Annotated in this window: 54 protein-coding genes and 1 pseudogene; 19 read left to right on the top strand and 36 right to left on the bottom strand. The window is 60.6% G+C overall.

Annotated features, from left to right (window positions below):
• Positions 1–855 precede the first annotated feature (855 nt).
• The 4 genes and pseudogenes from BUA38_RS00245 to BUA38_RS00260 form a co-directional block, all read right to left on the bottom strand.
• On the bottom strand, positions 856–1,092 hold the full coding sequence (locus BUA38_RS00245; RefSeq protein WP_072815744.1) for a hypothetical protein: 237 nt from the start codon (positions 1,090–1,092) through the stop codon (positions 856–858).
• A gap of 555 nt (positions 1,093–1,647) precedes the next feature.
• Positions 1,648–2,022, bottom strand: coding sequence for a hypothetical protein (locus BUA38_RS00250; protein ID WP_072815747.1), 375 nt, complete (start codon positions 2,020–2,022; stop codon positions 1,648–1,650).
• Between the two features lie 278 nt (positions 2,023–2,300).
• Positions 2,301–2,528 (bottom strand): annotated as a pseudogene (locus BUA38_RS36150) (hypothetical protein); the annotation flags it as partial.
• A gap of 771 nt (positions 2,529–3,299) precedes the next feature.
• Positions 3,300–4,226 carry a hypothetical protein gene (locus BUA38_RS00260; RefSeq protein ID WP_072815752.1) on the bottom strand — a complete coding sequence of 309 codons (927 nt, stop codon included), beginning with the start codon at positions 4,224–4,226 and terminating at the stop codon, positions 3,300–3,302.
• A gap of 965 nt (positions 4,227–5,191) precedes the next feature.
• On the opposite strand from BUA38_RS00260, the gene BUA38_RS36395 reads away from it, so the two are divergent.
• Both BUA38_RS36395 and BUA38_RS00265 read left to right on the top strand, forming a co-directional pair.
• Complete coding sequence (locus BUA38_RS36395; RefSeq protein WP_156898341.1) at positions 5,192–5,485, top strand: hypothetical protein; 294 nt, start codon at positions 5,192–5,194, stop codon at positions 5,483–5,485.
• A 606-nt stretch (positions 5,486–6,091) separates the two neighbouring features.
• On the top strand, positions 6,092–6,298 hold the full coding sequence (locus tag BUA38_RS00265; RefSeq protein WP_072815754.1) for a hypothetical protein: 207 nt from the start codon (positions 6,092–6,094) through the stop codon (positions 6,296–6,298).
• Positions 6,299–6,576: 278 nt separating this feature from the next.
• Here BUA38_RS00265 and BUA38_RS00270 read toward each other — a convergent pair whose 3' ends face one another.
• From BUA38_RS00270 to BUA38_RS00305, 8 genes are all read right to left on the bottom strand, one after another.
• Positions 6,577–6,987 carry a hypothetical protein gene (locus BUA38_RS00270; RefSeq protein ID WP_072815756.1) on the bottom strand — a complete coding sequence of 137 codons (411 nt, stop codon included), beginning with the start codon at positions 6,985–6,987 and terminating at the stop codon, positions 6,577–6,579.
• A gap of 246 nt (positions 6,988–7,233) precedes the next feature.
• Positions 7,234–7,854 (bottom strand): 3-keto-disaccharide hydrolase, encoded by a 621-nt coding sequence (locus tag BUA38_RS00275; protein WP_072815758.1) that lies wholly within the window; start codon positions 7,852–7,854, stop codon positions 7,234–7,236.
• Positions 7,855–8,051: 197 nt separating this feature from the next.
• Complete coding sequence (locus BUA38_RS00280; RefSeq protein ID WP_072815760.1) at positions 8,052–9,011, bottom strand: catechol 2,3-dioxygenase; 960 nt, start codon at positions 9,009–9,011, stop codon at positions 8,052–8,054.
• Between the two features lies 1 nt (position 9,012).
• Entirely contained in the window at positions 9,013–9,870 is an 858-nt protein-coding gene (locus BUA38_RS00285) for a hypothetical protein (protein WP_083587379.1), read from the bottom strand.
• 1 nt (position 9,871) lies between these two features.
• Positions 9,872–10,564 (bottom strand): 4-carboxy-4-hydroxy-2-oxoadipate aldolase/oxaloacetate decarboxylase, encoded by a 693-nt coding sequence (locus BUA38_RS00290; RefSeq protein ID WP_072815764.1) that lies wholly within the window; start codon positions 10,562–10,564, stop codon positions 9,872–9,874.
• A 13-nt stretch (positions 10,565–10,577) separates the two neighbouring features.
• Positions 10,578–11,294 (bottom strand): PIG-L deacetylase family protein, encoded by a 717-nt coding sequence (locus BUA38_RS00295; RefSeq protein WP_072815767.1) that lies wholly within the window; start codon positions 11,292–11,294, stop codon positions 10,578–10,580.
• A 100-nt stretch (positions 11,295–11,394) separates the two neighbouring features.
• The gene (locus tag BUA38_RS00300) at positions 11,395–11,898 is read right to left on the bottom strand and encodes a hypothetical protein (RefSeq protein WP_156898342.1); all 504 of its coding nucleotides are present in this window, start codon (positions 11,896–11,898) and stop codon (positions 11,395–11,397) included.
• A 41-nt stretch (positions 11,899–11,939) separates the two neighbouring features.
• Positions 11,940–12,677: a TetR/AcrR family transcriptional regulator gene (locus BUA38_RS00305; protein WP_072815772.1), complete on the bottom strand. Its 738-nt coding sequence runs from the start codon at positions 12,675–12,677 to the stop codon at positions 11,940–11,942.
• Positions 12,678–13,031: 354 nt separating this feature from the next.
• Between BUA38_RS00305 and BUA38_RS00310 the strand changes: the two genes are divergently transcribed.
• Positions 13,032–14,777 carry an ATP-binding protein gene (locus BUA38_RS00310; RefSeq protein ID WP_072815774.1) on the top strand — a complete coding sequence of 582 codons (1,746 nt, stop codon included), beginning with the start codon at positions 13,032–13,034 and terminating at the stop codon, positions 14,775–14,777.
• Positions 14,778–14,876: 99 nt separating this feature from the next.
• Positions 14,877–15,458: a peroxidase-related enzyme gene (locus BUA38_RS00315; protein WP_072815777.1), complete on the top strand. Its 582-nt coding sequence runs from the start codon at positions 14,877–14,879 to the stop codon at positions 15,456–15,458.
• Positions 15,459–15,469: 11 nt separating this feature from the next.
• Here the strand turns inward: BUA38_RS00315 and BUA38_RS00320 are convergent, their stop codons facing one another.
• Positions 15,470–16,093, bottom strand: coding sequence for a ParB-like protein (locus BUA38_RS00320; protein ID WP_072815779.1), 624 nt, complete (start codon positions 16,091–16,093; stop codon positions 15,470–15,472).
• A gap of 236 nt (positions 16,094–16,329) precedes the next feature.
• Between BUA38_RS00320 and BUA38_RS00325 the strand changes: the two genes are divergently transcribed.
• The 7 genes from BUA38_RS00325 (at position 16,330) to BUA38_RS00355 (ending at position 22,148) form a co-directional block, all read left to right on the top strand.
• Positions 16,330–17,199, top strand: a complete 870-nt coding sequence (locus tag BUA38_RS00325) for an ion channel (RefSeq protein WP_083587381.1) — start codon at positions 16,330–16,332, stop codon at positions 17,197–17,199.
• 87 nt (positions 17,200–17,286) lie between these two features.
• A complete protein-coding gene (locus tag BUA38_RS00330) occupies positions 17,287–17,631 on the top strand; it encodes a hypothetical protein (protein ID WP_072815783.1) in 345 nt (114 codons plus the stop codon).
• Positions 17,632–17,857: 226 nt separating this feature from the next.
• A complete protein-coding gene (locus tag BUA38_RS00335; RefSeq protein WP_072815786.1) occupies positions 17,858–18,145 on the top strand; it encodes an acyl carrier protein in 288 nt (95 codons plus the stop codon).
• A 69-nt stretch (positions 18,146–18,214) separates the two neighbouring features.
• The gene (locus BUA38_RS00340) at positions 18,215–18,685 is read left to right on the top strand and encodes a 3-hydroxyacyl-ACP dehydratase FabZ family protein (RefSeq protein ID WP_072815788.1); all 471 of its coding nucleotides are present in this window, start codon (positions 18,215–18,217) and stop codon (positions 18,683–18,685) included.
• Positions 18,682–19,878: a beta-ketoacyl-ACP synthase gene (locus BUA38_RS00345; RefSeq protein ID WP_072815790.1), complete on the top strand. Its 1,197-nt coding sequence runs from the start codon at positions 18,682–18,684 to the stop codon at positions 19,876–19,878. The genes BUA38_RS00340 and BUA38_RS00345 overlap by 4 nt, the downstream gene beginning before the upstream one ends.
• Positions 19,879–19,892: 14 nt before the next feature.
• The gene (locus BUA38_RS00350; protein WP_072815792.1) at positions 19,893–21,173 is read left to right on the top strand and encodes a beta-ketoacyl-ACP synthase; all 1,281 of its coding nucleotides are present in this window, start codon (positions 19,893–19,895) and stop codon (positions 21,171–21,173) included.
• A 42-nt stretch (positions 21,174–21,215) separates the two neighbouring features.
• Positions 21,216–22,148, top strand: a complete 933-nt coding sequence (locus tag BUA38_RS00355; protein ID WP_072815795.1) for a lipid A biosynthesis lauroyl acyltransferase — start codon at positions 21,216–21,218, stop codon at positions 22,146–22,148.
• Positions 22,149–22,313: 165 nt separating this feature from the next.
• On the opposite strand, the gene BUA38_RS00360 is transcribed toward BUA38_RS00355, so the two are convergent.
• The 7 genes from BUA38_RS00360 to BUA38_RS00390 form a co-directional block, all read right to left on the bottom strand.
• A complete protein-coding gene (locus tag BUA38_RS00360) occupies positions 22,314–23,375 on the bottom strand; it encodes a polyamine ABC transporter substrate-binding protein (RefSeq protein WP_244553354.1) in 1,062 nt (353 codons plus the stop codon).
• A 60-nt stretch (positions 23,376–23,435) separates the two neighbouring features.
• Complete coding sequence (locus BUA38_RS00365; protein WP_072815799.1) at positions 23,436–24,599, bottom strand: aminotransferase; 1,164 nt, start codon at positions 24,597–24,599, stop codon at positions 23,436–23,438.
• Between the two features lie 8 nt (positions 24,600–24,607).
• Positions 24,608–24,886, bottom strand: coding sequence for a rhodanese-like domain-containing protein (locus tag BUA38_RS00370; RefSeq protein WP_244553355.1), 279 nt, complete (start codon positions 24,884–24,886; stop codon positions 24,608–24,610).
• Positions 24,887–25,043: 157 nt separating this feature from the next.
• Positions 25,044–26,984, bottom strand: coding sequence for a potassium transporter Kup (locus tag BUA38_RS00375; RefSeq protein ID WP_072815803.1), 1,941 nt, complete (start codon positions 26,982–26,984; stop codon positions 25,044–25,046).
• A gap of 100 nt (positions 26,985–27,084) precedes the next feature.
• On the bottom strand, positions 27,085–28,986 hold the full coding sequence (locus BUA38_RS00380; RefSeq protein ID WP_072815806.1) for a potassium transporter Kup: 1,902 nt from the start codon (positions 28,984–28,986) through the stop codon (positions 27,085–27,087).
• A gap of 142 nt (positions 28,987–29,128) precedes the next feature.
• The gene (locus BUA38_RS00385; protein WP_072815809.1) at positions 29,129–29,959 is read right to left on the bottom strand and encodes an OmpA/MotB family protein; all 831 of its coding nucleotides are present in this window, start codon (positions 29,957–29,959) and stop codon (positions 29,129–29,131) included.
• 15 nt (positions 29,960–29,974) lie between these two features.
• Positions 29,975–30,748, bottom strand: coding sequence for a motility protein A (locus BUA38_RS00390; protein ID WP_072815814.1), 774 nt, complete (start codon positions 30,746–30,748; stop codon positions 29,975–29,977).
• A 241-nt stretch (positions 30,749–30,989) separates the two neighbouring features.
• Here BUA38_RS00390 and BUA38_RS00395 point away from each other — a divergent pair, with 241 nt between their 5' ends.
• On the top strand, positions 30,990–31,415 hold the full coding sequence (locus BUA38_RS00395) for an AprI/Inh family metalloprotease inhibitor (RefSeq protein WP_083587382.1): 426 nt from the start codon (positions 30,990–30,992) through the stop codon (positions 31,413–31,415).
• Positions 31,416–31,759: 344 nt separating this feature from the next.
• Here the strand turns inward: BUA38_RS00395 and BUA38_RS00400 are convergent, their stop codons facing one another.
• From BUA38_RS00400 to BUA38_RS00415, 4 genes are all read right to left on the bottom strand, one after another.
• Positions 31,760–32,479: an RraA family protein gene (locus tag BUA38_RS00400; RefSeq protein WP_072825679.1), complete on the bottom strand. Its 720-nt coding sequence runs from the start codon at positions 32,477–32,479 to the stop codon at positions 31,760–31,762.
• 107 nt (positions 32,480–32,586) lie between these two features.
• Entirely contained in the window at positions 32,587–33,465 is an 879-nt protein-coding gene (gene pssA / locus BUA38_RS00405; protein ID WP_072815823.1) for a CDP-diacylglycerol--serine O-phosphatidyltransferase, read from the bottom strand.
• A 74-nt stretch (positions 33,466–33,539) separates the two neighbouring features.
• Positions 33,540–34,238, bottom strand: a complete 699-nt coding sequence (locus BUA38_RS00410) for a phosphatidylserine decarboxylase (RefSeq protein ID WP_072815826.1) — start codon at positions 34,236–34,238, stop codon at positions 33,540–33,542.
• Positions 34,239–34,291: 53 nt separating this feature from the next.
• Positions 34,292–36,247 carry an ABCB family ABC transporter ATP-binding protein/permease gene (locus tag BUA38_RS00415; RefSeq protein WP_072815829.1) on the bottom strand — a complete coding sequence of 652 codons (1,956 nt, stop codon included), beginning with the start codon at positions 36,245–36,247 and terminating at the stop codon, positions 34,292–34,294.
• Positions 36,248–36,622: 375 nt separating this feature from the next.
• Between BUA38_RS00415 and BUA38_RS00420 the strand changes: the two genes are divergently transcribed.
• Positions 36,623–37,228, top strand: a complete 606-nt coding sequence (locus tag BUA38_RS00420; protein ID WP_072815831.1) for a TIGR00730 family Rossman fold protein — start codon at positions 36,623–36,625, stop codon at positions 37,226–37,228.
• 101 nt (positions 37,229–37,329) lie between these two features.
• Here BUA38_RS00420 and BUA38_RS00425 read toward each other — a convergent pair whose 3' ends face one another.
• The 6 genes from BUA38_RS00425 to cysS all read right to left on the bottom strand — a co-directional run bounded on the left by BUA38_RS00425 (position 37,330) and on the right by cysS (position 43,177).
• The gene (locus BUA38_RS00425) at positions 37,330–38,115 is read right to left on the bottom strand and encodes an outer membrane protein (RefSeq protein ID WP_072815833.1); all 786 of its coding nucleotides are present in this window, start codon (positions 38,113–38,115) and stop codon (positions 37,330–37,332) included.
• A gap of 84 nt (positions 38,116–38,199) precedes the next feature.
• Entirely contained in the window at positions 38,200–38,949 is a 750-nt protein-coding gene (locus tag BUA38_RS00430; protein WP_072815835.1) for an outer membrane protein, read from the bottom strand.
• Between the two features lie 335 nt (positions 38,950–39,284).
• Complete coding sequence (locus tag BUA38_RS00435) at positions 39,285–39,662, bottom strand: VOC family protein (protein WP_072815837.1); 378 nt, start codon at positions 39,660–39,662, stop codon at positions 39,285–39,287.
• 22 nt (positions 39,663–39,684) lie between these two features.
• Positions 39,685–41,283 (bottom strand): citramalate synthase, encoded by a 1,599-nt coding sequence (gene cimA / locus BUA38_RS00440; protein ID WP_072815839.1) that lies wholly within the window; start codon positions 41,281–41,283, stop codon positions 39,685–39,687.
• Entirely contained in the window at positions 41,280–41,774 is a 495-nt protein-coding gene (locus BUA38_RS00445; protein WP_156898344.1) for a GNAT family N-acetyltransferase, read from the bottom strand. Before BUA38_RS00445 ends, cimA begins: the two co-directional genes overlap by 4 nt.
• A complete protein-coding gene (gene cysS, locus BUA38_RS00450; RefSeq protein WP_072815843.1) occupies positions 41,771–43,177 on the bottom strand; it encodes a cysteine--tRNA ligase in 1,407 nt (468 codons plus the stop codon). Before cysS ends, BUA38_RS00445 begins: the two co-directional genes overlap by 4 nt.
• A 444-nt stretch (positions 43,178–43,621) precedes the next feature.
• On the opposite strand from cysS, the gene BUA38_RS00455 reads away from it, so the two are divergent.
• Positions 43,622–43,927: a hypothetical protein gene (locus BUA38_RS00455; RefSeq protein WP_072815845.1), complete on the top strand. Its 306-nt coding sequence runs from the start codon at positions 43,622–43,624 to the stop codon at positions 43,925–43,927.
• 326 nt (positions 43,928–44,253) lie between these two features.
• Positions 44,254–45,396 carry a DUF2865 domain-containing protein gene (locus tag BUA38_RS00460; protein WP_072815847.1) on the top strand — a complete coding sequence of 381 codons (1,143 nt, stop codon included), beginning with the start codon at positions 44,254–44,256 and terminating at the stop codon, positions 45,394–45,396.
• Here BUA38_RS00460 and BUA38_RS00465 read toward each other — a convergent pair.
• Genes BUA38_RS00465 through BUA38_RS00475 form a run of 3 tightly spaced genes read right to left on the bottom strand, consistent with a single transcriptional unit; the run spans position 45,393 to position 48,944 of the window.
• The gene (locus BUA38_RS00465) at positions 45,393–47,153 is read right to left on the bottom strand and encodes an NAD+ synthase (protein ID WP_072815849.1); all 1,761 of its coding nucleotides are present in this window, start codon (positions 47,151–47,153) and stop codon (positions 45,393–45,395) included. The genes BUA38_RS00460 and BUA38_RS00465 overlap by 4 nt on opposite strands.
• A 45-nt stretch (positions 47,154–47,198) precedes the next feature.
• Complete coding sequence (locus tag BUA38_RS00470; RefSeq protein WP_072815851.1) at positions 47,199–47,552, bottom strand: diacylglycerol kinase; 354 nt, start codon at positions 47,550–47,552, stop codon at positions 47,199–47,201.
• A gap of 3 nt (positions 47,553–47,555) precedes the next feature.
• Entirely contained in the window at positions 47,556–48,944 is a 1,389-nt protein-coding gene (locus BUA38_RS00475; RefSeq protein ID WP_072815853.1) for a class II 3-deoxy-7-phosphoheptulonate synthase, read from the bottom strand.
• A gap of 224 nt (positions 48,945–49,168) precedes the next feature.
• Here BUA38_RS00475 and BUA38_RS00480 point away from each other — a divergent pair, with 224 nt between their 5' ends.
• Positions 49,169–50,071 carry an alpha/beta hydrolase family protein gene (locus BUA38_RS00480; protein ID WP_072815855.1) on the top strand — a complete coding sequence of 301 codons (903 nt, stop codon included), beginning with the start codon at positions 49,169–49,171 and terminating at the stop codon, positions 50,069–50,071.
• Positions 50,072–50,372: 301 nt separating this feature from the next.
• On the opposite strand, the gene BUA38_RS00485 is transcribed toward BUA38_RS00480, so the two are convergent.
• The gene (locus BUA38_RS00485) at positions 50,373–51,332 is read right to left on the bottom strand and encodes a hypothetical protein (RefSeq protein WP_072815857.1); all 960 of its coding nucleotides are present in this window, start codon (positions 51,330–51,332) and stop codon (positions 50,373–50,375) included.
• A 747-nt stretch (positions 51,333–52,079) separates the two neighbouring features.
• On the opposite strand from BUA38_RS00485, the gene BUA38_RS00490 reads away from it, so the two are divergent.
• Positions 52,080–53,132, top strand: coding sequence for an IS110 family transposase (locus tag BUA38_RS00490; protein WP_244553160.1), 1,053 nt, complete (start codon positions 52,080–52,082; stop codon positions 53,130–53,132).
• 180 nt (positions 53,133–53,312) lie between these two features.
• Here the strand turns inward: BUA38_RS00490 and BUA38_RS00495 are convergent, their stop codons facing one another.
• Positions 53,313–54,335: an ABC transporter substrate-binding protein gene (locus BUA38_RS00495; RefSeq protein ID WP_083587383.1), complete on the bottom strand. Its 1,023-nt coding sequence runs from the start codon at positions 54,333–54,335 to the stop codon at positions 53,313–53,315.
• Positions 54,336–54,481: 146 nt separating this feature from the next.
• On the opposite strand from BUA38_RS00495, the gene BUA38_RS00500 reads away from it, so the two are divergent.
• The gene (locus BUA38_RS00500) at positions 54,482–54,973 is read left to right on the top strand and encodes a CYTH domain-containing protein (RefSeq protein ID WP_072815861.1); all 492 of its coding nucleotides are present in this window, start codon (positions 54,482–54,484) and stop codon (positions 54,971–54,973) included.
• A gap of 81 nt (positions 54,974–55,054) precedes the next feature.
• On the opposite strand, the gene BUA38_RS00505 is transcribed toward BUA38_RS00500, so the two are convergent.
• Entirely contained in the window at positions 55,055–55,291 is a 237-nt protein-coding gene (locus BUA38_RS00505; RefSeq protein WP_072815863.1) for a hypothetical protein, read from the bottom strand.
• 200 nt (positions 55,292–55,491) lie between these two features.
• Here BUA38_RS00505 and BUA38_RS00510 point away from each other — a divergent pair, with 200 nt between their 5' ends.
• Positions 55,492–55,881, top strand: coding sequence for a DUF1330 domain-containing protein (locus tag BUA38_RS00510; RefSeq protein ID WP_172805956.1), 390 nt, complete (start codon positions 55,492–55,494; stop codon positions 55,879–55,881).
• The last annotated feature ends 814 nt before the right edge of the window (positions 55,882–56,695 follow it).

The following is a 56,695-nucleotide window of genomic DNA, read 5'->3' on the forward strand; positions in this document are numbered from 1 at the left end:
GTGACATTAGACCGTTTTGCTCAACATCTAACCGCTTGCGAGCCCGGTTTTTCTGCCGAAAGCAACAACAAACAGCAGTTCGATGGGACACCTTTGCTTTACCCTCTTTTGAGCCAAACGAATATTTCAAACCGTGCCCAACAATGCGGATTGCGGCAACTTTAAGCATCTTTGACTTCAAAGGGTTTTGTTATGAACAATGACGTCAATTTTCAAATGGTCTGCGACACCTGCGGCTGCCTCGGAATCAAGATTGAAAATCCTGAACAGGCCTCTCGAGAAACCCTCGTTTATTGTGGTGATTGCGGCACCTCACGAGGAACGGTCGGCGCATTAAGAGACCTGTCCGTTCGATCAGAGGCCCCCTCGGTTCCGCACACGAGGCGAGAACTCAAGATGAAATCTTGCAGCCAGCTTGTCGCCCTTCATCAAGAGTTGCAAAGCCTTCGTCGAAAGGTCGCAATGGCCGAGTCTCGTCGAAAGTCATAGGTCTGGCAGCGGCGGCGGGTACATCTTTGGGATTTAGTTTAATGAAAGCCGCTCGATTGCTAACACATCAACGCAAGATCGATCGCTATCAGAAGCTTCTCAACGAACTGCGCTTCATCGAACAACAAGTGTCTGAGGACAACAAGTGTCTGAGGAGCGGTGTAAGTTGGCGATGCTATAGTTCATGAACCAGTTGCATTCCGCATCGAACATTTGGCTCCCCGACGGGCCGCAATAGGACGAACGGTCAATAAATTCGCCGCCGGGATCGAGCACGAAGTCGAGCGCAGCTGGATCAGCTTGCACGAGAGCGGCACCAACCTGAAATTCGCCCAAGCCGGTGCATACCTTTTCGCTTGATATCGATTACGGAGCGTCGCCGCCTCCGGGTTTCTCTGAACTTCCGTAGAGTCCCCTGATTAGAACCAGCACGTCACGTAGCGCTGCCTGATAGCCCGAGTGCCAGTACTCTTGCTCGGGCGCGTTCGAACCGGAATTGTCGTGGTCGCTGATCACATAGGGCGCCTCTACCGCAATCCAATCGCGGATACCATCCAGACGGTCTTGAATTGCCAAGAGGACCGCGGGATCGATCTCTTCCATGGGAACTCGCTAGCGGGCAACTCCGGGAATAGACCACGGTTTTGGTTAAAAAAAACAAAATAGCGGGCCGGAATATCTATCTCAATAGTCTTTGACCAAGCTAGCAGCCGGCAAGACGTTTGGACGTTCGCAGAAGCTGGACTGGCTCGACAACGTGATCGAGGAAGGCCGTACAGATTTGATTGATCAGCACGCGACCGAGCGAGAGGTCGAGGCTTGGAACATGTCCTGCCCAATCGCTTTCCTGTTGAAGGTTGCATGATAGAAGTTTCGTCGAAGGCGTAGGCGCAATCGGATAATCGCCATCAAATCAGCTAGCTGCTCCGTCAGCCGCCAGGTGATTGCGACCTAAAGTGATCCTATCGCGGTGCACAACCTTGATTTAGCCCGAATCTTTTGGCGGAACTGTCGTTCTACGTGGGGCGTTACGTAGTTCACAAAAGTCAGAGAACGGTGGAGATGCGCGGTGCAGATCGCGTTGCAGATCAATTTTGCCTTATGGATCATGATGGGCTGCGCGATCGCCGAGGTTACGCAGGTCGTCGGATACTTGTATTAAGTCAGCAACCACACCGTTGCCTTGACCGTTAGCCAACCAAGGGCTGACCACCAGCCGAACGTCGCAACCGTGATTGTCGCCAAGAAGCAAACGCAGAAAACCCGCTGCGAGGGACTGGCTTTGCCAATCAGAGAGCTTGCAAGGGTCTCTTCAGTTAGGTCGCTCACTGCCTTCACTCCCTGCCAGGCGCTAGTCGTATCCAGTGCCGAACCATGTCCGCCAGATTGCAACTTGGCCAAGATAAGTTGATCCTCGGACAGTCGCTGTTCGACAAAGCGCAATTCGGCAGAGCTAAGATTTGATCGAGGGAGCTTTTGAAAGCGATCAATATTGCGCTTGAGTGCACGTAAACGCGCGGTGCTTTCGTCCATCAGAATTACTCCTACAAAATGAAACTCTGAAAATTCAGCTCCGTTTAGCGACCTTCCGGTAAATCCGTTTGTCAGCCCGTTAAACTTGGTGCGAACGAGAAAATGGGGCGATTCATCCCGACGTCATACAACCGCAACTTGAAGCCCCATCGGCTTGCACTGGAATCGAGCAAGTTTTGTGCCAGTGGCTGCAGGGGGAGCCGCCGCTTTCTCAGCCCAGCGGTGGCTTTCTCGTTGTAATGATTGGATTTTTCGCCACCTGCGGGCGACTGCTCGGCCTCGTGATCCATCACGGCCCTACAACCAGAACTTAGACTCGCGCGGTTTTTGATCATGCAAGCCGTGATCCGGGGGATGTCGGGAATTTCTGAGCTGCAAAACCGGAATGCACCACTGGTGCACATTTGCTGCGCTTCGGGGCTAAAGGCGTAGCTCGACGTTGACAGCATGGAAAACGAAATGGCGAATGCTGCAATCAACGCGCCTTTACGAAATGACCTTGTCATGACCAAACTCCGTCGTTGGTCGTGGCCTAAAGGCTAGACCCCCTCGTGTTTCAAGAATGTGTCGCGGATCGGAAAAATGGTTTCTGGCACTCTAAACGGAGCGAAGGCGGGGCTTGAGGCCCAAGTCACTTGAGGACGCGACGGCGCAACTAGATAATCGCCTTCAAATCAGCTAGCTGATCAGCCAGCCGTCAGGAAACGGAATAAGTGGCTAGGCTAGGTCGTTGTCGTTCGCGTAGCTCTGGGGGCCTTTCAGCACATATTCTGACGCTTTTGGTTGAACAGACCTCAGCGTAGGATTCCCTACGAAAATACCCCTCAGCGATAGCGACGAGACACTGGGCACGAAAACCCGCCCGCAAAACGGAGCCATCCGTCAGGCGTCATGGCTGTGCCGTGTCCGGTAAACCGGGGGCATCTGTCGGCTGTATCCCTCGCGAGGAGCCTCGCATTCCAGCCTGGGAGCGTGTCCTTTCGGGGCGCTCGATCAGGCGTAGGGGCCTTCGATACTCCGCCCTGACCATCGTCAATAACATGGTTGAACTGGCAGATGCACTGACGCGGCGTGCCAACACCCGTTCAACAACTACGAACCAAAGTAGATCGCGTTTTCCCAATACCTAGCGGCTCGACTAGTCGGAATCATTTGGGGATGCGGGAGCAAAAGATCACCCTTGGGGGACTGCGCGGAGCCGGCGTTATCGAATTGCTGGTCTATTGCAGCGACTACAAAACGATCATCAGAGTGATGATCGCGATGAAACCCAAGCGTCAATCTTGAAGCGCTTTCAACAGAGTCTGCGCCACGGCCATGTGGCCCGACGCGCTCCAATGACCGTCGGGGAGGAGATGAGACGGCGAAGCAGCGAGTGCGTCGTCGAGGTCGATGCAGACGTCCGCAAATTTGCAAAATATCGTCGAGGAAAGCCCGAGCTTCGGCCCGAGGAAATCTTGCGTGCCTTGGTGGGCCAGGACCACTTTCACGCCGCGCGGCACTTCCTCTCGAATTCGGCCTAGAATGAAACTGATAATTCCGATCGATTGGCTGGGGTCCACATTCTCCGGAATTGTGGGATCGATGAATCTCGTTGCGACCCTCGCCACGAGAGACCGGTCGCTCCAGCGTTCCAACAGGCCGATGCGCGCCGGGCGAATGATATATGAGTCTCCCGCCTTCTCAACATAGGGCTTTGCTCGGCCGAAGAAGCGCTGTCGCAATACATCGAGGTAATCGCTCTTATTCAGCACGATCAAGAGGATGTCGCTCGTCTTCAAAACATGTTTCCATTTTCTGAAAACCACGTACTCTTGGTCAGTTCCATAACCCATCGTGCCGGTGTTTATGACGCGAGCAGGGAAATGGGAAAGCATTTTAACGTCGAAGCGATCCTCGATGTTTATGCCTTCGCCAAAAGACAACGAATCGCCGAGGATTAAAATCGTGCGATCGGCGCGAGACTCTTGCGCAATCAGCCTTTGGCCATTCTCGTCGGTACTGATGCTCCACTCTTCTCCGGCTGCATTGATACGCGTTGTCACGATATTAGGCGCGTTACTCCATCCGGTTTGCGCATCTGAGCGGAAGAGCCGAGCGGGTCTGCTAAAGACGCTTACGTAAAATCGGAGGGCCGCTTCAGCTGCTACCGGCGCCAGTATCGTTACGCTGAGGAGAGCGACCCAGTGCAAGGGGATTTTCATTTGCCGATGTCCCGCGTGAGACGTTTACCAACCAAGCTACCCGGGCCGCATGGGTGCGCAGTTGGTCTCGCGCCCAAGCCCTAGCGGCTTCCTCTGACCGCAAATCAGTGGAATCAATTGGGGCCGCCGCCCGAATCCTCCACATTCCGCTCTCCGCCAAGAATGAGGCTGTTCACAATTCCTTTTAAAGCTGTCTCTTGCCGCTGACGATTTCAGGGCTTCAGTATCAGGCGCTGCCGGGACAAACACATTTTGAGCCGACAGCGTAATTTTTGAAGGTTTTATTTTATGGAAGCGGATGGCCACGCCTCCGATGAAGCGTGTAACAAGTGCGTCTGCCCTGTCAAATCGCTGTGGCGATCCCACCCATTGCAGCCCGGCAAATCCCTTTTCAATCTCGCTGACAACGCTTATCAACCTCGCATTCACAGCCGCTGTAGCTTGCCCGTCCGCATCCCAATTCATAGCGGCTTTCGGATTATCCGAATTTGCGGAATCAGGGAATGCCATGGCGTCGGAAACCGGAACGATGGTTGAGCTATTGGTGGGGACGCTGCTTACCCCACGCCGCCAGCGAACCTCTAATTCGCGTCGCCGCTAAGCTCGATTAGACTACACGCCGCTCATGGTCCCATATCTCCAGCGCATGGCCGTCGATGAACTGCATGGCCGCGATGTCGCCCTTCGCCAAGAACTCCTGTGGCCGTCCTGATCGACGGGAAATGCCCGATAGATCCCCATAGCGTCCTGCCTAACCGAAGCTGATGAAAAACGCGGCGAGCATCCCGATCACCCATAGCCGAGGTCAGCGTTTCGCGTGCTTGGATAGTGTCGGCCGATTCCTACCCCGCCGATCTTGCAACCGGCGCGCCGGCAGATGCGCGTTAGCCGCATGCCGACGTAGCTCGCGGGGGACGGCAGGACCCCCGCCTCAGACGTTTGGTTCCCAAGGATGGGAGCACGACATGGATCAAGAAACGAAGCGCGAAATTACCGTTCCTGCCCGTCGTCACAGGTATCGGCCTCGCCATAGTGGTCGGTGCTTTGGCGTGGTAGCGAGGTTTGCGCTCATGACGGTGGTTATGAAGATTATAGCGGTCTGGTTTGGCCTGAATTTATTGGTCCCGGCCTTCATTTATTACCAGCGTACGCCAAGCTTTCGACATCGGGTGTTTCGGGCGACCTTCGGCCTAACCGCCTTTCCAAGCGAGCGCCGCCTAGCGCATGCGCTGGTCAATGCAGCTCATCAGCATCGTTAACCGGAAGCACGCCCTCGGGAGGGAGTGCACCCGGTTACGTTCTTTGCTAGAACATCTGGCGCTGGAGCACGTATTTTGAGCCAGCGGACCTATTTTTTTGAGGTTAGTTTATGAGTACCCCAAGGACACGCTCGCTGGAGCAGCTTCGAAACCTTATGTCCGAGCTTACGGTTCTGCGAGCGCAGGTGGAGCAAGCCGAACGCAATCGGACACAGTCGATAGTCCAGTTCAATCGGCTGTTGAAGTTGCGCAAGCTCGAAGCCGCTCGCATTAAGCCCAACTGTACGCCACCTGCATCGCGCACAACATCATGCCCCAAAGGCCAAGATTGACTTCGATCGCCACCAGCATTGATTGTGTCCCCCGACGAGCGACGAGAATCCCCCGACTCGCGTCGCGGTAACAGCTGACTGTTACAATATGCGCAAAGTATGGTTCGCAATTGCGAGACGTCTTCGGCTTTCCGACATCAAGCAAATGAAGACCAAGGGCCGGCGCTCGGGCGGCCGTCGTTAAGGCGACGCGGCGCGCACAGTACGTTTTCTGATTCCCGACTCGGTTGAACGTCGCATTTTGCTTGGAGGTAGGTCAGCGTGAGGAATTGCGATGATCGACAAGAAGATTGCTTTTGGAATTGCCGTTGCTGCGATGGCTACCGCTGTGCTGGGGATTATGCTCCTGTTCGGCAGCGAGAGGCATTTCGCCTCCATGGATCAAGCTGGGGTGAACCACCCAAGCGGCACAACGCAAACTGCCGAAACGCCAAATCCTGCACTGTCTCGCATTCGCCTGCTGGTCTCCAATCCAAACTGAGCCAATAACGGCAGTCACCCATTTGGGGGCGAACCTTTGACCCGCTTGCGCGATATATCCTTCGACTGGCGGATTTCAGTGCTCCAGTGACTAGCCAGCGCCGACAAGGCATCGAAGCCCTAGGGGCGATCGGACGGCGCGACACTGTATTTACAGGTAACCTGAGCGAGATTGCCGCCTTGTTCATCCGACAAGAAGTAGCGGCCGCCTGCCCCCGCGCGTTGCAGAACTGCTCGCATGCACGGATGGGCGCCCGGCTCATCAGCGCGCAATCCAAGTCACGCAGCCGGCTGCTTGTAGTCCGGAAACCGGCTCAAGACCGCGGCCCTCAAAAACTTGAAGTGGGAGATCGAGTCGGCGAGCGACCTCAGCCGCTTCTGGCCATTTGAAATTTCTTCGCTGAACAGGTTCTGGTGGTGGCCGTCCAGCGGCTCACGATCCAGGTACTCGTCACTGGCGTTTCCAACCGTCACCGCGGCGCGTGCCAGCACCTCTTCGACCCGCTGGTTTAATCCGCTTTGCTCACCCTCGGCAGCCTGCAGCGCCGTTTCAATCGCGTTCATGACGATATCGACACGCTGGCGGTCTGTGTCCTCGTCCCGCTGCGGCGAGCGAACCTTGAACTGATCACCTTCAGGGCTGCTTTGGGTCAAGTTGCGCAAACGCGCTCTTAGGAACAGCTGGAACATGGCTTATGTGAACTCCCGCGACAGCTCTCAAGGAAGCGGGCGAAAAATCACTCAAAAGATGACAAGCTGATTACAGGCATGGCCCGATATTGCCTTTGGCCGCACGATATCACGAATCAACCCTCGATCAAGCGTTCGGCAATTCCGCGCAGCCTCGCCGACGAATGACACACGATAAAAAACCGCCCTCGCGATTGATCGCGCGAGGGCGGCTTTATGTACCGCCAGCGAATCGTCGCCGAATGCCTAGAGCGGCTTGATCTCAACCTTGCGGAACTTCACCACGCCCTTGTCGTTCGCCACGCCCGCGGCGTCCTTGCTGCCAAGACCATGCTGGAGAGCGACCTTTCCGTTCGCAAGCTTTGAGTCCTGCGCGCCATCGACCGTCTTCTGGCCGTTGAGCACAACGGTGAATGACGAACCTTTCGCCGTGATCTCGAAGGTGTTCCACTTGCCGCCCGCGTGCGGCATCGGATTGACCTTGGCGACGTTGACGATCGCGCCGGTGCCATAGCTCGGATCCGGCCGCGTGTCCCAGATATTGACCTCGTAGCAGGTGTCCGCGCCGATCTTCTCAGGCTCGGTGCAGCGAATGAAAATGCCGCTGTTGGAATCCGCTTCCACCCAGAACTCGGCCTTGATTTCGTAATCCTTGTAATCGGACTTGGTGACGAGGAAGCCGTTACCCTTGTCGGCCACGATCATGCCGTCCTCGATCCGCCAGTTGGCGTCACCGACCTTGCTGAAGCCGTCGAGGCTCTTGCCGTCGAACAGCGAGACCCACCCTGCCTCGCTCGAAGCCTGGGGTGAATACGCCAGAGCTGAGATGCCGAGGACAAGCGATGCGATGGCGGCGCGGCGTTTCATGAAAATACTCCCTGTTGATGTTGTTTTTGGTACTCGATCGCGCGGGACGATAGCAGGAGACAAATCTTCCGGAAAGCCAGCGAGAGGCTATGCTTGCTGCGTTTCGAACGCCGGTCGGGTCAATACGGTGTGAACGGCTTTTTCGCTCTGACGCGTTTTCTTCACGCGAACCGGTATCCACTTCGCTTGAAAACGCTCTAGTGACCCTCAACCGGCGGGGTGCCGTGGGTGTGGAAGGACTCGATCGTTTTCAGTCCCCATGCCTGCCCCTTCTTGCGCTCCTCCTCCGTCCAGACGATCGGTTTCCAGTCCGGCGCCAGGATCAGCCGCGCGCCGGCATTGGCGACCTCGACCCGGTTGCCGCCGGGCTCATAGACGTAAAGAAAGAAAGTCTGCTGGATCGCGTGCTTATGCGGACCGGTTTCGATATAGACCCCGTTCTCCAGAAAAATGTCCGCGGCCCGCAAAATATCCTCGCGGCTGTCGAGCGCGTAAGTGAGATGGTGGAAACGGCCCGGCGTGCCGGAATGGTCGCGCGAATACGCAAAGTCATAACTCTTGTTCGTGACCGTCATCCACATCGCGGCTTCGGTGCCGTCGTTGAGCACGATCTGCTCCGTCAGCCGGCATCCGAGATACTTTTCGAAGAAAATCCGGTTGGCCTTGATGTCGACCGCCAGGCAATTGAGGTGATCGAGCCGGCGCACATTGATGCCGCGCGCCGGAAAGCGCTGCGCCTGGTTCTTCAGCGCCGGCTTTAATTCGGCCGGCGGCTGATACCATTCGGTCTCATAATAAAGTTCGACGATATGGCCGTCCGGGTCGCGGCAGCGAAACGCCGGACCATGGCCGAGATCGCCGCCGGTCCAGCCGATATCGAAACCCGAGTCCTTCAGCGCCGCGACCCGGCGCTCGAGCGCCTGCGGGCTTCGCGCCCGCAGCGCCATGTGCTCCATGCCTGAGGTCTTGGAAGCCGTAAGCTTGAGCGAATAGCGTTCATAATCGTCCCAGCCACGCAAATAGACCGACTCGCCCTTTCGCCCACTGACGGTCATACCCATCACATCGACGAAGAATTTCAGGCTCTCGTCCGGCTTCGGCGTCAGCAATTCGAGATGGCCGAGATGGGCAAGGTCAAGAATGGGCTCAGGCTGCATGTCAATGACCCTCTTCAATCAGCGGACGCGTCACATCGTCGAACAGCTCGTCGACGGAAAATTGCCGGGCAATGAGACTCTGCTGCGCCGCATACGCGGTGATGCATTCCAGCGAGCGCCGCATGTCGACGGCGAGAAAACGGCCGTCGCCAGTGATGGCGGCCACCGAGAACAGGCGATGGACCTCGCGCACGATATCGGGATGTTCGTCGGACAGATCCTTTTTCACAACCACCATGTGATTGATCGGTCGCACGGCGTGTTTGGCAAACCAGCGGGCTTCTTCGCCCTTGACGTCCGCAAATAGCGGCTTGAGGTCGGGATGGTCGACCTTCTCACCGAGGATCGCGTCGAGCTCGCCATCCAGAAGCATCTGGACGATCTGCTTTCCCGCCGGCGCGCGTCGCGTGTGATCTTCGAATTCGGCGACGTGCGCGTCTTCGAAAGTCACCCAGTCGATCGCATTGAGATCGACGCCGTAATCATTGGCGAGAATGCCCCGCAACCAGGCGCCGGTCGTGGTGCTGAAGGAGCGGATGCCGACGCGCTTGCCGGCAAGATCATTCGGCGTGAGCGTGCCGAATTTGGGGTTGTAAAACGCATGGCCATGCTGAAACCGCGCCAATACGACATCCGGCAACAGCACCATCGGCTTGTTGAAATTCTTCGCCATCAGGTAGGTGACGATCGCCATCTCCGAGACGTCGAAGGCGCCCTCGCGAACCATCGGCTTGAAGCCCTTGTTGGTCGGCTTGTAGTCGACGAAATCGAACTCGACGAGATCGGATTTGATCGACCCATCCTTCAGCGCTGCCGTGCAGGCATGATCGCCGAGCAAGGTGCGCAGGCGCACGGCCATCTCAATCGGCCTCCGGCTCGTCGACATAGACGAGACCCGCCTTCGCCAGCGGCTCACGCATCTTGTACATGTCAAGCCCGAGCACGCCGGAGGCAAGCTGCTGGCGCTTGCCCTCCTCGTCGGCCTGGCGCTTCTCGCCCTTGGCCGCGACCTCAGTGGCGTTCTTTTTCAACACCACCACTACGCCGTCATCGTCGGCAACGATCGCATCGCCGGGATGGACGTTGACCCCGGCACACACGACGGGAACATTGACCGCGCCCAGTGTCGCCTTCACCGTGCCCTTGGCCGAGATCGCCTTCGACCACACCGGAAAGCCCATCTCCTTGAGCGATTTCACATCACGGCACCCGGCATCGATCACAAGACCGACCACACCGCGCGCCTTCAGCGAGGTCGCGAGCAGATCGCCGAACATGCCGTCGGTATTATCAGTGGTGCAGCCTACGACCAGCAGATCGCCGGGACGGCACTGCTCGACCGCGACATGGATCATCCAGTTGTCACCGGGCTGCGCCAGCACCGTGACCGCAGTGCCGGCGGCCTCACCGCCCGCCCAGACCGGCCGCATGTACGGCTTCATCAAGCCGAACCGGCCATAGGCCTCGTGCACCGTTGAGGTCCCAAGCGCGCCAAGCCGCTTGACGATACCGGCGTCGGCGCGCGCGATGTTGCGGACAACGATGGTCTTCATACCAGCTTCTCCATCACACCAGTTCTTCCAAAGCCATCGGGAACAGCCGCTGATAGGCCTCACCATAAGTCATGGCCTTGCCGGAATTGCGTCCGCCCTGCATGCCCCGCTGCAACGCGACGCGCTCGTAATAGGCCCACAGGTGCTTTTGTGCGGCGAGAATTTCGAAGGTCCTGCGCTTGATGTCCCAGACCTCGTCGATGTTGAGGATCACCTGCGGCTTGAAGTTACACATCTCCGGCTGGTGCGGCTCGAACAGGAAGACCGGCGGCGCGGCATAGCTGTAATCAGCTTGCGGCTTGTGGCCCATCGCTTGCGCCACGATCCGCGCTTCCTGCGCGTAAGCCGTCGCGGCGGGATGATCGACGTTGTAGGGATCTTCCAGCGAATGGGTCAGCACGAAGCTCGGATTGAGCTCGCGATAGATATCGATCAGCCGTTCCATATGGGCGTCCGTCAGCCGCAGCGGATAATCGCCGGCATCGAGGAATTCGATTTCCGCGCCGAGTGAAGCCGCAGCGCGCTCGGCCTCGTCCTTGCGGCCGGCTTTGACTTTCTCGAGCGTCATGCCCGACTGTTTCCAGGCGAACTGGGATTCCCCGCGCTCACCGAATGCCAGGCAGACGATCTTGACGCGGTAGCCTTTTTTGGCGTGAAGCGCGATTGCGCCGCCGGCGCGCCAGACGAAATCGCCGGGATGTGCTGAAACCACCAAACCTGTCTTTGCCATCGCTTTCCTCAGATCTTGCCGATCCATTCTTGTTGACGCGGCGCTCGCCTCGCAGCGAGCGTCGCCTTCACCGTCAATGCGCTACCGGCGCCGGCCCCTGTCAATCATTTGCCGCCAGTCGATGCTTCACGAAGAGCGCGAGCGGCACGGCGTAGAACAAGTGGGACATGAAGCCGCCAATGATCACGTTGGGGTCGAGGTAATTCGGGTGGCTCGACGAAGCAACCGCGATCGCGATATGCATCACGATCCACAGGAAAACCGCGAAGAACATGCCGATCAGCGACGCCTCATAACCGCGACGCGCAAAGGCCGGCCACACCCACGCGAAGGCGACGCCCCAGGCCAGCGCGAAGAAAAAGTGAATGCCGGTGCCCACGAGATAAGCGACGGCTCCCAATGAATCCTGCACGTCCTTGCCGAACACGAGTCCGGTAGCGTTGCGGGGAATGCCCGCAAGTGGCATCAGATGCTGGATGCCGACCCAGACGATGGCCTCATAAATCCAGATGATGACACCGCCGATCAGGCCTCCAAGAAGCCCTACGCGGACCGTTTCACCAAGTTCCCCGTGATTGACAGTTGCTGACGCAGTCGTAGCCATTCTCATCCTCCCCTTTTTGCAACTCCATTCGACCTTGCTTGTTAGCGGCGCCCTGACGGCGCTCTTGGATTATGAAGTGGTGCAGTGGAAAGCCGCGGCGCCGGCCGCCGCTCATCCAGCGCGGGCGCCTGGAACGAAGCAACCGTTGCCTTGACCAGTTGCTCGATCGCGGCGGCGGCATCGCTGCCGTCGGCCTCGCCCCGCGACAGGCGCGCGACGCGCTCGGGCGTCACCAGCGTGTAGTAAAGCGCGCCCAGCAGAAAATGGCTGCGCCAGACGATCTCGGTGCGCGGGATATGCGGCAAGCTTTCACAGATCGCGTCGATGAAGGCGTGGCTCGTGTCGTCAAAAGTCTGCGCGATGATCTTGCCGGCAACCGCATTGCCTTCCGCCGACATCACCGCCCGCAGCCGGGTGAAACGCGCCCCGCCACCGGCAAGATCGTTGCCGGACGAAAAAGCCGGCAGCACATAGGCGCGCACGATCGCCTCGAGCCGGTCGTTGAGATCCCGCACCCGCTGTGCGGCCGCCAGCAGTTCCGACCGTCTCAGGTTCATCGGTCCGCAGTGCCGACGATAGATTTCAAGCAGCAGCCCGTCCTTGGTCTTGAAATGGTAGGTCACGCTGCCGGGGTTGGCGCCTGCCGCCTGCGCGATGTCGCGCACCGAAACGGCGTTGAAACCATTGGTCGAAAACAGTTCCTCGGCGGCGCAGAGAATGGCTTCGCGCATATTCGGCTTGCGCGGTGCGGCATCATCGCTGTCGGGTGGACGGGCCATTTCGATTTGTACAAATGTACAAATCATTCGGTCAAGTCAACGAATATCTGCCGCGTTCGACAGATAGCTGGTTTGCATCGCGGGATAAGACCGGCACGGCCACTCGCGGCCCGCCTCTCCCCGGCGCAGCACCTCGTTGATTGGTAAATCAAATATGAACGCGCTGCCCTGCCCGGCGGTTGGCGGCCGTTTGATTTTCACCTTTTGCCGGAGGAACGCGCGCCGAAAAGAGTTCCAACATGGATATGCACCGAAACGCCGCTTTTTTGCCTAAGGCGATTTAACCGTTTGTGCAGCGACAGCCCTCATAGTGTCGTCCAGGACGCAATTGGTGACAGGTCGGGTTCAGTAATCGTGACATCGTTTGGACGCGTGATTTTGGTGCGCGGCTCGCTTGCGCGGGTCGGCCTGCTGGGCAACGGCAAGGTGGGCCCGTCCGAAGTGCGGGCAACGGTCGGCCGGTTCATCAGCATACGCTGCGCGAGCTCGGTCATCGTTGCGATGATCACCGAGGTGTCGTGCGAAGACCTGCCAAAATCAGACAACTACATCGCCAGCGCCTCGGTCGACCTGCTCGGCGAGATCCATGGAGCCGGAGACAGCCAGAAATTCCGGCGCGGCGTCACCAATTACCCATCGATCGGAGATTCCGTCGAACTGATCAACAGCCAGGAACTGCGGACGATCTACGCGCCCAGCGGTTCGGATCAGATCAATATCGGCACACTCCAGCAGGATTCCTCGGTCATCGCCTATGTCGATATCGAGGAAATGCTGTCCAAGCATTTTGCGGTTCTGGGGTCGACCGGTGTCGGTAAATCGACCGGCGTATCGCTGCTGTTGAACGAGATTCTCAAATCGCGGCCCACCTTGCGGGTTTTCCTGCTCGACGTTCACAACGAATACGGGCGCTGCTTCGGCGACCGCGCGCTGGTCCTCAATCCGCGCAACCTGAAGCTTCCGTTCTGGCTGTTCAACTTCGAGGAAATCGTCGACGTGCTGTTCGCCGGCCGCCCCGGCGTGCCTGAGGAACTTGATATTCTCGCCGAGGTCATTCCGGTCGCGAAATCGATCTACACGCAGTATCAGAACTCGGACCGGGTGGGCCTGAAGCGCGGCGATCCCAAATCGGTCGGCTATACGCTCGACACGCCGGTGCCTTATCGCCTGGTCGACCTGATCTCGCTGATCGACGAGCGCATGGGCAAGCTCGAGAACCGTTCTTCGCGCATCATCTATCACAAGCTGATCTCGCGCATCGAGACGGTGCGCAACGATCCGCGTTATGCCTTCATGTTCGACAACGCCAATGTCGGCGGCGACACGATGTCTGAGGTGATCAGCCATCTGTTCCGCCTGCCTTCTCAAGGCCGGCCGATGACCGTGATGCAGCTCGCCGGCTTCCCGGCGGAAGTCATCGACTCCGTGGTGTCGGTGCTGTGCCGGATGGCCTTCGATTTCGGCCTCTGGAGCGACGGCGTCTCGCCGATGCTGTTTGTCTGCGAAGAGGCGCACCGCTACGCCTCCGCCGATCGCAATGTCGGCTTTGGCCCGACCCGCAAGGCGGTGTCGCGCATCGCCAAGGAAGGCCGCAAATACGGCGTCTATCTCGGTCTCATCACGCAGCGTCCCGCCGAGCTCGATGCCACCATCATCTCCCAGTGCAACACCCTGTTCACGATGCGTCTTGCCAACGAGCGCGACCAGGCGCTGCTGCGTTCGGCGGTTTCGGACGCCGCCGCGAACCTGTTGTCCTTTGTTCCCTCGCTCGGAACGCGCGAAGTGCTTGCTTTCGGCGAAGGCGTGGCGCTGCCGACCCGCTTGCGGTTCAAGGAGGTTCCGGTGCACCAGCTACCGCGCGGCGAAGCCACGATATCGACGGTGCCGTCGGCCACTTCCGGTCATGACATGCACTTCGTCAGCGCGGTGCTGGAACGCTGGCGCGGCGCCACGTCCAACCGCGACGCGGCTCCCAACGATCCCGGCTTCAGCGATCGCCCGGTGTCGCGAACGATGGGCCCGGCGGAAGCGCCGATGCTGCAACCCTCCATGGGGCTCGATCCCGACCGCTTCTCGCTCCTGAAGAAGCCGCTGCGCTAGATCATCTTCAGCGCCGAACGTGAAGCCGCACGGCTTTGCGCCATCGTGGCCAAATGACTATGCTCATGCGAAGCTATCCCGTCTAACGGACGCCTCGCCATGACAGAGCCGAAAGCCTCGCGATTCCCGGTTCCTCCCGTCAACAGCCTGCCGGAGGATATCCGTACGCGCCTGCTCGCGGTGCAAGAGAAGTCCGGGTTCATTCCGAACGTTTTCCTGACGCTCGCCTTTCGGCCCGATGAGTTTCGCGCCTTCTTTGCCTATCACGACGCCCTGATGGAAAAGGACGGCGGCCTGACCAAGGCCGAGCGTGAGATGATCGTGGTCGCAACGTCGAGCGCCAACCAGTGCCAGTATTGCGTGATCGCCCATGGCGCCATTTTGCGAATTCGCGCCAAAAACCCGCTGCTCGCCGACCAGGTCTCGGTCAACTACCGCAAGGCCGACATCACGCCGCGCCAGCTCGCCATGCTCGACTTCGCCATGAAGGTGAGCCAGGAAGCGCAGCTCGTGTCAGAGGCGGATTTTGCCGCGCTTTCGCAGCACGGGTTCAGCCAGGACGATATCTGGGACATCGCCGCGATCTCGGCGTTCTTCGCGCTGTCGAACCGGATGGCCAACGTCACCGCCATGCGGCCCAACGACGAGTTCTACCTCATGGGTCGGTTGCCGAAAGCGTAGAAGCAACACTGCTAGGCGTCAGGCGCTGGTCCGCACCAACCGGGCAAATAGGTCGCGTCCTGGCTTTTGGCCAGCGCCAAGCTCTTTTCCATCGCCTTTGCAAAATTCTCTTCGACGACCTTGGTCGAGATTCTTCGTCGCAGGAAATCGGCCCACAAAAATTCGCTGAAAGGCGTCGTATCCTTGGCGAACCCACCGGAGCGCCGCAACTCGCCGGCAAGGCTGCGGAACGGATCGTCCTTGAGTTCGGTGATCGCCTTCGGGATGTCCTTGAAATGCCGGCGCTCGCCCTTCGTGTCGTAGGGGTAGACCCAGCGCTTGTTGTCCATCACGCCCCAGAAGGCGTCCTTTTCGACCATGCTGAGATCGCCGATCACGGTGACCAGAATATCCGTGATGCCTTCTTCGTGAAGTGCGCGCGCCAGATGATGATGATCGACCACGTAGTATCGCTTGTCCGGCCCCTTCACGACCGGGATCATGTGCTTGCCGAGCGCTTCAGACTGCTTTTTCTTTTTCTGCTCCCGAAAGCGTTTGCGCTTTTCCTTCACTTCGCGCATCCCGACGGTCATCTGGGTCGGGCGAAGCGCCAGTATGGGAATCGGGTGAATCATCGGTTCGCGGACGTTCGACATGACTAGACAACTCCCTGCCGGATTGTGAAATATGCCGTTGTTGTTCCTTCGATTATGGCATGATGACACCAACGATCAATGACCTTTGACCGCACGCAGAACGCGTACGGCCCCAAAGGCTGCGAAATGGCCGCTATTCGCGGGCCGCACGCAACAATCGTCGAGAGCTTGCAGGCCGCCCGCCGCACCGCTTGTCGAGAGACCCTGAAGAGATGATGAGCAGCCTGAGGGATCGGATGTCGAGGTCGTCGCGCGTCACCACAATCCGGTTCGGCGACCGGGAAATCATTGCCGACGGCCTTCGCCTCAATTTCTGGGCCGATATCAGCCACCGCTGCATGACGGCTTCCTGGCCGGCCTTCATCGCCGGCGCAGCGCTCGTGTTCGTCGTCTTCAACACGATCTTCGGTTTCCTCTATTGGCTTGGAGACAACCCGGTCTCGAACATCACGCATAGCGATTACATCGATTATCTGTATTTCAGCATCGAGACGCTTTCGACCGCCGGTTACGGCGACATGCATCCGCAAACCCACTACGGGCACTTCATCGCTACCGTCGAATTGTTCACGGGCATCTTCTCGATGTCGGTCATGACCGGCCTCGTCTTCGCGCGGTTTTCGCGGCCGCGCGCCCGGCTCTTGTTTGCCAACAATCCCGTCATTTCGACTTACGAAGGCAAGCCGACGCTGATGGTTCGTCTCGCCAACGAACGCCACAACTTCATCGGCAACGCCACGGCGCGGCTCTGGGTCCTCAGGAATGTCGTGAGCGCCGAAGGACAATCTGTGCGCCGCTTCGACGAACTGTTGCTGGTGAAGAACGAGCATCCCGCGCTCGCATTGACCTGGACGCTCTATCACGTCCTCGACGACAGAAGCCCGCTTCACAACATGAGCGCCGACGACATGAAAGCGGCGAGCGTGGGGCTGATGGTCGTGGTGTCCGGTCTTGACGTTGTTGCGGCGCAAACCATCCACGCCCGCAAAACCTACGATCATACCGACATCCGGTTCGGCCAGCGCTATGTCGATATCCTCGAAACCTTCGACAACAGCCGGGTTCGAATCGACTACGGCAAGTTCCACGACACGGAAGCCGGATGATTTCCGACGATCTGCTATCCTTATTTTTACTTCGAGCTACCACGCCGGCGTGCTAGGAAGAGCGCAGTTGCCCCGGAGCTGGCATCCGTGAGACCCCAGCGACCCATCGTATCGACCGCGCAGGAAGACGAGCACCGCGTGCTCCAATTTCGGCCGCGCCCCGGGTCACCTCTTGCCCAGCGCAGCAACCAGCCTCCACTCGCTCGTCGTCTCGAGGTTGCCAACGATCTGTCGCGCTATGAACGCATCCCGGAAGAGGCCGACAATTATCGGCAGCGGATGCTGGCCAATGTCGCCGCTTTCGCCTTCACGGTGGCCCTGCTCGCCATCGGCATATGGCTGACGATGAGCATCGCCCAGCTCCGCAGAACCCAGGATTGTGTGCTGATGGGACGCCACGACTGCGTCCAGATCGTCGTACCTCACAACTAGCGGCGTTTCGGCGGCCCGAACGCCCCTCCTGTCAGCAATATCCGGCAAAACAGCGGCTTTGACCTTGGAATCGGCCGCCACAACCACCAGCTCCCTCCATTGAACTCGCCGCTCCGCTCCGATATACGGGCTTTCGACTTCGGGTGGTGGATGCGGCCCGATCGGCCGAGCGCTCGTCACCCCCACGCTCCGTGGGATTTACCTTCAAAATATCAAAGGCTTAGTGATGTCTTCTACATTCGATCAGGTGGCAACGATTATCGCTGAAACCTGCGACATACCGCGTGACACGATCACGCCGGAGAGCCACGCGATCGACGATCTCGGAATCGACAGCCTCGACTTCCTCGACATCGCCTTTGCGATCGACAAGGCGTTCGGAATCAAGCTGCCGCTGGAAAAGTGGACCCAGGAGGTCAACGACGGCAAGGCGACCACCGAGCAGTACTTCGTCCTGAAAAACCTCAGCGCCCGGATCGACGAACTGGTCGCGGCCAAGGGCGCAAGCGCATAAGCGTGGCAGCCCAAAAAGTCCGCATCATTTTTGCCGCGAACTTCGGAATCGGGACACTAGTCGCGCGACATGCAGCTTGAATATTTTCACCTGATCGACCGCATCGTCGACCTCGACATCGGCGGGAAGAAGATTGTCGTCGAAGCGCAGGTTCCGAAAGAAAGCACGATCTTCGAGGGGCACTTCCCCGGTTATCCCTTGATGCCGGGCGTGCTGCTGATCGAATCGATGGCGCAGGCCTCGGGCTGGCTCCTGCTCGGCGTGCTCAAGTTCGAACGCATGCCGATCCTTGCCGCGGTCAAGGAAGCCAAGGTGCGCGGCTCGGTTTTTCCGGGCGACCTGATTTCCGTCGAGGCTGCCCTCACCCATGAAGGCTCGGGCTATGCCGTGACGGAAGCAAAGATCCGCGTCGGCGGCAAACTCCGCGCCAACTCGGCGCTCACCTTCACGCTGATCCCCTTCCCCAATGCGGATATGCGCGGATACATGAACTCGGTAGCCGAGCGGGTCGGATTTCCGCAGCAGGTCATCACCCCATGACCGAAAAAAAACCTGCAACCGAGGTCTGGATCACCGGCATTGGGCTAGCGACCTCGCTCGGCGAGGGTCTGGACGCCCACTGGGACGCCCTCAATCAGCGCCGCATCAACGTTGATGAAAAAGGCTTCGCGCCCTGCGTCGTGCATCCCCTGGCGCCGCTGGTCTTCGACGCCCAGATTCCGAAGAAAGGCGATCAGCGCCAGATGGAAGCCTGGCAGCGGATCGGCACTTACGCCGCGGGACTGGCGCTGGAATCCGCGGGCGTCAAAGGCAACGCCGAAATTCTCGCACGGATGGACATGATCGTTGCCGCCGGTGGCGGCGAGCGCGACCTCGCGGTCGATTCGAACATCCTGAGCCTGGAAGCAAAGGGCAATTCGGCGCCCGGCTTTCTCAACGAACGGCTGATGAGCGATCTGCGCCCCACGCTCTTCCTGGCGCAACTCTCCAACCTGCTTGCCGGCAATATCGCCATCGTGCATGGCGTCACCGGCTCGTCCCGCACCTTCATGGGCGAGGAAGCATCCGGCGTCGACGCCGTGCGGATTGCGCTTGCCCGGATTGCCGCCGGCCAAAGCGACATCGCGCTGATCGGCGGTTCGCAAAATGGCGAACGCAAGGATCTCCTGGTTCTCTATGAATTCGGCGAATTCAATCTCAAGGAAAAGTTCGCGCCGGTCTGGGAACGTGGCGCGCCAGGCGGCTTTGCGCTCGGATCAGGCGGCGCGTTTCTCGTCATCGAGTCGAAGGCGCATGCAGAAGCGCGCGGCGCCAAGCCGTTTGCGCGCCTTGCCAACGTCGTTGCGGACCAGTCGCATCGCAAGCAGGCCGGCGACGTGACCTCGACGCTTGAAAAGCTTTGGACCCAACTTGGCAAGATCGGCGACAAGGCCGCCGTCATCACCGGCGCGACCGGTGTCGAACCCGCGACGTCGGAAGAACTCGCCTTCCTGAAGGCGCATGGGGGACTTCCGGTGCGCGCGAGCGGAACGGTGTTCGGCCATACCATGGAAGCGCAGTTTCCGTTGGGACTGGCGCTCGCGGCTTTGTCGCTGTCGCGGGGCGCCTTGTTTCCGTCCGCGGGCGCTCCTTCTGTCGAGGTTGAAATGTCGGCAAGACCGTCCCAGATTGTCGTGATCGGGACAGGTCACTGGCGCGGCGAAGGCATGGCGCTGGTCGAAGCGATCAAGTAAGCACGGGGGAAGCCATGACAGCCACGCACGATAAGTTCGGCCGGCCAATCGTCGTCGTCACCGGCATGGGGGTTGTCACCTCGGTCGGTGCAGGCAAAGCCGACAACTGGAAGAAGCTCACGGCGGGCGAGTCTGGCATTCGCACCATCACCCGCTTTCCGACCGACGGGCTGAAGACGACCATGGCCGGAACCATCGATTTCATCCCGGTCGAGCCGTTTTCGTCGACCGACCTTTCCGAGCGGCTCGGCGAACTGGTCGCCGAAGAGGCCATCGCCCAGTCCGGCATCGGGGCCAAGGGCGATTTCCCGGGGCCGCTGTTCCTTGCGGTTGCCCCCGTCGAAGTCGAATGGCCGCAACGCCAGGAGCTTGGCCGCGCGATCGGCTCGCAGACCGAAATCAATTACGACGCCATGCTGCGCGTCTCCGGCGGCGGCCGTTACACGGCCTATCACCGGCGCTTTCTGTTCGGCTCCGTCGCCGATCATCTCGCCGAGGCGTTCGGCACCAAGGGCTCGCCGATCTCGTTGTCCACGGCCTGCGCCTCCGGCGCGACCGCCATCCAGCTCGGCGTCGAGGCCATCCGCCGCGGCGAGGCCGACGCCGCGCTTTGCGTCGCCACCGATGGTTCGGTCAATCCGGAAGCCCTGGTGCGCTTTTCGCTGCTGTCGGCGCTCTCGACCCATAATGATCCGCCGCACGCCGCGGCGCGGCCGTTCTCGAAGAACCGCGACGGCTTCGTGATGGCGGAAGGCGCCGGTGCGCTGGTGCTGGAAAGCCTTGAGGCTGCAAAGGCGCGCGGCGCGAAGATCCTCGGCGTCGTCGCCGGCTGCGGCGAGCTTGCCGACTCGTTCCATCGCACCCGTTCGAGCCCCGACGGCAAGCCGATCATCGGCTGCGTGCGCAATGCGCTTGCCGATGCCGGCATTGCGGCCGAGCAGATCGATTACATCAACGCCCATGGCACCGGGACGCCCGAAAACGACAAGATGGAATATCTGGGCATCTCGTCCGTCTTCGGCGAACGCGCTAAGGAAATCCCGGTGTCGTCGAACAAATCGATGGTCGGACACACGCTGTCGGCCGCGGGCGCCGTGGAAGCCGTAGTCTCGCTCCTGACACTGGAACATCAAAGAATTCCGCCGACCATCAACTACGACATTCCGGACCCCGCCATTCCCTTCGATGTCGTCCCCAACAAAGCCCGCGACGCGCGCGTCACGACCGTGATGTCGAATTCCTTCGGCTTCGGCGGCCAGAACGCCTCGCTGGTTCTGACCCGTGAACCGGTTTAGCCGGGCGCAAATACGCGTCCCGCTTAATCGTCGTTGATCCCGATGCACCTTTTACTGCTTCGCGCCAAAGCCAGAATTCGCGATGCGTCGAAGACGGTCGTCGATGGCATGGTGGGCGCGGCAACCATCATCCTGTTGCGCACCGCGCGCTATTTCGATCCCATAAAGACCGCCGACTTTCTCGGGCGCGCTACCCGCCTGATCGGGCCTTTGACGCGCGAACAAAAGATCGGGCGCGCCAATCTGGTGGCCGCCTTTCCTGAAAAGTCGCCGGAGGAAATCGAGAAAATCCTTGACGGTGTTTGGGACAATCTCGGGCGGCTCGTCGCCGAATTTGCCCATCTCGACCACGTCTGGGACCACGACCCTGCGTTTCCCGAGAAGAGCCGGATCGAAATCTCCCCGCGCACGCACGAATTATTCGCAAAGCTCCGGCTGCAAGAGAGACCCGTACTGGTTTTCGCAGCCCATATCGGCAATTGGGAACTACCGGCAGTCGCGGCGGCCGCCCACGGGCTCGACGCCGCCATCCTGTTTCGCCGGCCCAACAGCGCCTCCGCCAACCGGATCATCGAGGAGCTGCGCGCCGTGAAGATGGGGACGCTCATTCCGGCCGGCCGCGACGCGCCGCTGAAGATGGCCGAAGCGCTGCGCAAGGGACAGCATGTGGCGATGCTGGTGGACCAATACTTCACCAATGGCATCGACGTGACGTTCTTTGGCCGCAAGACCAAGGCCAACCCGACGCTGGCCCGTCTGCTGCGGCAGATCGAATGTCCGATCTATGGCGTCCGCGTTGTTCGCCTGCCAAACCGCCGTTTCCGCGCCGAGATTTCGGAAGAGGTCGTGCCGGTGCGCAATGCCTCCGGACAGGTCGACGTTCAGCAAACCATGCAGGCCATCACGTCGGTGGTCGAAGGATGGATTCGCGAATATCCGGATCAATGGCTATGGCTGCACCGCCGTTGGCGGTAGCTAGTGGAGTGGATTTGACGTTCGCAACCCGCCTAGCCGCAAATTCGAGAAGCGAACGTCAAATCCAAAACTCCACTAGAGACTCATATTTGCTAGTGGTCCTTCTAATTCTAACATTCGCAAGAGTGGCTGCTGAGAAGGGATGCGAATGTTAGAATTGGACCACTAGCGTCCCGTCTTCACCTTGGTCCAGAGCCGGTTGATGACACGCTGCGTGGCCGGATCGCGCGCGGTGATCACGAACAGCTTGGCGATCGCCGCTTCATCCGGGTAGATGTTCTTGTCGGCAAGAATCTTCGGATCGAGCAGTTTCTGGCTCGCCAGGTTTCCGTTTGCGTAGGACAGGAAGTTGGAATTCCTGGCGGCAATGTCGGGCCGGTAGAGGAAGTTGATCAACTCGTAGGCTTCCTTGACGTTCTTCGCATCGGCAGGAATCGAAAGATTGTCGAAGAACATCTGCGCGCCTTCCTTGGGGATCGCATAGCCGATCGCGATCCCGTTCCCGGCTTCGGCTGCGCGGCTTCGCGCCTGCATGATGTCGCCCGACCAGCCGACCACGAGGCAGATTTCGCCGGTCGCCAGCGCGCTCAGATATTCGGAGGAATGAAACTTGCGAACGTAAGGCCGGATTTTGCCGACCAAGTCGGCCGCCTTGTCCAGATCGGACTGCTTCGTTGAATTCGGATCGAGACCGAGATAGTTCAGCGCGGCCGGGAAAATATCGTCAGGCGAGTCCAGCATATGGACGCCGCAATCCCTGAACTTCGCGAGGTTCTCCGGTTTGAAAACGATATCCCAGCTATCGATCGCCGCGCCCGCACCGAGGATGCTCTCCGCCGTCCTGACGTTATAGCCAATGCCGGTGGTGCCCCACATGTAGTTGGCGGCGTACTGATTGTCCGGATCGTAAGTCGCGAGCCGCGCGGTCACCATGGCCCACGCATTGGCGAGATTCGGCAGCTTCGACCTGTCGAGCTTCTGAAACACATTCGCCTTGATCTGGCGCTGCAGGAAATAGGCCGTCGGCACCACGACATCGTAACCCGACTTGCCGGCCAGAAGCCGCGTCTCCAGCGTCTCGTTGGCATCGAAAGTGTCGTAGACAACCTTGATGCCGGTCTCGCGGGTGAAGTCCTCGAGCACGCCGGGCGCCATATAGCTCGACCAGTTGTAGAAATTGACCGTGCGCTCCTCGGCCTTCGCTAGCGCCGGCAGTGCCAGCAGCATGCTAACGATCGACAAGCGGATCAGAGGCACGACGCGCTGGAGCGGCATTCTCATTCTCCGCTATCGCCGGCGCACTGCGTCCGACAAACGCTCTAGCGCAGTATCGAGCGTCGAATCCCGCTTTGCAAAACAGAAACGCACCACCGTCGTCACCGGCTCCTGCTCGTAGAAAGCCGACACCGGGATGGCTGCCACCTTGTAATCGGTGACGATACGCTTGCAGAAGGCTTCGTCGGTTTCGTTCAGGCCAAGCGGCGACAGATCGACGGTGAGAAAATAGGTGCCCTGCGAGCGCAACACCGGAAAGCCGAGGCGTTCGAGCCCGCTTGTCAGCCGGTCGCGGCTACGCGCGAGGTCCTTTCGCATCTCGTAAAAATACTCATCCGGCTTGCCGAGACCGTAGGCAACCGCGGCCTGAAGGTTCGGTGCCGTCGTGAAGGTGAGAAACTGATGCACCTTCGCGGCGACCCGCAACAGCGGCGGCGCGGCGCAGACAAAGCCGATCTTCCAGCCCGTGAGCGAAAATATCTTGCCCGCGGAGCCGACCTTGATCGTGCGGTCGCGCATGCCAGGAATGGTGATCAGCGGAATGTGTGCACGCCCGTCGAAGATGACGTGCTCCCAGACTTCGTCGCAGATCGCGATCACGTCGAATTCCTGGCAATATCGCGCCAGCAGTTCGAGGTCTTCACGCGGATATACCACCGCAGCCGGGTTCAGCGGATTGTTGAACAGCACGGCCTTGGTCTTGCGGTTGAAGACAGCGCGCAGCGCCTCTTCCGTCAGCCGCCAGTGCGGCGGTTCAAGCCTTACCAGGCGCGGGATGCCGCCCGCCTGGCGGATGATCGGCAGATAGGAATCGTAGACCGGCTGGAAGACAACGACCTCGTCGCCGGGTTCGACCACCGCGAGGATCGCCGAGGTCAGCGCTTCGGTGCCGCCGGACGTCACCATCACCTCGGTCATCGGATCGAGATTAAGACCATGCCAGTGCTGATAATGGCTGGCGATCGCCTGCCGCAGTTCCGGAATACCCATCATCGACGGGTACTGGTTGTTGCCGTTCATCACGGCGTCGGCGGCAGCGTTGCGGATGTCCTCCGGTCCGGGATCGTCCGGAAAACCCTGGCCGAGATTGATGGCGTTGTTATCGCGGGCAAGCTGCGACATCGCCTCGAAGACCGTGACCGGCAGGTCGCCGAAAACCTTGTTCAGGGACGTCATGGGAACGGTCAGCCGGGCGAATTCGTCGGCAAACCTGCGCCTTTCCAGGCCAGCATCCCGCCCGCGAGATGTTTGTCGTAAGGCAGCCCGGCCGCCTGCGCCGCCAGCGAGGCGGTCACCGATCGCTTGCCCGACCGGCAGGCGAACACCACCTGTTTGCCCTTCGGATCGGGAATAGCATTTGGATCGAAGCTCGACAGCGGAACCACGACCGCGCCGGGATAGGCATCGACCGCAACCTCGTTGGGCTCGCGGACGTCGACCAGAAGATAGCGCCCTTCAGCCATGCCGCGCGACACGTCTTCCGCCGCCAAATCCTGAACCCGATGTCCTTGATCCGTCACCCACATCCTCCACTCGAACGCCTCTTGATCAGCCGCCAACCTCGCCCCTCACGTGACGAAAATCAAGCGCCCGATAAGTCGAATTACCGGCGGTCCCGGCTCAAACGGTGACCTGGGTTCCGACCTCGACCACGCGGCCGCTCGGAATCTGGAAATAGTCGGTCGCATCGTTGGCTGTGCGGCTCAACGCAATAAAGAGATGATCTTGCCAGCGCGGCATTCCGGAATGCGCGGCGGGCTTCAGCGCCCGGCGCGACAGGAAGAAGGACGTCGACATGATGTCGAACTGCCAGCCGAGCTTGCGGGCAATGGCGAGGGCCTTTGGAACGTTGGGCGACTCCATGAAGCCGAACTTCAGCGTGATCTTGGTAAAGGTATTACTGATCTGCTCCAGCCTTACGCGCTCCGATGGATCGACGCGTGGGGTGGCCGCCGTCTCGATGGTGAGAATGACATTCTTCTCATGCAGCACTTTGTAGTGCTTTAGACTATGCATCAGCGCGGTCGGTGCGCTGATGGGGTCGCTGGTCAGAAAAACGGCCGTGCCGGGAACGCGTTGCGGCGGCCGCTTCTCCAGCATCGCCACGAGGTCGGCGAGCGGAAACTCGAGCTTGCGCGACTTTTCAAACAACAGCCGGCTGCCGCGACGCCACGTATACATCAACAGCATCACGATCGAACCGAGCGCGAGCGGCACCCAGCCGCCTTCCAGTACCTTCAGCAGATTGGCGGCGAGGAACGTAAAATCGAGAAACAGGAACGGCGCAATCAGCGCCGCGGCCGCGATCGGCGACCACTTCCATACCCGCCAGATCACGACAAAGCCCATCATGCCCGTTACCACCATGGTGCCGGTCACCGAGATGCCATAGGCCGAAGCAAGCGCGCTCGACGAGCGGAACATGACGACCAGCAGCACCACCGCGATAAAGAGCAGCAGGTTGATGCGCGGAATATAGATCTGTCCGAACTGCGATTCAGACGTGTGCCTGATCTCAAATCTCGGCAGCAACCCGAGCTGGATCGCTTGCTGCGTCAACGAATAGGCGCCGGTGATCACCGCCTGGCTCGCGATCACGGTGGCAACGGTTGCCAGCCCGACCATCGGAATGAGTGCCCAGTCCGGAAACATCAGGAAGAACGGATTTTCGATCGCTTTGGGATCGGCGATGACGAGCGCCCCCTGTCCCAGGTAGTTCAACGCCAGCGATGGCAATACAATGAAGAGCCACGCCGTCTGAATTGGCTTTTTGCCGAAATGCCCGAGGTCCGCGTAGAGCGCCTCCGCACCGGTCACTGCGAGAAACACCGCGCCCAGCGTCACAAAGCCGATCATGCCGTGATGGAGCATGAAGGAGACGGCAAGTATCGGATTCAACGCCTGCAACACCGCGGGATGCTGCATCACCGGGATGATGGCGCCGATCGCTATGATGGCAAACCAGATGCACATGATCGGCCCGAAAAAGGCCGCCACATGGGCCGTGCCGCGCGACTGTGCCGCAAACAGCACCAGCAGGATGAGGACGGTAAGCGGGACCACGTACGGGTCGAACGCCGCGGTGACGAGCTTGATGCCTTCGATGGCCGACAGCACCGAGAGTGCCGGTGTGATAACGGCGTCGCCGTAAAACAGCGCGCCGCTGATGATACCTAGAAGAACAATGGTGCCGGCGCCACGGCTGACCGCGCGCTGCGCCAGCGCCATCAGGGCCAGTGTTCCGCCCTCGCCGTGATTGTCGGCGCGAAGCAGGATCACGACATATTTCATCGTCACGACGATGATCAGGGCCCACAGGATCAGAGATACCACCCCGAGCACGGCAGCGGGATCGACGACGCCCGAGGGCCCGCTGGCAGCGACCACCGCTTCACGCAGAGCGTACAGGGGGCTGGTGCCGATATCCCCATAGACGACGCCGATACTGCCGATCAGCAGCGCCTTCAGGCTGGCCGTCGAATGGATCTCTCCATGGCCATTTGTCCCATGGCCATTGGCCGCCGTCGTTTCCGCGGCGGGAGCTGCAACATCGGTTGTCATGAAAGTAGGAAGCCTCTAGCAAAGCGAGCGGCTTATGCCCCGCGCCCGAAGCATAGCCTAGCCCTATTTTAGGCCAATGGCATGCTAAAAATGCATAACTTCAAATAGTGACCTGCGTCCCGACTTCAACCACCCGGCCGGTCGGGATCTGGAAATAGTCGGTCGCGTCGTTTGCCGAGCGGCTCATCGCAATAAACAGATGATCCTGCCACTGCGGCATCTCTGACTGGGCGGATGGCTTCAGCGCCCGGCGGGAGACAAAGAACGACGTCGACATGATGTCGAAATGCCAGCCGAGCTTGCGCGCGATCCCGAGCGCCTTGGGCACGTTGGGCGTTTCCATGAAGCCAAAGCGCAACTGGACCGCCGCAAATCTTTCGCTGATGGCCTCCATCCGGACGCGTTCAGCGGGGTCAACCCTGGGTGTTTGCGCGGTCTGAATCGTCAAGATCACATTGTGCTCGTGGAGTACCTTGTTGTGCTTGAGGTTGTGCAGGAGCGCCGTCGGCACGAAGCTCGGGTCGCTGGTCAGAAAAACCGCGGTGCCCTTAACGATATGAGGCGGACGCTTTTCGAGACTCTTGAGCAGATCATTCAGCGGCACCTCGATATTTCGGGTTTTCTGGACCAGGATCGCGGTCCCTCGGCGCCAGGTCCAGATCATGATCGCCATGGCGAGACCGAACAACAACGGCACCCACGCGCCTTCGAACAGTTTCAGGAGATTGGCGCTGAAGAAGGTCGTGTCGACGATGACAAGCGGCATGATCACAGCCGCAGCCGTCGCCGCACGCCAGTTCCACAATTTCCAGATCACCACGAAACCCATGATGCCATCGGTGACCATGGTGGTCGAAACGGCGATGCCGTAGGCCGAAGCAAGGCCACTGGACGTGCGGAACAGCAGCACCAGCAACAATACGCCGATCAGCAATAGCCGGTTCACGCGCGGCAGATAGATCTGGCCCGCGTGCGTTTCCGACGTGTAGCGAACCTCAAAGCGCGGCAGCAGACCGAGTTGCACCGCCTGTCGCGTCAGCGAATAGGCGCCCGTGATGACAGCCTGGCTGGCGATGACCGTTGCAGCCGTCGCCAGCGCGACCAACGGCAGCAGCAGGACCTCAGGAACCATCCGGTAGAAGGAATTCTCGATCGCATCGGGATGGGAAAGCACCAGCGCGCCCTGGCCGAAGTAGTTGAGAAGCAGGGATGGCAGCACGAAGTAAAGCCACCCCGCCTGAATCGGTTTGCGCCCGAAATGCCCGAGATCGGCGTAGAGCGCCTCCCCGCCGGTCACGGCAAGAAATACCGCGCCCAGCGTCACGAGGCCGATTGTTCCGTGAGAGAGCAGGAATTGCAGCGCGTACCAGGGATTGATCGCCGCGAGCACCGACGGATCGTCGCTGATGTGATAGAGGCCCATCACTGCAAGAGCGAAGAACCAGACCATCATGACCGGACCGAAGGCCGAAGCGACGCGCGCCGTACCGCTCCTTTGGACCGCAAACAATCCGACCAGGATGAATATCGTCAGCGGCACGACATAATGTTCGAACGCCGGCGTTGCGAGCTTGAGGCCTTCCACGGCCGAGAGCACAGAAATGGCCGGCGTGATCATGGAGTCGCCGATAAACATCGAGGCGCCCAGCACGCCAAGCGCCAACAACAGCCAGCTTCTGCGGCCAAGCGCGCGCTGGCTCAGAGCCATCAACGACAAGGTGCCGCCCTCGCCGTTATTGTCGGCACGCAGCAGCAGCAAGACGTATTTCGCGGTGACGACGATGAAGAGCGCCCAGACGATCAGCGAGAGAACCCCGAGCACCATGATCCGGCTGACTGGCTGGCCGTGCGCCGCGCCGGCGACCGCTTCGCGGAAGGCGTAGAGCGGCGAAGTTCCGATATCGCCGAAGACAACCCCGATGCTTCCCAGCGTCAGGGACCAAAAGCCTGTGGTGGTGACGGGCCCGTCATGAGCCTCTGTCGACGTAACACTGGCGGTCATGATGACAGGAGGGCTCGATCTCTGATTTTGGTCCCGACGGTTATCGACGCTTTCCTTGAAAGCCTGTCAACGCCTTGACTCGGCGTCCACGAAAACCCGCAAAGACTCAATCGTTCTCGAAGAGGGTAATATGGTAGCGCGGCTAGGGCTTTAAGCCGGGCGGCAGCGGCGGATTTTCGCGCATAAGGGTGATGGTCACCCGGCGATTTGCCGACAGCGAGGGATCGTCGGGGAACAGCGGCAAGGTATCGGCCTTGCCGGAGACGGCGAAGATGTGGGCCGGCGGCAGCCCTTCCCGCTCGAGGATTTGCCGCACGGCGTTGGCGCGGTCGGCGGAAAGGTCGAAGGCGCCGTAATCGCTTCGGGTCGGAACATAGCCGGCCGAGGTGTGGCCGGCGATCGCAACGCGGAGCGGGGTCGCCTTCAGCGGCGCCGCGAGCTTCTGGATCAGGCGCCGCGTCCGCTCAAAGGGAACCTTCGAGCCTTCGGCAAACATCGAGCGGCCATCCTGATCGACGATCTCGAGGTTGAGGCCCTCTTTGGTCTCCTCGAACATGATGTGCTTGGAGATTTCGGTCATCTCCGGCATGTCCTGCAACGCCTGGCGCAGCGAGGCCGAGGCCAGCGCGAATTCGCGGTCGATCTTCAGCTTGGCGCCGGAAACCTGGTTTTGATCCTGCTGATCCGGCGTCGGCGTATTGGAAGCCTCGTCCGGCGAAATATGATCGACGTTCTTCAGCTTGGGCCGCGTCGGCAAACCATCGGACTCGATGATGCCGGAATAGCGCACGTCGGTCTGCACGCCGAAGGCCTCGCGCATCGAACCGGCGACGATCTTCAGCTTGTTGTTGTCCATGGTGGAGAACGCCACGAGCATCACGAAGAAGCTCATCATCAGACCCATCAGGTCCGCGAAGGTCACGAACCAGCCGTGTCCTCCGCCGTGTGTCTCGCCGCGTTTTTTCTTGGCCATGGTCGATCCGCGGGATTAAGCGTGAGCTTCTTCGCCCTCTTCATGGCGATGTTTTTCCGGCAGGTAGGCCAGAAGCATTTCACGGACCAGCGTCGGGCTCTTGGAATCGCGGATCATCAGAATGCCATCGATGATCAGCGTGCGGTTGGTCTCCTCGTCAAGCAGCTTGCCGTGAAGCTTGTCGGCGATCGGCAGACAGAACAGGTTCGCAACCAGCGCGCCGTACAGCGTGGCGAGCAGCGCGGTCGCCATGAAGGGACCGAGCTTGGAGGGGTCGGTCATGTTCGCAAACATCTGCACCATGCCGATCAGCGTACCGATCATGCCGAAGGCGGGAGCGCAATCGCCGATGGCGCGGTAGATCTTGCTGCCTTCATCGAGGTGCATCAGGAAGTTGTCGCGGTCGCGCTCGAGATTGTCGCGGATGAATTCCATGTCGTAGCCGTCGGCGATGTAGCGAATGCCCTTGGCGAGGAACGGCTCGTCGGTCTCGACCTTTTCGAGACCGACCGGTCCCTGCTTGCGGGCGATCTCGGCGATACGGGCGAGTTCGTCGACGAGATCGTGCGCCGACAGCCGGCTCATCGTGAAGGCGAATCTGGCGCCGAGCGGAAGACCATGGAGCATGACACCGAGGGGAAAGCGGATCATCGTGGCGGCGATCGATCCGCCGAAAATGATGATGGCGGCGTGTTCGCTGACAAACAGCTCGAACGAGCCTCCGAGCAGCATCATCACCGCAATGACAATGACGCCTGCGACGAGGCCGACGCCCGTCATAATATCCATTGGGAGACTCCAACGCGTACGCGAACGACCGGCCGTCCTGGACGGTCGCGCAGCCCCCTCCGAGCCGCGCACCTAGAACCCTACGGGCCGGCCATTAAAGAGGCGTAAAGGTTAAGCGGTTTTGAGGTCCCATGCTCCGACAACCCGGGGAGGCACGGCCCGCTCAAAAAACCGTGCGTCCTGACAGCTTGGCAAGACTCTGCTAACCATTGTGCCGTTCATCTTTGCAAGCCTCCACACCATGGCTGTTCGTCTCGCTGCCCTGCCCGCGATTGTTTGCGCAACATTGCTCGCCGCCTGTAGCGGCAGCGATCGGGCGATGTTCGGCGGCTCCGACAATGCGCCTTCTGCCAGCAGCGTTCCCGCAGGACCCGCGGCCAAACCGCCGCCGGTGAATCTTGCCGGCCGGTGGACGCTGTCGGCGACCGGCTCAAGCTCATGCGCGATGACCTTCGGCGCCAGCTCGCCCGACGCCACCGAGGGCACGATTGCACCCGCCGGGGGCTGTCCGTTCAATTTCTTCACCAGCCGGAAATGGAGTTACACCGACGCAGGCCTCACGCTGCGCGACCACAACGCGCAGGCGCTGGCGCAGCTTTCACCGGCCGGTCCCACTCGCTTCGAGGGCAAGGCCGGGGCTGGCCAGGATGTGGCGCTGTCGCGTTGAGACAGCGCCGTCGCCGTCAGTGGAGTGGATTTGCCATTCGCTACCCGCCTCGCCGCGAGTTCGCAAAGCGAATGTCAAATCCAAAACTCCACTAAAACTTATCTTCGCTAGTGGTCCTTTGATTCTAACATTCGCAAAAGCAGCCGCCGAGAAAGAATGCGAATGTTAGAATCGGACCACTAGTGCCCACTTTCCGAAGTTCGTGCATCGTCTCAGCACCCACTTTCCACGAACTTCGGAAAGTCATGGGCACTAGCAAACCTATGTTTCTAGTACCGCTTTGCTATTTGAAGTTCCTGGATCGAATTCGCCGCTTGTGGTGCAGGAACTTCAAATAGGCGGTACTAGTGGATTTCAGCCGAACGCTTGAGGGCCTCTTTCAGCTTCTCGAGGCTGAAGTCCTTGCTTCGCGCGATGTCGAGGATCGGCGTCTCGCGGCGGCCGCACAGTTCGGCGGCGTCGGGAATCTTCGGCGCGATGTCGGCCGGGATGATGATCGCGCCGTGCTGGTCGGCGTGGATCAGATCGTCGGAGCGCACCGTCATGCCGGCGACGCGGATTTCGCCGCCAAAATGTTCGGCATGGACCCACGCATGCGACGGCCCGACCGATCCGGCGAGCGCCTGGAAACCCGGCGCCCATTGCGGAATGTCGCGGATTGAGCCGTCGGTGATGACGCCGAGGCAGCCGAGCGCCTTGTGCACGTTGCTCTGCACCTCGCCCCAGAACGCGCCGTAGCCGACATCGGGGCCATCGACATCCTGGATCACCGTGATGCGCGGTCCCCAGCCGGTGCCCATGTATTCGTAATATTCGATGCGGCGCTTCGACTGCTCGTCGGCAGGCAATTGCGACTTGAGCACCGAACGAATCGTCACCGTGCGCGCATAACCGACCATCGGCGGCAGATCCGGAAACGGACAGACCAGCGGCTTGGTGGTGTAGCCGATCAGGCGGCGCTCAGGTGCGACGACTTCCATCGCATTGCAGATCGTCGGTGTGTCGTAGCGACCCAGGGCTTGAAGCAGGTCGGCAGGCAATGGCGCAGGCGCGGAATTCGTCACAGCTATCTCCAGCATTCGGGTACTTGTCCCGAACGCATATAGCCGACCGCCACGCGATCGGCAAAAGCGAGTTGGGCAGATCGCTCTGCTTTTTCACCTAGAGAAAGTCAGTTCAGCCGTGCAGGCCGGTCGTCGTTGTCACCGGCGGCCGACAAAAACGGCGACGGCGCTTCGGCAGACGTGCCCGTGGCAGCGGTGGCCGTCGCAGCCATCGCCTCGGCCTTGCGCTTGTGATCGCGGTAGGATTTCCACCCCAGGGGCAGGCTCAGCAGGTACAGCAAGGTACCTGCGGACAGGATGTGCCAGGGATAGCCGATCAACAGCGCGATGAAGAGCACGACGGATACAAAGACCGGCAGCACCATCTCCGGCGGCACCCGCATGCGCACCATCTTGCCCGAGAAGACCGGTAGCCGCGAAACCATCAGGAAACCGATCACGAGCGTGTAGGCCGCCGTCAGCATCGCCGGCGGCGGCGGCAGCCCGAGGAACGCCAGATAGATCGGCAGCAGCACCGCAATCGCGCCAGCCGGTGCCGGAACGCCGGTGAAATAATTCGCGGCATAAGCCGGCTTGTTCGGATCGTCCATGGTCGCGTTGAAACGCGCCAGCCGCAAGCCGCCACTGATCGCGAAAATCATCGCCGCGATCCAGCCACCGTCTTTCAATTCATGAAGCTGCCAAAAATACAGGATCAGGCCCGGCGCGACACCGAAATTGACGAAGTCGGCAAGGCTATCGAGTTCGGCGCCGAATTTCGACTGCCCCTTGATCATGCGTGCAACGCGGCCGTCGATGCCGTCGAGCACGGCGGCAAACACGATCGCCGCGACCGCAAGCTCCATCCGCGCTTCCGTCGACAGACGGATCGCCGTCAGCCCAGCGCAGATCGCCAGCAGCGTGATGAAATTAGGAACCAGCATCCGCACCGGGATCGGACGAAACCGGCGGCGGCGCAGTTCGAGATATTTGGGGTCGATGGCCATGGCTACACCATATAGCAATCGGCGGCCGGCTTCGCCATGCGACGGCCGTCCGGAGAGACGATCCTGACCCGTGGTTAACTGCCGCGGTAGGTGCGGCCCTGATCGCTGAGCCTGAAGTCGGCCAGAATGGTTTCGCCGGCAATCGCCGTCTGGCCCTCACCGACCAGCGCCGCCGTCCCCTCAGGCAGATATACGTCAAGCCGTGAGCCGAAACGGATCAGCCCGAAGCGCTCGCCCGCACCGATCGTCTGCCCCTCCCGCACGAAGGTGACGATGCGCCGCGCCACCAGGCCTGCGATCTGGGTCACACCGATGCGGCCGTTGGCCGTGGAGATGACAAGCGAATTGCGTTCGTTGTCTTCGCTCGCCTTGTCGAGTTCAGCGTTGATGAACTTGCCCGGCCGGTAGGCGATGCGGTCGATCCGTCCCGCCACGGGGCTGCGGTTCACGTGGCAGTTGAATACGCTCATAAAGATCGAAATACGCGGCAGCGGCCGGTCGCCAAGCCCGAGTTCGGCCGGCGGCAAGACCTGGGCGATCATCGAGATGCGCCCGTCGGCCGGCGCGACCACGATGCCATCCCGCACCGGCGTCGTGCGCACAGGGTCGCGGAAAAACAGCGCGCACCAGACCGTGAGCGCCGTGCCGATCCACCCGAACGGCGACCACACCCAGAACAGGACCAGACTTGCGAGCGCAAACCCGCCGATGAAGGGGTAGCCCTCCGGATGGATGGTCGGAATCTGCGCGCGAATGGAATTGGAAATCGACATCCGCCCTCACTACGGTGGCGCCTTCCCCCTTGCAAGGGAGAAAGCCTCAAAAATCACTCTGCCGCGGCCGGCGTCACCAGCACGTCGTCGACCGGCGGCGGCTCACGGTTCGGCGCTACGTTCTCATCGGCAATACGTGCGAGTTTTTCGCGCGCTTCCTGAGCCTCGCGCTGCCGGTTCCACATGCTGGCATAGAGCCCGCCGCTTGCCAAAAGCTGGACGTGGGTGCCGCGCTCGGCGATACGGCCCTGATCGAGCACGATGATTTCATCGGCGGTGACGATCGTGGAAAGCCGGTGGGCGATCACGAGCGAGGTGCGGTTGCGCGATACCCGCTCCAGCGCGTCCTGGATTTCCCGCTCGGTGTGGCTGTCGAGCGCCGATGTCGCCTCATCCAGCACCAGGATCGACGGCGCCTTGAGAATGGTGCGCGCAATCGCCACGCGCTGCTTTTCGCCGCCCGATAATTTCAGGCCACGCTCGCCGACCTGCGTCTCATAGCCCTTCGGCGACATCTGGATGAGGCCGTCGATCTGCGCCAGCCCTGCCGCCTCCTCCACCTCCGCATCGGTCGCATCCCAGCGGCCGTAGCGGATGTTGTAGCGGATGGTGTCGTTGAACAGCACAGTGTCCTGCGGCACCATGCCGATCGAGGCGCGCAGTGAATTCTGCGCGACGTTACGGATATCCTGGCCGTCGATCAGGATGCGGCCGCTGGAGACGTCGTAGAGGCGAAACAGGAGCCGCGAGATCGTCGACTTGCCGGCGCCGGAGGGCCCGACAATGGCGAAGGTCTTGCCGGCCGGCACCTCGAAACTCAGGCCTTTGAGGATCGGTCGATCGGGTTCATAGGCGAAGTACACGTTGTCGAAGCGGACGTTGCCGGAGGTAACGATCAGCGGCAACGCGCCCGGAATGTCCTGGATCTCGGCTTTGCGCGACAGCACGTTGAACATTTTCTCAATGTCGATGATCGCCTGCTTGATCTCGCGATAGACCATGCCCATGAAGTTGAGCGGCTGGTAGAGCTGGATCATCATCGCGTTGACCATCACGAAATCGCCGATCGTGTTGCGTCCGCTGCGCACGCCGAGCGCGCACATCGCCATGGTCGCAGTCAAGCCGGCGGTGAAGATGACCGCCTGGCCGGCGTTGAGCACGGCCAGCGAGGTGTAGGCCTTTACGCTGGCCTGCTCGTAGCGCTCCATCGAGCGGTCATATCGGGCCGCCTCGCGTTCCTCGGCGCCGAAATATTTCACCGTCTCGTAGTTCAGAAGCGAGTCGATCGCCTTGGTGTTCGCCTCGGTGTCGGAATCGTTCATCTTGCGGCGAATTCCGATCCGCCATTCGGTCGCGATGTAGGTGTAGAACATGTAGATCACGACTGTGATCAGGGTCGCGGCCACGTAGCGCCAGTCGAACTTCCACAGCAGCACCGCCATCAGCAGCGCCACCTCGACGATGGTCGGGACGAGCTGAAGGATCACCATCCGCACGATGGTCTCGATGCCGTTGCGGCCGCGCTCCAGCACCCGCGTCAAACCACCGGTCTTGCGTTCCAGGTGAAAGCGCAACGACAGATCGTGCATGTGAACAAAGGTGAGATAGGCGAGCTTGCGCACCGCGTGCATGGCCACGCGCGCGAAAATCCCGTCGCGCCATTGGGTCAGAACGCCCATCAGCACGCGCAAGCCGCCGTAGCCCAGCGTCATGATGACTGGCGAAGCGACGACCCATAGCACCCAGTTCGAGGGCTGCACCGGCGCGCTGTCCGCGCCGGTCAAAGCATCGGTCGCCCATTTGAAGGTGAAGGGCACGGCCAGCGTGGCAAGCTTGGCCGCCAATAGCAGCACCACCGACCAGACCACGCGCATCTTCAGGTCGGCGCGGTCACCCGGCCAGATATAGGGCCACAGATGGGCCAGCGTTCCGGTCAGGCTGGCCTGTCCGAGGGCACTGTCGGAAGCGGATGCCGGGCTGGCCGGCGTCGCGGGATCAGAGTGCGCCATGGAGCCTGGCCCGGCGCAATTTGGCGCGCCGATTCGGTGCGCGCATGTTCGGATTTTGCTGCATTCGGGCTCTCATATAGAGCGTTTGACTGGCTAGTGAAGTGGATTTGACATTCGCCCCCCATTTGGCCGGGAATCCGTCAGGCGAATGTCAAATCCCAAACTTCACTGGAAACCGGTATTTGCTAGTGGTCCCATGATTCTAACGTTCGAAAATTGGCCCGCTGAGACGGGATGCGGCCGCTGGAATCGGACCGCTAGGTACAGCCTCTGAAGGTAAATTCCTCAGCGATCTTCGGGCCTTCCTGCAATATTATTCGCTGGCGAATCCATTATGGTTTGACTGATTTACGCTGCGATGCCACATGAAATGACATGAGCAAGATCAAAACTGTCTGTGTCTATTGCGGCTCCGGCCCCGGCACCAATCCCCATTTCATCGAATCCGCCAAGGCGTTCGGCAAGATACTGGCCGAAAACGGCATTCGCCTCGTCTATGGCGGCGGCTCGCTCGGCATCATGGGCGCTGTGGCGAGCTCCGTGCTCGATCATGGCGGCATGGTGACCGGAATCATTCCGGACTTTCTGAAGCTCCGGGAGAATGCGCTCAAGCGGGTCCAGGAGATGATCGTCACGCCCGACATGCATGAGCGCAAGCGGCTGATGTTCGAACACTCGGACGCTTTCGTCGCCCTGCCCGGCGGCATCGGAACGCTCGAAGAGCTCGTCGAACAGCTCACTTGGCAGCAGCTCGGACGTCATACCAAGCCGGTGCTACTGGCCAACATTGACGGGTTCTGGGAGCCGCTGTTCGCCCTGCTCTTGCACATGCGCGAAACGCAGTTCATTCGCCAGGGTCTCTCGGTCGATATCCTCAAGGCGGACCGCGTCGAGGATATCCTGCCACGGCTGCAAGCCGCCGCCGCGATCGCGCCCGAAGGTACCGAAGCGATGGAGCCCGAAATCGCCCGACGGCTTTGAGGCGCGCATTCGGAGCTCAAACTCAAGGCCTCCCATGCGGCTAGATGAAAAAGGCCCCGGCATTGCCGGGGCCTCTTTTGGTTAAGTTCAGATCAAACCGATCAGTTGCCGAACTTGTAGTTCAGGCCGACGCGGGCCAACTGGACCGATTCACTATAGTTCATGCGGCAGGGCTGCGCGTTGCTGCAGCTCGTGAGTCCGCTATTGCTTCCGCCGACCTGGTTGAAGATTGCATCCGAGTTCTGGAACTGCATCAGCAAATATTCGCCCTTGAGGGTCCAGTTCTGGGTCAGCGCGAATTCGACGCCGCCGCCGACCGCGAGCCCAGTCTTCCACTTGTCTTCAGACGCCAGGTCCGAGAAGCCGTTTGCTCCCAGCTGGGTGGTATTCTTGATGTGCCCGAAAGCAAGACCAGCCGTTGCGTAGACGAGCGTACGATCGAGTGCGAGGCCCGCCCGCGCGCGAATGGTCGCGAACTCGTTCATCTGAAAGCGAGTGGTATTGGTCGGCGGCAGAACAGCCGCAGCGGCGATCAAAGCGTCCTCAAATCTGACGGGGGAAGCGATGTCTTTAGTCTTGTCGACGTTGGTCCAGTTATAGTCGCCTTCAATGCCGAGCACGGTGTTGCCGAACTGGTAATTATATCCAGCCCCGACGCCGACCGTTCCAAAAGCTTCCTGGAACTTGGTGTCGCTCGCGACAAAGTCATCCGCATCGAGGTGTTCGGAGTCGGCAAAGCCGCCGCCGGCATTGCCACCGATGTAGAATCCGGTCCAGTTGTAAACCGACTGCATCGGCGCAGCCTTGTACGGCATCGACATGTCGGCAGCATTCGCCGCGACGGTGGTGACGGCGACCAGAAGCGTAGCCGTAAGAAAATTCTTCATTCGGTGATTCCTTCGTTGATCCGATGGCGCCGAAGGAGCCCCGGCGACGCCGGGGCTTCCAAGACCAGATGCAAGCTAGATGCGTCAGTAGCCGAACTTGTAGTTCAGGCCGATGCGAGCGAGCTGGACCGACTCGCTGTAGTTCATGCGGCACGGCCGCGCGTTGCCGCAGGCGCTAAGTCCGTTGTCAGAAAATCCGGGATCAACGTTGTTGATGATTGCGTCCGAGTTCGCGAACTGCATCAGCATGTATTCGCCCTTCAGAGTCCAGTTGTGTGAAAGGGCGAACTCGACGCCGGCGCCGACCGCAAGCCCGGTCTTCCATTTGTCTTCAGATGCCTGCGCAAACGTGTCGAATCCGAACGCCGTCGTATTCTGGACGTGCGCAAAGGCGAGGCCAGCCGTCGCATAGACCAAGGTCTGTTCAAATGCGAGACCGGCGCGCGCACGCAAGGTCGCGAACTGGTCCATCTTGAAACTCGTCGTGCCAGTTTGGCGGTCGTTCGCGAACTGCGTGGTCCTGTCGACCGTGGCCCAGTTGAAGTCGCCCTCGACGCCGAGCAGGGTGTGGCCGAGCTGATAGTTGTAGCCAGCGGTGAGACCGACTGCGCCGAACGCCTCCTGGAACTTGGTATTGGCGCCCTCGAAATCGTCTGCATCAAGGTGCGACGAATTGGCAATACCGCCGCCGGCGGTGCCGCCGAGATAGAAGCCGGTCCAGTTGTAGACCGATTGAGCCACCGGCGCGGCCTTGTACGGCATCGACATGTCGGCAGCGTTCGCCGCAATAGAGGTGGCGGCGACGAGCAGCGCGGCCGAGAGCAGAGTCTTCATTTGAATGTTCCTTCATTTATCCGGCAGTGGCTGCCGCGAAGGAGCACATAGCGCAGCGACTCGATGCGAGCCGTCAGTCGATCGGCGGAGAACCAACCGAAATTCAACATCTGTTGCAGAATGATCCCATCATGAGAATGCACGACAAGTTCAAGCAGTCGCTGTGTTGTATTGCAGGCCGGAATGCGATGCGGCCGATGAGTTGGCCGCTATGCTTGCTTCGCTATGGGATGAAGCGTCGGTCGAACGATGGAGACCGCGACGAACTCACAGATGTGTTACAAGCCAACCGCATCCGAGTAGTCGTCGCCACCGAAGTGTTTTACAGCGAATTGCTATTCGCCCGGAAACGTCACCGCTTCCACGCGATTACCATCGGGATCGCGGATGAAGGCCGCATAGTAGCGCACGCGCTCGTGCGGACGGTAACCTGGCGCACCGTCCGAAACGCCCCCCGCCTTCAGCGCCGCCTCATGAAAGGCATCGACATCGCCGGTCGATTTGGCGCGCAGGCAGACGTGATTGCCGCTATCGGCGGCAACCGGCGTCATGTTGGGACGAAGGTTGATCCAGAATTCAGGATAGGCTTTGCCGAAACCGATCGTTGCCGGGCGCGTGACGACTTTCGCCAGGCCAAGCGGCGCCAGCGTGAGTTCGTAAAAGCGCAACGAGCGTTCGAGGTCACTGACGCCAATGGAAATGTGGTCGATCATCCCGCCGCCTCCTCGCACGGCCTTACGCAGGCGCGCCTGACTTGACGAGCTTGTAGATGACCGAATCCATCAGCGCCTGGAACGAGGCGTCGATGATGTTCGGAGACACCCCGATGGTGCTCCACGTCTCGCCGGTCTCGTCGGCGCTCTCGATCAACACCCGCGTCACGGCCTCGGTACCGCCATTGAGGATACGCACGCGATAGTCGATCAGCCTGAGGCCCTCGATGAACTTCTGGAATTTGCCGAGGTCCTTGCGCAGCGCCACGTCGAGCGCGTTGACCGGGCCGTTGCCCTCGGCCGCTGAAATCAGTTTCTCGCCGTCGACGTCGACTTTCACCACCGCCATTGCCACGGTGACGCGCTGGCCGTTGGCGTTGTAGCGCTGCTCGACATTGACGTCGAACTGCTCGACATGAAAATAATCTGGCACGCGGCCCAGCGTTCGCCGCGCCAGCAGTTCAAAGGACGCGTTGGCGGATTCGTAGGCATAGCCTGCCGCCTCCCGCTCCTTCAGTTCTTCGACCAGGCGCGCGAGCTTCGGATCGTTCTTGTCGTAGGCGATCCCGGCGCGATCCAGTTCAGCTATCACGTTCGAACGGCCGGCCTGGTCCGAGACCAGCACCTTGCGATGGTTGCCGACCGCCTCTGGCCGAACGTGTTCGTAGGTCTGCGGGTCCTTCATCACGGCGGAGGCATGAATGCCGGTTTTGGTGACGAAGGCGCTTTCGCCAACATAGGGCGCGTGTCGGTTGGGCGCGCGGTTGAGCATGTCGTCGAGCGTATGCGAGGCCGTCATCAGGGTCGCCAGCTTCTCATTGGTCACACCGATCTCGAAGCGATCCGCAAATTCGCTCTTCAGGCGCAGCGTCGGGATCAGCGAGCATAGATTGGCGTTGCCGCAGCGTTCGCCGAGACCGTTGAGGGTGCCCTGAATCTGCCGCGCGCCGGCGCGCACCGCGGCGAGCGAATTGGCGACCGCCTGCTCGGTGTCGTTATGGGCATGGATGCCGAGGTGATCGCCGGGAATAAGCTTGACGACTTCGCCGACGATTGTCTCGACTTCATGCGGCATGGTGCCGCCATTGGTGTCGCACAGCACGACCCAACGCGCGCCGGAATCGTAGGCGGCCTTGGCGCAGGCGAGTGCGAACGCCGGGTCTTCCTTGTAACCGTCGAAGAAATGCTCGCAGTCGAGCATGACCTCGCGGCCGGCTTTTTTCGCTGCCGCCACGCTGTCGCGGATCGAGGCGAGGTTTTCCTTGTTGGTGGTCTCGAGTGCGACGCGCACTTGATACGCGGACGACTTTGCAACAAAGCATATCGCGTCCGCTTTGGCTTCCAGAAGCGCGGCAAGACCGGGATCGTTGGATGCCGAGCGGCCGGCTCGCCGCGTCATGCCAAACGCGGTGAAGCGAGCGTGGGCCAATCCGGGTTTCGTGGCAAAAAATTCCGTGTCGGTCGGGTTGGCGCCGGGATAGCCGCCCTCGACATAGTCGACGCCGAGTTCGTCGAGCATCTTGGCGATCAGCTGCTTGTCGTGCAGCGTGAAGTCGACGCCGTTGGTCTGCGCGCCGTCGCGCAACGTGGTATCAAACAGATAGAGCCGCTCGCGGGTCATTTCGGACCTCCTGATGCTTCTCCAAGCGACTTCTGCATCGTGGTGTTGGCGAGCCACTCGCCGTTGAGCGAAACCGTGTTGCGCTGCCTGACTTCATAGCCACGCTTTAAAAAAAACTCGGCCGCATTGTCGCTGGCGTCGACGGTGAGGCTTTTGGCGCCTCGCGCGGCGGCCAGCTTTTCCATTGCGTCGCACAGCGATGCCGCGACCCCCTGCCCGACTGCGCCGGGATGCACGTAGAGCAGATCGACGTAGTCCTTGCCCTTCAGCGACGCAAAACCGACCGGCGATCCGTCAATCGTCGCCACCAGCGTCAATTCCGACGCCAGCCGCTTGCCGAAGGCTTCTTCGTCGTCGGCCACGGCTGCCCAGGCCTCCTGCTGCGCTTCGCCATAGTCGTCGCCGGTCAGGGCCTCGATGCTGGCGACAAAGATCGCCGCCAGGACAGGCGTGTCGGCAGGCAGGAATGGCCGCAGCGCGGGCGCACTCATCGCGCGATCTCCCAGGTGGTGCCTTCCTTGGAATCCTTGATCACGACGCCCATGGCCGCGAGTTCGTCGCGAATGCGGTCGGACTCCTTGAAATCCTTGCGTGCGCGAGCGGCGGTGCGATCCGCGATCAGGGCACGAACGACGTTGTCATCGACGACAACGGCTCGTGGATCGCCTCTCAGGTATTCCGCTTTGGTCTTTCCCAGCAGTCCAAGCACGTTGGCGGACGCCTTGAGGGTCTGCTGGATATCGAGTTGAGCTTGTTCGGAAGTTGCCATCCGACCGGCCGCAATGGCGTGCAGACGCGTAATTGCGCCGGAGGTGTTGAGGTCATCGCCCAACAACGAGAGAATACCTTCGTCAGGTTCTCCGGCGGCTTGACCGTCGACGATGTCGTACCAGGAGTCGACGACCTTCTTGCTCTCCTCAAGACTTTTGAGCGTCCAATCGATCGGCGATCGATAATGCGTCTTCAGCATATTGAGACGCAGGGCGTCGCCGGGCCAATCGTCGAGCAACTCCCGGATCGTGAAAAAATTGCCGAGGCTCTTCGACATCTTCTCGCCTTCGACCTGCAAGAAGCCGTTGTGCATCCAGTAATTCGCCATCGTGGGCGTACCATGCGCGCAACGCGATTGCGCGATTTCGTTTTCGTGGTGCGGGAAGATCAGATCGAGACCGCCACCATGAATATCGAAGATATTGCCGAGATAGGCCGCGCTCATCGCAGAGCACTCGATGTGCCAGCCCGGACGCCCCCTGCCCCATGGGCTTGCCCAACCTGGCTCGTTATCGGTGGATTGCTTCCACAACACGAAATCGGCTGGGTTCTTCTTGTGCGCGTCGACGGCGACGCGCGCGCCCGCCAATTGCTCATCAAGCCGGCGGCCTGACAGCGCGCCATAGTCCGGCATCGATTGCACATCAAACAGCACTTCGCCGCCCGCTTCATAAGCATGGCCGCGTGCAATCAATTCCTTGATCAGCGTGACCATGTCGGCCTTGCCGTCGGCGCGTGGCAGCACAAAGTCAGTCGCACGCGGCTCGAACGTGGGCGGCAAGCATCCCAGCGCGGCGACGTCGGCATGGAATTGATTGGCAGTCTGCTCGGTGACTTTCCGGATCGCTTCGTTCAGCGGCAGGCCGGGAAAATCGCGCGCGGCGCGATCGTTGATCTTGTCGTCGACGTCGGTGATGTTACGGACGTAGGTGACGTGCTTCTCGCCGTAGAGATGGCGCAACAGACGAAACAGCACGTCGAATACGATGACCGGGCGAGCGTTGCCGATATGGGCGAAGTCGTAGACCGTCGGCCCGCACACATACATGCGCACGTTGTCGCGATTAAGCGGCACGAACTCGCGCTTCTCTTTGGTCAAGGTATCGTAGAGACGCAGTTCCATGGGAATCCCGTAACCTTCCGGCCGGGCGTCCAATGATCTCGTTTGAGAAAAGACGGCCTCAGCCAGCGAATCGCTAGCTAATAATCTCGCGGCAAATGCCACAAATGGCGAGGAGACCGTTCATGGAAAATACCATGGGCCAGCCGGCCTGAGGGGTCAAGGGGAGTGGAGTGGATTTGACATTCGCTCCCAACTCGCCGCGGACCGTCAAGCGAATGTCAAATCCAAAACTCCACTAAAAACCTATATTTGCTAGTGGTCCTTTGATTCCAACATTTGCAGAAGCACCTGCCTCACCGGGATGCAAATGTTGGAATCGGACCACTAGCCTCAGAAAAGCCGGTTTGCGCCAGCAAGCCACCGCCCCTCGACCCAAGGGTTAATCATTATTTACATCTCGCGACTATCGTAGGTCGCAGTCGTCCTTCCTCTAGCGGTGCACCGATGCGATCCATTTCAGCCCTTTTGGCCTGCGTGTCTCTCTTTGCCGGCACGGCAGCCTGGGCTGACAGCCGGGTCTTCATCGTTGCGAACCAGCCGGACGGTTATGGCATCGATCAATGTTTGGCGAGGAGCGAAAAGTGCGGCGCCCATGCCGCGCAGTCCTACTGTCAGTCGCGGAATTTCGCGCAAGCCTCGTCCTACCGCCGCGTCGATCCCGACGAAATCACTGGCTCGGTGCCGAAGGAACACGAGAATTGCGGCCGCTCGGGTTGCGGCGAATACATCGCGATCACCTGCCAGCGCTGAATTCCCTTTTCGCTCGAGTTCCAATCCTGCGGCGTGGCGCGCTTCCGTCAGACGTTGGTATTGGGTGAAGTGCGTCTTTTTGGAAATGGTGGTCCAAGGAATGCGGACAAGCTCTGGATTCCAGTGCGATTTTGGATTTGAGCCTCGCGCCTGCGATTAGCGGCAAGATTGCGGCAAAACACCCAATCGACCGCACTATTGCCGCCGAAACGACGTGACGGCGCCCCGAGAAGCAGGTAAATGACGCCGGAATTCGAAAATCGCGGCCTCGGGCCGCAAGCCCGGCGTGACCTAAAGGGTGCCCGGAGTTGCCCTAACGGCGGGACATGCCTGACAAACTGAGCGTTTTCCAGTCCAGATCAGCCGCGGCCTGCGCGGCACTTGTTGTCGCCGCGCTGTTTGGCGCAGACGCCCGCGCGCAGACGAGTGCTCCGCCGCCTCCGCCCGGTGCGGCCAATCCGATGTGCCCGCGGCTCGAGGCTCAGTTGGCCTCGATCGACCGCGGTGGCAATGACCCGGCGAAGGACGAGCAGATCCGCCGCTATCAGGATTCCGCCGCCCGCCAGCAGGCCGAGCTCGATCGCGTCACGGTGCAAGCCAAGCGGATGGGCTGCGAGAGCTCCGGCTTTTTCTCGTTGTTCAACGGCCAGAATGCGCAATGCACGCCGGTGAATAATCAAATTCAGCAGATGCGTGCGAACCTCGATCAGATCACGACTAACCTCGAGCGCCTGCGCAGCGGCGGGCTCGGCGGCAGCGAGCGCGAAAGCCAGCGCCGCTCGGTGATTCTGGCGCTCGCGCAGAACAACTGCGGACCGCAATATGCCGCTGCGGCTCAGCAGCAGCAACAGGGTGGCCCCGGCAATTTCCTGAACAACCTGTTCGGCGGCAACAACAACTACAGCCCCGTGCCGCCCGATGCCGGCGCGCCATCCGGCACCTATCGCACCGTCTGCGTCCGCGCCTGCGACGGTGGCTATTTCCCGATCTCGTTTGCCACCGTGCCGGGCCGCTTTGCCGACGACGAGAAAGCCTGCAAGGCACTCTGCCCCGCCACCGAAGCCAACCTCTATGCCTATCGCAATCCCGGCGAAGACATGAACCAGGCGGTGTCGATCAGCGGCCAAACCTATACCTCCTCGCCCAACGCGTTCAAATTCCGCTCGGAATTCAACCCGTCCTGCGCTTGCAAGGCCGCCGGCCAAACCTGGTCGGATGCGCTCAAGAACATCGACGACAAGGCCGCCGCCCAGCAACAAGGCGACATCATCGTCACCGACGAGAGCGCCAAGAAAATGTCGCAGCCGCAGTCAAAAACGGTGTCCGGCAAGAAGGGCGCCGCTACGGCTCCCGACCAGGCATCGACGCCCGCGACGCCGGGTACGCCGGGCACTTCCGACGCCTCGTCCGACAACAAGCAAATCCGCACCGTCGGCCCGACCTTCATCCCGCCCGGTAACACTCGTTAGCCGTCGAACACCTCGCTCGATCCGCGCGCCGCGCGCGAAACCAGCGTGTCGTCGGGCGCCTGCAACGGGTGGCCGTCATCGCGAAACCGGTTGGTGATGGGGTAACGGCGATCGCGCCCGAAATTCCGGCGCGTCACCTTTACGCCCGGCGCTGCCTGCCGCCGCTTGTATTCGGCGATGTTGAGCAGACGATCGATCCGCGCGACGACCTCACGGTCGAAACCGGCGGCGGTAATGGTCGCCAGGGGCTCCTCGCGCTCGACCAGCCGTTCCAAAATCGCATCCAGCACCTCGTAAGGCGGCAGCGAATCCTGGTCGGTCTGGTTTTCGCGCAGCTCAGCCGTCGGCGGCCGCGTGATGATGTTGGGCGGAATCACTTCGCCGGAAGGGCCGAGCGCGCCGTCCGGCTTCCAGCTGTTGCGCAAACTGGAAATCCGGAAAACTTCCGTCTTGTAGATATCCTTGATCGGATTGAAGCCGCCGTTCATGTCGCCATACAGCGTGGCGTAGCCGACCGACATTTCCGACTTGTTGCCGGTGGTGACGACCATGGCGCCGGTCTTGTTGGAAATCGCCATCAGCAGCGTGCCGCGGGCGCGCGCTTGCAGGTTTTCCTCGGTGATGTCGCGCGGCAGGCCCTTGAAAGTATCGGACAGGATCTCTTCAAAGCCGTGAACGGCCTTCGCGATCGGCAACACCTCGTAGCGGAAGCCGAGATTGGCGGCAAGTTTCTCGGCATCGTCGAGCGACACCTGCGCGGTAAAACGAAACGGCAGCATCACGCCGCGCACGCGCTCCGCGCCGAGTGCGTCGACCGCGATCGCCGCACACAGCGCCGAGTCGATGCCGCCGGAGATGCCGAGCAGCACGCCCGGAAATCCGTTCTTGTTGACATAGTCGCGCAAACCGAGAACGCAGGCGGCATAGTCGGCCTTGTCGCCCTCCAGTAGATCCGCGACCGGACCGAGGGAGCGCATGCTGGTAGTTGTCTTCTTCTTCCAGCGCAATGTTGTGATGTTTTCCTCGAAAGCCGGCATTTGCATCGCCACCGAAAGATCGGCGTTGAGCGCAAACGAACCACCGTCAAACACCAGTTCGTCCTGGCCGCCGACCTGGTTGAGATAGATCAGCGGCAGCCCGCTTTCGCTGACCCGCGCCACCGAAATCGACAGCCGCATGTCGACCTTGCCGCGGGTGTAAGGCGAGCCGTTCGGCACGATCAGAATTTCCGCGCCGGTCTCGGCGAGGCACTCGACGATGTTCTCGTATTCGGAGGATTCTTCCAGCCAAGTGTCCTCGCAGATCGGCACGCCCACCCGCACGCCGCGAATAGTTACCGGCCCCGAGACAGGTCCGCGCGCGAATACGCGCTTCTCGTCGAACACGCCGTAGTTCGGCAGATTGACCTTGAAGCGAAGCGCGGTGACACGGCCGCCGTCGAGCAAAGCGACGGCGTTGTAGAGCTTGCCGTCATCGACCCAGGGCGTGCCGATCAGCACCGCCGGACCGCCGTCGGCTGTCTCGCGCGCCAATTCCTCGATCGCCGCGCGACAGGCCGACTGGAAAGCCGGCTTCAGCACCAGATCCTCCGGCGGATAACCGGCGATGAACAGCTCAGGGAATACCACCAGATCGGCGCTGTCGACTGCAGCCCGCGCCCGCGCGACGCGTGCCTTGGCGGCATTACCGGTGACGTCGCCCACCGTCGGATTGAGCTGGGCGAGCGTGACGATGAAATAGTCGGCGAGTTCGGTCATGAACGAATGGTGCCTATGATGCGGCCAAACTTCAATGTGCTGCGTTTAGATGACGCCCATGCGCTCGGCGATCGCAAACAGCCAAAATACCCCGGCGGTGACCAGCGCGACGCCGACCGCGGCCGACCCCATGTCCTTGACCCGCCCGATTTGCGGATCGTGGTCGGTGGTCAGGCGGTCGGCGAGCTTCTCGATCGCGGTGTTGAGCAGTTCGACGACCAGCACCATGGCGACCGCGGCGACCAGTTCAATCCGCCGCATCGTGCTGGCGCCGATCAGCCAGGCCAACGGCAGCGAGATCGCAAGCGCAACCAGCTCCTCGCGCACGGCCTGCTCGGAGCGGATCGCAAAGACGAGCCCGTTTCGCGTATTGATCGTGGCTCGCCAAAGCCGCAACAAGTTTTAAAGCCCCGCGACCGCCGGCATCGGATTGGCCTTGCCGGCGCGTTCCTGCTTCAGCAGTTCGGCGATCAGGAAAGCCATATCGATCGATTGCTCGGCATTGAGACGGGGATCGCAGGCCGTGTGATAGCGGTCATTGAGATCCTCGTCGGTGATCGCGCGTGCGCCGCCGATACATTCGGTGACGTCCTGGCCGGTCATTTCCAGATGCACGCCGCCGGCATGTGTCCCTTCCGCGGCGTGGATCGAGAAGAACGACTTCACCTCGGACAGGATGCGGTCGAACGGCCGGGTCTTGTAGCCTGATGTCGAGGTGATGGTGTTGCCGTGCATCGGATCGCACGACCAGACCACCACGCGCCCTTCCCGCTTCACCGCGCGGATCAGGCCCGGCAAGGATTCCGCTATCTTGTCGGCGCCGGAGCGGTTGATCAGCGTCAGACGGCCGGGCTCGTTGTCCGGATTGAGAACGTCGATCAGCTTCAACAGCTCGTCGGGCTTGAGCGACGGACCGCACTTCAGCCCGATCGGGTTCTTGATGCCGCGGAAATACTCGACATGGCCGTGATCGAGCTGGCGGGTGCGATCGCCGATCCAGATCATGTGGCCGGAGGTCGCGTACCAGTCGCCGGTCGTGGAATCGACGCGGGTGAACGCCTGCTCGTAACCGAGCAAAAGCGCCTCGTGGCTGGTGTAGAAGTCGGTCGCGCGCAGCTCGGGATGGCTTTCAAGATCGAGCCCGCAGGCGCGCATGAAATTCAGCGCGTCCGAGATGCGATCGGCCAGTTCCTTGTAACGCCGCGACTGCGGGGAATCCTTCAGGAAACCCAGCATCCACTGGTGCACCGAGCCGAGATTGGCGAAGCCGCCGGTGGCGAATGCGCGCAGCAGGTTGAGCGTCGCCGCCGACTGGCGATACGCCATCAGCTGGCGCTGCGGATCGGGCGTGCGCGCCTCTCTCGTGAAGGCGATGTCGTTGACGATGTCGCCGCGGTAACTCGGCAGCTCGACGCCATTGACCTTCTCGGTCGGCGACGAACGCGGCTTGGCGAACTGGCCGGCGATGCGGCCGACCTTCACCACCGGCACCGCGCCGGCGTAAGTCAAAACCACCGCCATCTGCAACAGCACGCGGAAGAAATCGCGGATGTTGTTGGCGCCGTGCTCGGCAAAGCTCTCGGCGCAATCGCCGCCCTGCAACAGGAACGCTTCACCGGCGGCGACGCGCGCCAGCGCCTTTTTCAGGTTGCGCGCCTCACCTGCAAAAACCAGCGGAGGAAACGTCGCGAGCTGCGCCTCGACATCCGCCAATGCCTTCGCATCGGGATATTGGGGCATTTGCTGCACCGGGCGGTTGCGCCAGCTATCGGGTGTCCATGCTTTGGACATGACGTTAACTCCTTGAGAAGAAACCGCTACTTTTCGCAATCCAGCGGAGGGCCGCTATATACACAGGCTCGCCGCGAACCGCCAGTACGTCAAAGGTCCGGCCATAACTGTCGCCCATCTGCTACGGTCTTAAAGCGATCACCGTAGCCCCGCCGTCAACCCCTTGCCCCGAAAGCCGAATTCGCATTTGCTACCACCACGCGAAAGCGGAGGGGGAAATCGCGGTGACCGACGCTGATCTCGACGACGTTTTCATCGACGATATCACCTTTCCGGCCGCCGACGGCTACGCGCTCGGCGCGACGCTGTTCCTGCCGCGCGGCACCAAGCAGCACGCCGTCCTGATCAATTCGGCGACCGCCGTGCCGCGCAAGATCTACCGCAAGTTCGCAAGCTATCTGGCCCGGCGCGGCAGCGCGGTTCTCACCTACGACTACCGCGGCATCGGCGATAGCAGACAACGCGCGATGATCGGCTACAACAAGCCGAAGTCGCTGGTCGGCTTCAAGGCCACGATGGTCGACTGGGCCGCGCTCGACATTACTGCTGCTGTCGCGTGGATGCGCGAGCGCTATCACAACGTGCCGCTGACTTACGTCGGCCATTCCTTCGGCGGCCAGGCGCTCGGCCTTCTTCCCAACAATACCGAGGTGAAGCGCGCGCTGCTGGTCGCGGCCCAAGCCGGCTACTGGAAGCTGATGGCCTCGCCCGAGCGCTACCGCGTCTATGCGCTGCTCAACTTCGCCGGCATGCCGCTGACGCGGATGCTCGGCTACATGCCGGGCTGGGCCGGCGTCGGCGAAGACCTGCCGAAGGGCGTGTTCGAGCAATGGACGCGATGGTTGATAAGCCCGCGCTATCTGTACGACGAACCGAACCTCAGGGCGCTGTCGAATTTCACCAGGTACACCGGCGCACTGCGCTCGATCTGCCTCTCCGACGATCCCTGGGCGACGCGGCCCGCGATCGAATTGATGGCTTCCGGCTTCAAGGCAACGACGCCCGACATCATCACCATCACGCCCGCCGATATCAACGCCAAGGCGATCGGCCATCTCGGCTTCTTCCGCCCCGAACACCGCGACACGCTGTGGCGGGGAGCCGCCGAGTGGCTGGAGGCGGAATAGCCGCGACGGGCGCGCGGTCTCCTCGCGGATTTCTGTATTCGAATGTCAAACAGCGGCGTCATCGTCTGGCGACGACGCTCTTGTCACCTCTCCCTTTGTGGGAGAGGCATAGGCCGCCTTTGGCGGCCGTCTTTAAGTGACGCCGAAGCAAAGCTTCGGCCATGGCGAAGCGCCGGGAGAGGGGGTATGTTTCCGACGCGAGACCATGACCCCTCAACCCTCTCCCACAAGGGGAGAGGGAGCACACCGTGCCTGCTGATGGTTCAGCGGACGGCCGCGCCTTCACGGCGCAGCTCTCCCCTTACCGATCCATCATCCGGCCGCGATCACCGCCCATGTGACCACCGCGGCCCAACCCGCCGAGGCCCATGCCGATGCCGATGCCCACAGCCGAGCCGATGGCGGCGGCGGTTTCCGGATCGATGTCGTCGCCGCCTCGGCTGCGGTCGATCGTTCGCCCGCCGCCCTTGTTGCGGACTTCCTTCTTGTTGGCCTTCTTGCTGTTGGACGGCGTTGTCGAAGAACCCCCGCCCGTCACCGTCTTCTGGCCGGTGTCGGTTTTAGCCGTATCGGTCTTGGGTGTGTCCGTCTTGGGCGTATCGAGTTTGCCGGTGTCTGTTTTCCCGGTGTCGGTCTTGGGGGTGTCCGTCTTCCCGGTATCGGTGTCGGTCTTGGCTTCTTCCTTCGGCGCCCAGGGCGGGGGACCTCCGCCCCACTGCACAGACGAGCCGTCCGCCGTCGTCGGCAGTTCGGCGTCCGTCGTTGGTGGCGCCTGGGGGGTCGTCTCTTCGGGCGGCGTGGTGACTTTCGTTTGCCAGGTCTCTTCGTAGAGGTCGGCGTGGTGCTTGGTCAGTTGCCAATCCTTCGGACCGCAGTGGACCTTCGAGTGCCGAACTCGCTCCAACCTCCGGAATCCCTTCCCGTCCGGACAGGTGTAGATGCCGTCCGAGACCGCCTGCCAGCAGAACTGATTGATGACGTCGATTCCAGGACAACCGGGCATGCAGCGCCAATAGGCGTGCCTCCCGGCAAGGCTCATGCCCTCGCAAAGGTTATGGCCGCCCGGATATCCGGTCCCCGGCGGAATGCCTTTGTCATTGCCCACCACTTCCCACTTCCCCCAATCGGGCGCTTGCGCCAGGCCTTGCGTCGACAGCGGCAGCAGCAGAAAAGCAAGGAGGCCGATCGGGGCGAGCCACCGGCCCGCTCGCGACCGGCCAGCCTGTTGAGGAGAGAAATGCACCAAATCGAAAAGTGTCATTGCAAAGTACTCCCGCTAGTTGTGCGTGCAAAACCGAACGGAAACATGCAGAAACACAAGCAGAGTACGTGACGCACGGTCCTTGTCCACTGCGGCATCAGGCTTTTGCAGCATAATCCTCGCGCAAGTTCTTCCTTCGTCATTCCGGGGCGCGCGTGAGCGCGAACCCGGAATCCATTTCTCCTCGCGTCACTGCGGCCCGATGGATTCCGGGTCTGGTCCTTCGGACCATCCCGGAATGACGAAGGAGGCACAGACACACCTCTTCCTCCCCGCGATGCATCCGCACCCGAGTTGAACCAAAACCTTCCGCCCAAAGAGGGCGTGGGGAATGCCGGGCGACAAACGCACCCGCAGCCTCGCGTGCAAAAAATAGAAAGCACACGAGTTAGCCACTACGAGTCCGCCAGATCATCCGGCATTCCCGCACGCGAATGGTTTTAACGGCCTATGGCGTGCTCTCCCCGGGGATCGGGCTTTCTTGCCCCCGTCCCGGGTGCCATGCGCCAGCATCGTCACCCAGTTGACGCCAGCGTCGAGGCGTCAGGACCACACGACTTCACCGTCCGCATTCGTGCGCCTCGTCCTTCGCGCACCAACGCGTCCACCGCATTCCACGCCAAACGTTCGTGACGACCGCGAAGCGCCCCTTGTGTCCAGGAAATCTGGCAGAATGTGCGAACGGGCGGTTCTGACCAACCGCCCGTTGCTGGAGCTGAGCCCGTAGCGCCCCAAAAGCGACAAAGCTTGTTCAAGAGCGAGGGACAGTTCCGGTGTCTTCCTCAACCCGAACAGTTGCAAGGGCTTCGAGCCCGTACCGAGCAAGGAAGGGAGTGGATGATGGCACAAAGCGGTTTGGTTGTCGCCGGTATCGACGTGGCCAAGGACAAAGTAGATGTCTGCCTTCGCAAGTTCGCATTGCGTCAGGTGTTCCCGAACACCGCGCCAGGGCACAGCAAGCTGGTGGCCTGGCTTCGCAAGCACCAAGTGAACAAGGCCGTTATGGAGGCCAGTGGCGGCTACGAACGCGATTGGGCCAAAGTGCTGCGCCAAGCCGGCATCGAGGTGCGGATCGTTGATCCCAGGCGGGTCCGCAGCTTCGCGCTGTCGGCCGGACGCCTAGCGAAGAACGATCCGATCGACGCGGGGATGATCGCCTGGTTCGCAGAGACATTTGACGAGATACCTGGCCAGATCCACGATGCCGCACGCGAGGAGCTGGCAGCGCTGGTGAAGGCACGCAAAAACCTGATTGATGTTAAGACCCGATTGCAAAGCCAGAACGAACACGCCGGACCGAGACCGGTGCAGAAGGCCCATTCCCACGTGTTGAAGAGTCTGGCTGCCGAAATTGCCAAGCTCGAGACTGCGATCTCCGCCAAGGTCAAGACGACACCGGGCTTTGCTGAGCGCGCCGAGATCATCGAGAGTGTGCCGGGCCTCGCCGAAACGACATCCGCGATCCTCATCGCGGGGATGCCGGAGCTCGGGATGGTGGGTGAGGAGATCGCCGCGGCCTTGATAGGCCTCGCACCTTATGATGACGATAGTGGCAAACGGCGCGGCGAGCGACACATCAAGGGCGGCCGCCGTTGGGTCAGAAACGCCGTCTACATGCCTTGCCTCAGCGCAGCCACGCAGCACAACCCGGTGCTCAAGGCCTTCTATCAACGCCTGATCGCCAAGGGAAAGGAGCCGAAGGTGGCCCTCGTCGCCTGCATGCGAAAGCTGATCGTCATCCTCAACGTCATGATCGCTCGTCGCCAGAAATGGGATGCCGCGCGCTACACATCGGCCTGATCCAGCGAACTTTATCGCCCTTGGTCCCCGTTTACTTCGGCACAGTTGCTCTTGTGAGGGCCGGGATGGCGCGAGCTTCTAAAGATGATTTGCCCGTCGGGGTGAGCGAAATATTTTTGCGGAAGGGGTAGACAGCGGATGCGAAGCAGCCGGGACCGCTTCTCGAACCTCTCGGCGGCCCTACCTGGTCGCGCCCTCGTTCAGCGCACGGAGCGCGCGGTCGTAATAGGAGAGGTCCAGGTAGGCTTGCGGATCTCGCGGTGGCTTGCCTTCATAGGCCGCGCGCAGCGCGAGCACGTTCTTGAAACCCTCGATGTCGAATTTTCCATCGCGTGCAAACCCTTCCGTCTCGCCCGTAACGATCGCGTAGACGTCCTCCGCCACGTCTGATGTCAGCGACAGGCGTCTTGCCAGGATCTCGGTCGCCTTCGCCCGGTTGGCTTTGTCCAGCGTCCAGCGCACCGCTTCGATGTAAGACTGGAGATAGTTCACCAACGTGTCGCTGTGCTCGCGGCCCCATGAGCGAAGCGTGTAGCCGGCCGGCCCCTGGTATGGGCCGATGAACGAGACGGTCGCCCCGAGATCGGCGAGTCCGGCCCGGACCGCCTGGATCGAGAAAGGCGGGTTTATCATCCCGGCCTTGTTGCTCGGGTCGCTCAACAGCGCTTCGAGGCGTTTCGGCGTGGCGCCGACGAGGTTGAGGTTGTAGTCGCCCTTCTTCAGCCCGTACTTTTCCAGGATCGCGTAGATGACGTAAGCGTAACCCGTGTCCGCGCCGTCGAGCACAATGGTCTTGCCCTTGAGGTCGGCGAACGACTTGATGTCTTTCTGGGCGATAATGTGGTTATGGGCGTTGTCGCCGCCGATGATCAGCGCAACGTCCAGTCTGTCGACGTCCACGATCTTGACCGCGTTATCCGATGTGCTGTGGATGATCTGCCACCGTCCATCCACCAGACCTTTCGGCAGTTCATCCGCGTTGGGCGCATTGATCAGATCGACGGACAGGCCGCGCTTTTGAAAGAAGCCCTGCTCCTGCGCGACGAACAACGGAAGATTTTGGCCTCCCCGGTAGACCATCACACTCAGTCTCGTTTGCTCTGGTCTGGTTTGCTGTGGTCCGGTTTGCTGCGCCCAACCGTGCATCGTGCCGGCGAAAAGCAGAGCCAAAGCCAACAATACACATCTACCGAAACCGGCCATCGCATACCCCACCACAGAAACAGCGCGCTTTAAGCAAACGATCTTGCGGCCGGAATGGTACACGAGATACCGATTTGTGGGTGGTTGATTTAAAGGCCCACCTGTCACACTGTTTATGGAAACCACATGCCTGGGGTGAAGATCGTATGGCCTTCGAGATTGAGCGCAAATTCCTCGTTATCGGTGACGCTTGGCAGCAATCGATCAGCGATGAGAGCTATATCCGCCAAGCTTACCTGACAGGTCGCGACAGGGCTTCGATCCGCGTTCGCATCCGTGATAACAGAACCGCAACGCTAACAGTCAAATCGCGGGGCGCCGATCTGAAGCGTCTCGAGTTCGAGTACGAGATACCAGTTCTCGAGGCCGAGGCCATGCTACCGCTTCGCTGTGGAGCGATCATCGAAAAGCGCCGGGCGATTGTTCCGTTTCAGGGGCATGTGTGGGAGGTTGACACATTTTTCGGAGACAACGTCGGACTTGTCTTGGCCGAGATCGAGCTGAATGCCGTGGGTGAGACCTTCGCGAGGCCGCAGTGGATAGGCGCCGAAGTGACGAGCCATGCGAGCTACTACAACAGTGCGCTGGCCAACAATCCCTTCTCGATTTGGGCTGACAGGGACCATCGTTCGGCGTGAAGTGCTGACCTTGAGCTTACCAATGTCCCAGTGGGCAGGTTGGCTGGCGTTTACGAGTAAAGGCCCTAGCCCAGGTGTCGACTAGCTGTGTGGCCGGCCTGACGGCGGTCCGGCGAGATCGGAGCTGATGCCGCGCATCCGGGGTCCGCGGATCGGGTCGATCTCCCGGCGAAACGGGCTGTGCTCGCGAAAACTCGCCGCGCGGCGGCGCATCGGGTTGTCGAACTTGTTCAGCGCGTCCAACCAGGCCGCAAGAAGCGGCTGGCGCCGTCGAAGCGCCGCCCTTGCCTTTTCAGCATCGCTCGGCGGAGTCCTCATGGTCCAAGACACTAGCCACTTATGGTTTAAAATTCGTTTCGACGGGGTGCTGCCACCCGGCCCGAACAACGGGGCCTGAACGACCCATGCGTCGGCCATACGCATGAACCTTTAGTTGACCGCCGAGACTCACGTCTAGGGCGAGTTGCGCCCGAATGATGGGGAGCATCCGTCCTATTTGCACAATCGGAGGGAATGCCATGAGATCCAATCGTAAAATCGCAATGGTATTGCTGACTGGCGTCGCAATCGGCGCTATCGCGGTTCAGGGCCTCCACGCCCAAGGAGCGAAACTGAAGGCTTACGCTATCGCTGAGTTTGATCCCATCGATGCTTCAGCCCAAGCCGCGATGCTGCCCGCTGCCCGCAAGGTGATCGAAGCAGCCAACGGTCACAGTTTGCGCACCACGGCCGGACGAGTGGTTCAGATAGACGGAGGGCCAGCCCCCAAGAGTGTGGGGATTACCGAATGGGGGAGCGTCGATGAGGCCGTCGCATTCTACAAGTCGAAAGCCTGGGCGGACCTTGCACCGCAGCGCGACAAGGCGTCCAAGGTGATACGAAGGTACCTCGTCGAAGTCGAAAAGTAACGGTCCATAAAAGGCCGGGGCCGCCGTCGCATTCGGCGGAAGTGTACGAGATGACGGCCCCCGCGATTTCACACGGAGGGACGACGAATGAAAATCACTCCTGTTGCTTTTCTGTATTTCTGCCATGGCCGCCGCGGCGGCATTACCGGCCGCGGCTCAAGAGGCGACCACGTGTACGCAGCGGCTCGGCCTGTGCAATTCGCGGTGTAGCACCGCCGTGCATTTTGAGAGCGGGGGCCGCACGGGTCCTGCCGCGTGCAGCAGCAAGTGCAAGTCGAACCATGCGATTTGCATGAAGACCGGCACCTTCCCCGTCATTGGGCCCTACGGTCCATGGCCCGGACTTGAGAAGCGCTAACGAGGTGGAAAACGCTAGCTACAGTGGTCTTCGGACCAGTTTCGCTGTCCGCACAAGCATTCAAACATGCGAATCGTCTTTCCGGTATTTGGCTCAAGCATGGTCCGGACAAGGTACGGCACGTCGCCACAACGTTCGCAATTTCGAATTGGTTGCGATCTTGGCGCGGGCGGCGGCGTTGCCGGCCTTAGTCCTTCACTCACACGTCACTCCTCCAGCGGCGTGGAATCACAAGTGCAGAAGTATACATTGGTTCCAAGGGCCGGCGGAAAAAAGTGGTGCTGGTTAGGGCCTTACTTGGGCGGCTGTCCATCCGCTTAGCCGACAAGATCGAATTTCGACTCTACGCTCGCGTAACGCCAATTCAGGAGGGCGTTCCCGCAACCAAAACGTCTTTCAATGGAATCGATTTATTTCAAGAGGTTGGTCCGGTGGGGCGAATACGTACGAAACCCC

The organism is Bradyrhizobium erythrophlei (genome assembly GCF_900142985.1).
Lineage (GTDB): Bacteria > Pseudomonadota > Alphaproteobacteria > Rhizobiales > Xanthobacteraceae > Bradyrhizobium > Bradyrhizobium erythrophlei_B.

Bases quoted from the DNA above. Each gene is read 5' to 3' on its own strand.
- BUA38_RS00245 (WP_072815744.1), bottom strand. From the start codon at position 1,092: ATGGAAGAGATCGATCCCGCGGTCCTCTTGGCAATTCAAGACCGTCTG.
- BUA38_RS00250 (WP_072815747.1), bottom strand. From the start codon at position 2,022: ATGGACGAAAGCACCGCGCGTTTACGTGCACTCAAGCGCAATATTGAT.
- BUA38_RS00260 (WP_072815752.1), bottom strand. From the start codon at position 4,226: ATGAAAATCCCCTTGCACTGGGTCGCTCTCCTCAGCGTAACGATACTG.
- BUA38_RS36395 (WP_156898341.1), top strand. From the start codon at position 5,192: ATGGATCAAGAAACGAAGCGCGAAATTACCGTTCCTGCCCGTCGTCAC.
- BUA38_RS00265 (WP_072815754.1), top strand. From the start codon at position 6,092: ATGATCGACAAGAAGATTGCTTTTGGAATTGCCGTTGCTGCGATGGCT.
- BUA38_RS00270 (WP_072815756.1), bottom strand. From the start codon at position 6,987: ATGTTCCAGCTGTTCCTAAGAGCGCGTTTGCGCAACTTGACCCAAAGC.
- BUA38_RS00275 (WP_072815758.1), bottom strand. From the start codon at position 7,854: ATGAAACGCCGCGCCGCCATCGCATCGCTTGTCCTCGGCATCTCAGCT.
- BUA38_RS00280 (WP_072815760.1), bottom strand. From the start codon at position 9,011: ATGCAGCCTGAGCCCATTCTTGACCTTGCCCATCTCGGCCATCTCGAA.
- BUA38_RS00285 (WP_083587379.1), bottom strand. From the start codon at position 9,870: ATGGCCGTGCGCCTGCGCACCTTGCTCGGCGATCATGCCTGCACGGCA.
- BUA38_RS00290 (WP_072815764.1), bottom strand. From the start codon at position 10,564: ATGAAGACCATCGTTGTCCGCAACATCGCGCGCGCCGACGCCGGTATC.
- BUA38_RS00295 (WP_072815767.1), bottom strand. From the start codon at position 11,294: ATGGCAAAGACAGGTTTGGTGGTTTCAGCACATCCCGGCGATTTCGTC.
- BUA38_RS00300 (WP_156898342.1), bottom strand. From the start codon at position 11,898: ATGGCTACGACTGCGTCAGCAACTGTCAATCACGGGGAACTTGGTGAA.
- BUA38_RS00305 (WP_072815772.1), bottom strand. From the start codon at position 12,677: ATGGCCCGTCCACCCGACAGCGATGATGCCGCACCGCGCAAGCCGAAT.
- BUA38_RS00315 (WP_072815777.1), top strand. From the start codon at position 14,877: ATGACAGAGCCGAAAGCCTCGCGATTCCCGGTTCCTCCCGTCAACAGC.
- BUA38_RS00320 (WP_072815779.1), bottom strand. From the start codon at position 16,093: ATGTCGAACGTCCGCGAACCGATGATTCACCCGATTCCCATACTGGCG.
- BUA38_RS00325 (WP_083587381.1), top strand. From the start codon at position 16,330: ATGTCGAGGTCGTCGCGCGTCACCACAATCCGGTTCGGCGACCGGGAA.
- BUA38_RS00335 (WP_072815786.1), top strand. From the start codon at position 17,858: ATGTCTTCTACATTCGATCAGGTGGCAACGATTATCGCTGAAACCTGC.
- BUA38_RS00340 (WP_072815788.1), top strand. From the start codon at position 18,215: ATGCAGCTTGAATATTTTCACCTGATCGACCGCATCGTCGACCTCGAC.
- BUA38_RS00345 (WP_072815790.1), top strand. From the start codon at position 18,682: ATGACCGAAAAAAAACCTGCAACCGAGGTCTGGATCACCGGCATTGGG.
- BUA38_RS00350 (WP_072815792.1), top strand. From the start codon at position 19,893: ATGACAGCCACGCACGATAAGTTCGGCCGGCCAATCGTCGTCGTCACC.
- BUA38_RS00355 (WP_072815795.1), top strand. From the start codon at position 21,216: ATGCACCTTTTACTGCTTCGCGCCAAAGCCAGAATTCGCGATGCGTCG.
- BUA38_RS00360 (WP_244553354.1), bottom strand. From the start codon at position 23,375: ATGCTGCTGGCACTGCCGGCGCTAGCGAAGGCCGAGGAGCGCACGGTC.
- BUA38_RS00365 (WP_072815799.1), bottom strand. From the start codon at position 24,599: ATGACGTCCCTGAACAAGGTTTTCGGCGACCTGCCGGTCACGGTCTTC.
- BUA38_RS00370 (WP_244553355.1), bottom strand. From the start codon at position 24,886: ATGGCTGAAGGGCGCTATCTTCTGGTCGACGTCCGCGAGCCCAACGAG.
- BUA38_RS00375 (WP_072815803.1), bottom strand. From the start codon at position 26,984: ATGACAACCGATGTTGCAGCTCCCGCCGCGGAAACGACGGCGGCCAAT.
- BUA38_RS00380 (WP_072815806.1), bottom strand. From the start codon at position 28,986: ATGACCGCCAGTGTTACGTCGACAGAGGCTCATGACGGGCCCGTCACC.
- BUA38_RS00385 (WP_072815809.1), bottom strand. From the start codon at position 29,959: ATGGCCAAGAAAAAACGCGGCGAGACACACGGCGGAGGACACGGCTGG.
- BUA38_RS00390 (WP_072815814.1), bottom strand. From the start codon at position 30,748: ATGGATATTATGACGGGCGTCGGCCTCGTCGCAGGCGTCATTGTCATT.
- BUA38_RS00395 (WP_083587382.1), top strand. From the start codon at position 30,990: ATGGCTGTTCGTCTCGCTGCCCTGCCCGCGATTGTTTGCGCAACATTG.
- pssA (WP_072815823.1), bottom strand. From the start codon at position 33,465: ATGGCCATCGACCCCAAATATCTCGAACTGCGCCGCCGCCGGTTTCGT.
- BUA38_RS00410 (WP_072815826.1), bottom strand. From the start codon at position 34,238: ATGTCGATTTCCAATTCCATTCGCGCGCAGATTCCGACCATCCATCCG.
- BUA38_RS00415 (WP_072815829.1), bottom strand. From the start codon at position 36,247: ATGGCGCACTCTGATCCCGCGACGCCGGCCAGCCCGGCATCCGCTTCC.
- BUA38_RS00420 (WP_072815831.1), top strand. From the start codon at position 36,623: ATGAGCAAGATCAAAACTGTCTGTGTCTATTGCGGCTCCGGCCCCGGC.
- BUA38_RS00425 (WP_072815833.1), bottom strand. From the start codon at position 38,115: ATGAAGAATTTTCTTACGGCTACGCTTCTGGTCGCCGTCACCACCGTC.
- BUA38_RS00430 (WP_072815835.1), bottom strand. From the start codon at position 38,949: ATGAAGACTCTGCTCTCGGCCGCGCTGCTCGTCGCCGCCACCTCTATT.
- BUA38_RS00435 (WP_072815837.1), bottom strand. From the start codon at position 39,662: ATGATCGACCACATTTCCATTGGCGTCAGTGACCTCGAACGCTCGTTG.
- cimA (WP_072815839.1), bottom strand. From the start codon at position 41,283: ATGACCCGCGAGCGGCTCTATCTGTTTGATACCACGTTGCGCGACGGC.
- BUA38_RS00445 (WP_156898344.1), bottom strand. From the start codon at position 41,774: ATGAGTGCGCCCGCGCTGCGGCCATTCCTGCCTGCCGACACGCCTGTC.
- cysS (WP_072815843.1), bottom strand. From the start codon at position 43,177: ATGGAACTGCGTCTCTACGATACCTTGACCAAAGAGAAGCGCGAGTTC.
- BUA38_RS00455 (WP_072815845.1), top strand. From the start codon at position 43,622: ATGCGATCCATTTCAGCCCTTTTGGCCTGCGTGTCTCTCTTTGCCGGC.
- BUA38_RS00460 (WP_072815847.1), top strand. From the start codon at position 44,254: ATGCCTGACAAACTGAGCGTTTTCCAGTCCAGATCAGCCGCGGCCTGC.
- BUA38_RS00465 (WP_072815849.1), bottom strand. From the start codon at position 47,153: ATGACCGAACTCGCCGACTATTTCATCGTCACGCTCGCCCAGCTCAAT.
- BUA38_RS00475 (WP_072815853.1), bottom strand. From the start codon at position 48,944: ATGTCCAAAGCATGGACACCCGATAGCTGGCGCAACCGCCCGGTGCAG.
- BUA38_RS00485 (WP_072815857.1), bottom strand. From the start codon at position 51,332: ATGACACTTTTCGATTTGGTGCATTTCTCTCCTCAACAGGCTGGCCGG.
- BUA38_RS00495 (WP_083587383.1), bottom strand. From the start codon at position 54,335: ATGGCCGGTTTCGGTAGATGTGTATTGTTGGCTTTGGCTCTGCTTTTC.
- BUA38_RS00500 (WP_072815861.1), top strand. From the start codon at position 54,482: ATGGCCTTCGAGATTGAGCGCAAATTCCTCGTTATCGGTGACGCTTGG.
- BUA38_RS00505 (WP_072815863.1), bottom strand. From the start codon at position 55,291: ATGAGGACTCCGCCGAGCGATGCTGAAAAGGCAAGGGCGGCGCTTCGA.
- BUA38_RS00510 (WP_172805956.1), top strand. From the start codon at position 55,492: ATGAGATCCAATCGTAAAATCGCAATGGTATTGCTGACTGGCGTCGCA.